The following is a 56,258-nucleotide window of genomic DNA, read 5'->3' as shown; positions in this document are numbered from 1 at the left end:
CTTGTAGTTGATACCGTAAATCACCACGCCCTGCTGGGCCAGTTTGTTCAATACCGGGTGTTCGACCCGGCAGGAAATGCACCAGGTGCCCCAGACGTTGACCAGTGCCGGTTTACCGACAATGTCAGCCTTGGTCAGGGTCTTGTCGCCCTGCACGCTTGGCAGGGAAAATTCCGGGAACGGCTTGTTGATCATCGCCGAAGGCAACTCGGCCGGGTCGAGGTACAACCCGCGATACAGGAAAACAGCCACCACCAGAAAAATAATCAGTGGCAACAGCATCAACCAACGTCTCATGCAGTGGCTCCCGTCATGCCCAGAGCTTCACGCACCCGGCTTTTCACCTTGACCCGATAACGCCGATCCAGCGCCGCCAGCAACCCGCCGAAGCCAGTCAGCAAGCCACCGAACCAGATCCAGCGCACGAACGGTTTGACGTGAACGCGCACGGCCCAAGCGCCATCGCCCAGCGGTTCGCCGAGGGCAACATAGAGGTCACGGGTGAAACCGGCGTCGATCCCGGCTTCGGTCATCACCGAGTTCTGCACGGTGTACAAGCGTTTTTCCGGGTGCAGCACGCTGACTTCCTTGCCGTCGCGGATCACCCGGACGGTGCCCTTGTCGGAGGTGAAGTTCGGGCCTTCAAAGTGCTTGGCGCCTTCGAATATGAAGTGATAACCGGCCAGGTCCATCGACTCGCCCGGCGCCAGGCGCAAGTCGCGCTCGGCACTGTTCTGGCTCGACAACACGACGCCAAGTGCACACACGGCAATACCGAGGTGAGCGATCTGCATGCCCCAATAACTGCGGGTCAGGGTCGGCAAGCCTTTGATCAGGCCTTTGTGGCGAGTCTTGTCGAGGATATCCCGGACACCGGCGAGCAATACCCACGCCGCGAGCATGAAGGTTGCGATCACCGCCCAGTTGAAATCGCCGTAAGCGACGCCGGCCACAACCGCCAGCGCAGCGCTGCCGAGCAATACCGGGGTCAGCATGCTCATCAGCCATTTGACCGGGGTGTCTTTCCAGCGCACCAGCATCCCGACCGCCATCACCACCATCAGCAACGCCATCAATGGAATGAACAGCGCGTTGAAGTACGGCGGGCCGACGGACAGTTTGGCGCCGGTCATCGCATCGAGAATCAGCGGGTACAAGGTGCCGAGCAGGATCATCGAAGCCGCCACCACCAGCACCAGGTTGTTCCCCAGCAGCAGGGTTTCCCGGGACCAGAGGTTGAAGCCGACCTGGCTCTTGACCACCGGTGCGCGCAGGGCGAACAGCGTCAGCGAACCGCCGACCACAAACAGCAGGAAAATCAGGATGAACACACCGCGCTCAGGGTCGGACGCAAACGCGTGAACCGAGGTCAGCACGCCGGAACGCACGAGGAACGTACCGAGCAAGCTCAGCGAGAACGCGGCGATGGCCAGCAACACGGTCCAGCTCTTGAACACGCCACGTTTTTCCGTGACGGCCAACGAGTGAATCAGTGCCGTACCGACCAGCCAAGGCATGAAGGAAGCATTTTCCACCGGGTCCCAGAACCACCAGCCGCCCCAGCCGAGTTCGTAGTAAGCCCACCACGAACCGAGGGTGATGCCGATACCGAGGAAGGCCCAGGCGACGATGGTCCAAGGACGCGACCAGCGCGCCCACGCCGCATCAAGGCGACCGCCCATCAGCGCCGCGATGGCGAAGGCAAAGGCCACGGAGAAACCGACATAACCCATGTACAGCATCGGCGGGTGAACGATCAGGCCGATGTCTTGCAGCAGTGGATTGAGGTCGGCGCCATCGCTGGGCACCTGCGGCAGGATGCGCTTGAACGGGTTGGACGTGAGGATCAGGAACAGCAGGAAACCGGTGCTGATCATGCCCATCACCGCCAGCACACGGGCCAGCATGACCTGCGGCAACTGCCGGGAGAACACCGACACTGCGAAGGTCCAGCCGCCGAGGATCAACGCCCACAACAGCAATGACCCTTCGTGCGCGCCCCACACGGCGCTGAACTTGTAGTACCACGGCAAGGCGCTGTTGGAGTTGCTGGCGACGTAGCCGACCGAGAAGTCGTCAGTCATGAACGCATAGGTCAGGCAACCAAAAGCGAACACCAGGAAGGTGAACTGCCCCCAGGCGGCTGGCTGCGCGAGGCTCATCCACAGGCGGTCACCGCGCCAGGCACCGAGCAACGGCACCACGGCCTGAACCAGCGCAAAACACAGCGCCAGGATCATGGCCAGGTGGCCAAGCTCGGGGATAAACAGCCCTGAATTATAGAGAGCGGACGTCATCAATTAACCCTCTTTGGCTTGTGTGGGCGCCGACTGGCCGCTGTCTTTCAGGGCCTTGGTCACTTCCGGCGGCATGTATTTCTCGTCGTGCTTGGCCAGCACTTCGTCGGCCACCACCACGCCGTCGGCGTTGATTTTGCCCAAGGCGACAATTCCCTGCCCTTCACGGAACAAGTCCGGAAGAATGCCGCGATAGGTGATGGTCACGGATTTGTTGAAGTCAGTGACGACGAATTTGACGTCCAGCGAATCGCCGGAACGTTGCAGCGAACCTTTCTCGACCATGCCGCCCGCGCGGATGCGCGTGTCTTGCGGCGCTTCGCCGTTGGCGATCTGGGTCGGGGTGTAAAACAGATTGATGTTCTGCTGCAGGGCGCTCAAGGCCAGGCCGACGGCAGCGCCGACACCCACCAGGATCGCGAGAATGATGATAAGACGCTTTTTGCGCAGCGGATTCACTTGCCGTTCTCCCGGCGCAGACGACGCGCCTCTTGTTGCAGATACCGCTTGCGGGCCAGGATCGGCGCCGCCACGTTGAGGGCCAGCACCGCCAGGCAGATGCCATAGGCGGACCAGACATACAGGGCGTGATGGCCCATGGCGAGGAAGTCGCCGAATGAAGCAAAACTCATCGAGCTGCCTCCAGACTGTTCTGTACTTCGGCCTTGACCCAACTGGCCCGCGCTTCGCGCTTGAGCACTTCAAGGCGCATGCGCAGCAACAGGACCGCGCCGAAGAAACAGTAGAAACCCAGCACCGTCAGCAGCAATGGCAGCCACATCTCGGCCGGCATCGCTGGTTTTTCAGTGAGGGTGAAGGTCGCGCCCTGGTGCAGGGTGTTCCACCACTCCACCGAGTATTTGATGATCGGGATGTTGATCACGCCCACAATCGCCAACACCGCACACGCCTTGGCGGCGCTGTCACGATTGCTGATGGCGTTGCCCAGCGCAATGAGACCGAAGTACAGAAACAGCAGAATCAGCATGGACGTAAGTCGCGCATCCCACACCCACCACGAGCCCCAGGTCGGTTTGCCCCAGATCGCGCCAGTGACCAGCGCCACCGCAGTCATCCAGGCCCCGATGGGCGCCGCGCATTGCAGGGCGACATCGGCCAGTTTCATTTTCCAGACCAGCCCGACGATGCCGCACACAGCCAGCATCACATAGCAGGACTGCGCCAGCATGGCGGCCGGAACGTGGATATAGATGATGCGAAAGCTGTTGCCTTGCTGGTAGTCGGGCGGCGCGAAGGCCAGGCCCCAAACGACACCGATGCCGATCAGCAGCAACGCCGCGACGCTCAGCCAGGGCAGCAGTTTGCCGCTGATGCCGTAAAACCATTTGGGCGAGCCGAGCTTGTGAAACCACGTCCAGTTCATACTGTTTCCATCACGGTTGCCCTTCGCTGTGAAGGGCTGGGTCTTTACTGGTTAAATTTTAACCAGACCTCATTATTCGCCGACGCTGATCTTCAGGCCAGCAGCTATTGCAAAAGGTGTCAGGGTTATCGCCAGGGCGGTCAGGCTACCAAGCCACAAGAGATAACCGGTCGCCGGCATTCCCTGCAAGGCTGCCTGCAAGGCGCCACTGCCGAGAATCAACACCGGGATGTACAGCGGCAGAATCAGCAGTGCCAGCAACAGGCCACCGCGCTTCAATCCAACCGTCAGGGCTGCGCCCACCGCACCGAGCAGGCTCAGCACCGGTGTACCCAGCAATAAGGAAAGCAGCAACACCGGCAGACAAGCGGCAGGTAAACCGAGCATCAACGCCAGCAGTGGAGCGAGCAAAACCAGTGCCAGGCCCGAGAAGGCCCAGTGTGCCAGTACCTTGGCCAAAACCAGAAGAGGCAGGGGGTGCGACGAAAGGACCCACTGTTCAAGCGAGCCGTCTTCGAAATCACTGCGGAAAAGCCCGTCCAGCGAGAGCAGAACCGATAAAAGCGCCGCCACCCAGACCAGTCCCGGAGACAAGGTTTGCAACAATTGAGCCTCGGGGCCAACCGCCAGCGGGAACAGCGCCACCACGATGGCGAAAAACACCAGCGGGTTAGCCAGTTCCGCAGGACGGCGGAACAACAAACGGGCCTCACGGGCGACCAACAGGCCGAAAACACTCATACGGCCCAGTTCCCCAGATCAATGTCGCGATAGCCAGCCGGCATCCGGCTGAGCGTGTGGTGCGTGGTCAAAACGACCATGCCGCCCCGCTCGCAGTGCGCGGCCAGGTGTTCTTCGAGTTGCGCCACGCCTTGTTTATCGAGCGCGGTGAACGGTTCATCGAGAATCCACAGCGGCGGGCTGTCCAGGTACAACCGCGCCAACGCCACGCGACGATGCTGGCCAGCAGACAGGGTGTGGCAGGGAACATCCTCGAAACCGCGCAGTCCGACAGCCGCCAGTGCTTGCCAGATGGCCTCATGGGACGCCGGATGATGCAGGGCGCAAAGCCAGCTGAGATTTTCCTCAGGGGTCAGCAATTCCTTGATGCCGGCGGCATGCCCGATCCACAGCAGGTTGCGCGCCAGCTCAAGACGTTGTTCATTGAGCGGCTGGCCATTGAGCAGCACCTGACCGGCGGTCGGCTGCATCAAGCCACACAGCAGGCGCAACAGGCTGGTCTTGCCACTGCCGTTGGGGCCGCTGATTTGCAACATTTCGCCACTGGCCAGTCTCAAATCGAGATTTTCGAAGAGCAGCCGAAGGTCTCGCTCACAAGCGAGGGCAACGGTTTGCAGGACTGGGCTGGTCAAGGGATCACGGGCCTTTTGCGGTTCAAGTCGGCGGCGAAGCGGCCGCTAAAGAGATGCAGCATAGATGCATTGGCGGTCTGTTCTAGAGAGCTGCGTCAAACAATTGCAATGTTTTCGCCACTCCCCGAAAGACGGGCGGCATTATACATGCCATGCCCTACTCTAAAGAGTGCATTTTCCTCAGGTTGTGACCGCGTATGACAGGCGAAATGAACATCCTCCCGCTACCCCAGACCACGCCTGCGACTTCGCGGCCGCTGGTGGTGAGTGGCGATCTGCTGCAGTTGCTGAAGCCAATGGAGGGCCTGATCGACGTCGGGCAGACCGCCAAGGCTGAAGTACTGTCGCTCAAGCAGACGGATCAGACTTTTCAACTGCTGCTCAAAGTCACCCTCGACAGCGGTCGCCAGACCACGGTGCAGGCCACCAGCACGCAACCGCTGCCCCAAGGCACCAGCCTGGCGATCACGCAGCCGTCGGCGAGCAATCTGGCCATCACCGTGCAACAAGCCATCGCTTCCAGCATCGCCACCCTCACCCGCATCGACACGGCGCAGCTGCCGGTCGGCACCTTGCTGCAAGGCAAAGTGCTGACTTCGCAGGTGCTGCCGCAGGTGCCGGGGCAACCGACGGTGTTTCGCTCGATGGTGAGCTTGTTGAACACGGTGTTGAGCGGTAGCACCCTGAGCATCGACAGCCCGACGCCGCTGCGCATCGGCACCTTGTTGAGCGCCATGGTGCAAGACACCCAGACGCTGAAATTCGTCCCGCTGAGCAGCCGCCAGGAACAATTGGCGGTGACCCAGCAATTGGTCAGCCAGCAAAGCCGCCAGGGTTCGCTGGATGGCTTGATCAAGGTCCTGCAAAACCTGCCGTTGCCAGCGCCGTCGTCATCGGCTTCCTCGGACCAGACCTCTGGCGACCTGCGCGTGGCCGTGGAAAAACTCCTCGCCGGTTTGCCAGATGTTCAGCAACTGAGTACACCCAAGGGTCTTGCTCAAGCACTGGCCAACAGTGGCCTGTTCCTCGAAGCGAAACTGCTGACCGGACAGAACCCGACGCTGGCTCCGGACCTGAAGGGCGATTTGCTCAAGCTGATCGCGCAATTGACGCCGGGGCTGCCAGCCAACACCAACCTCAATGCACTGATCGCCGCCAACACATTGGTGCAGGCGATGCCGAGTTTTGTGCGCAGCGCCCTCGGCATGCTCGGCCAGGTCAGTGCCAAACCGCTGCCGACCAGTTTCCCGCTGCCCGAGCGCCTGCTGCAAAGCCAGGACGGTGAAGGTGATCTGGAGCACTTGCTGCGTTTGGCAGCGGCGGCGGTTTCGCGCCTGCAAAGCCATCAACTGTCGAGCCTGGAGCAAACCGGTCTGACCGACGATGGGCGGCTGGTCAGCACCTGGCAGCTGGAAATCCCGATGCGCAACCTGCAGGACATCGTGCCGTTGCAGGTCAAGTTCCAGCGCGAAGAAGCCCCCGAGAAAGAACAACCGCATGAACGTCGCGACGAACGTGAGCCCAAGCAACAACTGTGGCGCGTCGACCTGGCGTTCGACATGGAGCCGCTCGGCCCGTTGCAGATTCAGGCGCAGCTGATCAAGGGCAGCCTGTCCAGCCAGCTCTGGGCCGAGCGTCCGTACACCGCGAGCCTGATCGAAAGCAACCTGGCCGGGCTGCGCGAACGCCTGCTGGCGTCAGGCCTGAACGTTGGCGATCTGGATTGCCACCTAGGCAAACCGCCACAAGGCCCGCAAACCCGTCTGGAACAACGCTGGGTCGACGAAACCGCATGAGCAACCCCAACGCCCCACGCCAGGCCATCGCCCTCAAGTACGACGGCAGCCACGCCCCGACGCTCACCGCAAAGGGTGACGAAGCGCTGGCGGAAAAGATTCTGCGGATCGCCCGCGACTACGAAGTGCCGATCTACGAAAACGCCGAGCTGGTGAAGCTGCTGGCGCGGATGGAGTTGGGCGAGAGTATTCCGGAGGAGTTGTACCGCACGATTGCCGAGATTATTGCGTTCGCGTGGAATCTGAAGGGCAAGTTTCCGGCGGGGCATGATCCCGATGCGGTCATGCTGGAGAAGGACATTACTGAACGCGGGGATGATTACTGAGGCGTCAAGGACGCCATCGCGAGCAGGCTCGCTCCCACAGGGTTGGGCGGTGTTCACACATTTTGTGTTCAACACTGAGCCCCTGTGGGAGCTAGCCTGCTCGCGAAAGCAATGTCAGCCGAGTTGCAAAAATCAGTTCTTGTGAAGCTTGCGCATCAACTCCGCCTCAGCCTGGGTCAACCCGCAAGACTGAGTCAGTTCATCAACCGTCGCTCCCATCCCGACCAGTCGCGCCGCCTGGGCAAACGACAGGCTCGACGGGTCGCGCTGTTCCAGTTGCGCCAGTTTGTCCGGCAGCGGGCCGACCACCGCGCGCAGCTCGTGCAGGTCTTCACCCATGCGCACGTTGCCACGCTGGTAGTCGTCCACAAGTTTGGCCAGGTCCTTGATGCGCTGATCCCGCAGCGCATCGCCCTGAGCCTGTTGCGCGGCGATCAATCGTTGACCGCGTATGTACGCCAGAAACATCGCCAGCGTGCCTGCCCAGAAAAGGAACAGGACAATGACCGCTACCTCAAGAATCAATCAGATGTTCTCCAGGTCCGACCATTCTTCTTCGCTCATCATCTTGTCCAGCTCGACCAGGATCAGCAGTTCGTTGTTCTTGTTGCACACGCCTTGAATGAACTTGGCGGATTCTTCGTTACCGACGTTTGGCGCGGTTTCGATTTCCGACTGACGCAGGTAAACCACTTCGGCCACGCTGTCGACCATGATCCCGACAACCTGCTTGTCAGCTTCGATGATGACGATACGGGTATTGTCGCTGATCTCGGCATTCATCAGGCCGAAGCGCTGACGGGTGTCGATCACGGTGACTACGTTACCGCGCAGGTTGATGATGCCCAGCACGTAGGACGGGGCACCCGGGACCGGGGCGATTTCGGTGTAGCGCAGGACTTCCTGAACGCGCATCACGTTGATGCCGTAGGTTTCGTTGTCCAGCTTGAAGGTTACCCATTGCAGGATCGGATCTTCGGAACCCTTTGCAGCCGTCGCCTTATCATTCATACCCTGACCCCTCGAAAAACCGCCCTGGCGGTGTGTGTTCTGTGCGCCGGCAATAACTGCCGTTGCGTGTTTTTATGTCGGTTAGTGAGCCGGTTTCTTGATGCTGCTCATGTGCTTTGCCCCGCCACTGGCGATCAACTCGGCCAGTGCGGAAACGTCGAGCAAGGCACACATGTGTTCAATCACGGTGCCCGCCAGCCACGGTCGTTGACCGCGGTGGCTGCGCCATTTGATTTCGTTGGGGTCCAGGCGCAACGAGCGGCTGACTTGATGCACCGCCAGCCCCCACTCATAGCCCTGAACCGAAATAACGTATTGCAGGCCCTGGCGGAAGTCATCGCGGTAGCGGTCGGGCATGACCCAACGCGCGGTATCGAGGACTTTCAGGTTGCCGGCCTGGCTTGGGAGAATCCCGAGGAACCATTCCGGCTGACCGAACAGCGGCGTCAGCTCGTGACCGGCCAACGAATAAATCGAACCGAGGCACACCAGCGGCACCGCCAGCGTCAGGCCGGCAACGTCGAACAGCAGGCATTCGAAGGGCTCGGCGGCCCACGATGGACGCCCGTCGGTTTCTACCGGAGGCGGCGTGTTGCTCGGTGGGAGATGAACTTCGACGACTGGCGGCACCAGCGTTTGCAGCAGCGGTAAGAGGGTCGATAGCGGTGTGAGGATCGGTGCCGGCGCTTCCATGACAGGTGCTGGTGCTGGTGCTGGCGCTGGTGCTTTCACTGCCGGTTCAACCACGGGGGCAATCACCGGTGCTGCAACCACCGTCACCGGGCGTGCATCGCGCGCCTGTTCTTCGAGCACCGCCAACTGAAACTCATCGAGGGTGCTTTCAGGCTCGATCACTTCGGCGGTCGCTTCGATGACGGGCGCCAGCTCCTCGGTCGCGTCCTGCAGCAAGCTGTCCAGATAGCTCTGGAGCGCCAGTTGCGGGCGAGAGGTGATTTTCACCGGCCGATTCATTTAAGCACCACGCAAGGAAGGTTCATCTCACGCCACCTGCGCAACGGATTGCAGCGCCAGCAAATGCTTGAGCAGCGCGCGGTAGGCCAGAACGCCGCGGCTCTTGCCGTCGAACTGCGAAGGCGTGAGCCCGGCCCGACTGGCGTCACGCAGACGCGTGTCGACCGGGATGTAGCCTTGCCAGATTTCTTCCGGGTACAGGTCGCGCAGCACGCGCAGGGTCCCGAGGGACGCCTGGGTGCGGCGGTCGAACAAGGTCGGGATGATGGTGAACGGCAGCGCCTGTTTGCGTGAACGGTTGATCATCGCCAGGGTGTTGACCATGCGTTCCAGGCCTTTGACGGCCAGGTGTTCGGTCTGCACCGGGATCACCAACTGCTGGCTCGCCGCCAAGGCATTGACCATCAGCACGCCGAGCAACGGCGGGCTGTCGATCACCGCGTAATCGAAGTCCTGCCACAACTGCGCCAGGCTCTTGGCGATCACCAGGCCCAAACCACTCTGCCCCGGCGACTGACGCTCAAGCGTGGCCAGTGCGGTGCTGGAGGGCAACAGGGAAATGCTTTCGTGGCTGGTGGGCAACAGCAACTGACCGGGCAAGCCTTGCGGCACGCTGCCCTTGTGCAGGAACAAGTCGTAGCTGCTGTGTTCCAGGGTGTCGGGGTCGTAGCCGAAGTAGCTGGTCATGGAGCCGTGCGGGTCGAGGTCGACCACAACCACGCGCTTGCCCGCCTCGGCCAGTAAACCGGCTAAAGCGATAGAGGAAGTGGTTTTACCAACACCACCCTTTTGATTGGCAACGGCCCAGACTCTCATTTGAATGTTTCCTCCCGGCCGACGAGGTCAGCCGAGAAATAGCTCAACGTTTTAATGCGGGTGACGGAGAATTGACGGCGCTCTCTCGTACCGGCGACTTGACCGCTGACGGTGCAGTTTGTGTGCCAGCACGCTTCAACGCGGCGTCCGGTTGCGCATGAGCGGTTCCGGTGCCGGTGAGGCTGCGACGAACATCGAGATTGCGTGAAACCACCAGCACCACACGACGGTTGCGTGCGCGGCCTTCGGCGGTGGCGTTATTGGCCACGGGCTGAAACTCGCCATAACCCACGGAGGCCATTCGGCTCGGGTTCACGCCCTGCATCGCCAGAATGCGCACAATGCTCGCCGAACGGGCCGAGGACAGTTCCCAGTTAGTGGGGTACTGCGCGGTGCGGATCGGTTGATCATCGGTAAAGCCTTCGACGTGAATCGGGTTATCGAACGGCTTCAGAATCCCGGCCACCTTGTCGATGATGTTGAACGCGTTGTCGCTGGGCATGGCATCGCCACTGCCAAACAACAGGCTGGAATTGAGCTCGATCTCGACCCACAACTCGTTACCGCGCACGGTCATCTGGTTGGAGCTGATCAGGTCACCGAACGCGGCGCTGATGTCATCGGCGATGCTTTTGAGCGGGTCACTGGAACCGGCAACACCGGCATCGACCTGTTCGCTGTCTTTCACCAACGGCTTGGCAGGGGTCACGGTCATCGGTCGCTCTTCGCCGACCGGGATCGGCTTGAGCGAGCGATCGGCGTCGGTGAAGACCCCGATCAACGCTTGCGAGATGACTTTGTACTTGCCTTCGTTGATCGAAGAGATCGAGTACATGACCACGAAGAACGCGAACAGCAAGGTAATGAAATCCGCGTAGGACACCAGCCAGCGTTCGTGATTGACGTGTTCTTCAGGTTGGCGACGACGAGCCATAATCCATTACCCCCATCAATCCATGAAGCCCTGAAGCTTCAACTCAATAGAGCGAGGGTTTTCACCTTCGGCGATCGACAGGATCCCTTCCAGCAACATTTCGCGATAACGCGACTGACGCAAAGCCACGGACTTGAGCTTGGAAGCAATCGGCAGCAACACCAGGTTGGCACTGGCCACACCGTAGATGGTGGCAACGAAGGCCACGGCAATGCCGCTGCCCAGTTGGGTGGGATCGGCCAGGTTGCCCATGACATGGATCAGGCCCATCACCGCACCGATAATCCCGATGGTCGGCGCGTAGCCGCCCATGCTTTCGAAAACTTTGGCGGCTTCGATGTCGCGGCTTTCCTGGGTGTAGAAATCCACTTCCAGAATGCTGCGAATCGCTTCCGGTTCGGCACCGTCAACCAGCAGTTGCAGGCCTTTGCGCGAGTAGCTGTCGGGTTCGGCATCGGCCACCCCTTCCAGACCGAGCAAGCCTTCCTTACGGGCCGTCAGGCTCCAGTTCACCACGCGATCGATGCCACCGGCCAGGTCAACGCGTGGCGGAAACAGAATCCAGCCAAGGATTTGCATGGCACGCTTGAAGGCGCTCATCGGCGATTGCAGCAAGGCTGCGCCGATGGTGCCACCGAGGACGATCAAGGCTGCCGGGCCGTTGGCCAGCGCGCCGAGGTGGCCGCCTTCAAGGTAGTTGCCGCCAATGATGGCGACGAACGCCATGATGATGCCAATCAGGCTTAAAACATCCATCAGATACACGCCTCGACCAGGTGCTTGCCAATATCTTCCAGCCCATAGATCGCGTCGGCGAGATCGGCTTTGACGATGGCCATCGGCATGCCGTAGATCACGCAGCTGGCTTCATCCTGAGCCCAGATCGCACTGCCGCTCTGCTTGAGCAGGCGAGCCCCTTCACGACCGTCGGCGCCCATGCCGGTCAGCACGACCGCCAGAACTTTGTCGCCGTAGGACTTGGCCGCTGAACCAAAGGTGATGTCCACGCTGGGTTTGTAATTCAGACGTTCGTCGCCCGGCAGGATTTTCACCGCGCCACGGCCATCGATCATCATTTGTTTGCCACCCGGTGCCAGCAACGCCAGGCCAGGACGCAGGATGTCGCCATCCTCGGCTTCCTTGACGCTGATGCGGCAGAGCTTGTCCAGGCGTTCGGCGAAAGCCTTGGTGAAGGCCGCCGGCATGTGCTGGATCAACACCAGCGGTGCCGGGAAGTTGGCCGGCAACTGGGTCAGCACCCGTTGCAGCGCAACCGGACCGCCCGTGGACGTGCCGATGGCCACCAGTTTGTAGGCCTTGCGTTTCGGTGCAGGCGACGATGGGCCGGACGACACAGGCGCATGGGTGCGTGCCGGAATCGGTGCCGGCGCAGGACGCGACGGTGCGTGGCTGCCGTAACTGCTGGCGCTGGCAGGCGCAGGCGTCGGGGCAGGTGCGGCGACCGGGGCCGGTGCACTGTAGGTATTGGCGCGACGGTTACTGCGCGAAATGCTCAGGATCTTTTCGCACAGCAGTTGCTTGACCTTCTCCGGGTTTCGGGAGATGTCTTCGAAATTCTTCGGCAGGAAATCCACGGCGCCGGCATCCAGCGCATCGAGGGTCACCCGGGCGCCTTCGTGCGTCAGCGAGGAGAACATCAAAACCGGCGTCGGGCAGCGCTGCATGATGTGTCGCACGGCGGTGATGCCGTCCATCATGGGCATTTCGTAGTCCATCGTGATCACGTCCGGCTTGAGGGCCAGGGCCTGATCGATCGCCTCTTTTCCGTTGGTCGCCGTTCCGACGACCTGGATATTCGAATCCGCTGAAAGAATTTCCGAGACGCGGCGGCGGAAAAACCCCGAATCGTCCACCACCAGGACTTTGACTGCCATAAACACTCCGTTAGACGGAGCGAGGCTCAGTCGCCCCGCTCCACCAGAATCAAATACGCCGCGTGGCGTAACGCTTGAGCATGCTCGGAACATCGAGAATCAGCGCAATGCGGCCGTCACCGGTGATGGTGGCGCCCGACATGCCCGGGGTTCCCTGGAGCATTTTGCCCAATGGCTTGATGACCACTTCTTCCTGGCCCACCAACTGATCGACGACAAAGCCGATCCGTTGCGTGCCCACCGAAAGGATCACCACATGGCCTTCGCGCTGCTCTTCGTGAGCGGCGGAGCTGACCAGCCAGCGCTTGAGGTAAAACAGTGGCAGCGCCTTGTCGCGCACGATCACCACTTCCTGACCGTCCACCACGTTGGTGGTCGACAGGTCGAGGTGGAAGATCTCGTTGACGTTCACCAGCGGGAACGCAAACGCCTGGTTGCCGAGCATGACCATCAGCGTCGGCATGATCGCCAGGGTCAGCGGGACCTTGATGACGATCTTCGAGCCCTGGCCTTTGGTCGAGTAGATGTTGATCGAACCGTTGAGCTGGGAAATCTTGGTTTTCACCACGTCCATGCCCACGCCACGACCCGACACGTCGGAGATCTCGGTCTTGGTCGAGAACCCAGGCGCGAAAATCAGGTTGTAGCACTCGGTGTCGCTCAAGCGATCCGCCGCGTCCTTGTCCATCACACCGCGTTTTACCGCGATGGAACGCAGGACGTGCGGGTCCATGCCTTTGCCGTCATCGCTGATCGACAGCAGGATGTGGTCGCCTTCCTGTTCCGCTGCAAGGATCACCTTGCCGCCACGGGACTTGCCCGAGGCTTCGCGCTCTTCCGGCGACTCGATGCCGTGGTCGACCGCGTTGCGCACCAAGTGGACCAGCGGGTCGGCCAGGGCCTCGACGAGGTTCTTGTCGAGGTCGGTTTCTTCGCCGACCAGTTCCAGGTTGATCTCTTTCTTGAGCTGGCGAGCCAGGTCGCGAACCAGACGCGGGAAGCGTCCGAAGACTTTCTTGATCGGTTGCATCCGGGTCTTCATGACCGCGGTTTGCAGGTCAGCCGTGACCACGTCGAGGTTCGACACAGCCTTGGACATGGCCTCGTCGGCACTGTTGGCACCCAGGCGAACCAAACGGTTACGCACCAGTACCAGTTCGCCGACCATGTTCATGATTTCGTCGAGACGCGCGGTATCGACCCGCACGGTGGTCTCGGCTTCGCTCGCCGGTTTTTCCGGCGGCGGCGCAGCCGGAGCACGGGCCGGGGCCGGTGCAGCGGCGGCAACCGGTTTCGACGCCTCGACTTTCGGTGCCTCGGCTTTTGGATCTGGCACCTTGGCCACGGGTGCCGCTGCCTTGGCAACGGGCGCCGCAGCAGTGACAACAGAGCCTGTCGCCACGTCGGTGAACTTGCCTTTACCGTGCAATTCGTCGAGCAGCGATTCGAACTCGTGATCGGAGATCAGATCCCCGCCCGCCGCCGCTGCGGTTGGCGCAGGTGTAGCTGGTACCGAAGCAATGGCCGACTCCAGCGCATCCACCGCAAAGTTGCCCTTGCCGTGCAGCTGATCGAGCAGAGCTTCAAATTCGTCGTCGGTAATGTCGGAGCTGTCGCCCGCCGCTTTCGGCGCAGCCGGTGCCGCTGGCGCTGGGGCCACGGCGTCGACGGCGAACTGGCCTTTGCCGTGCAGTTGATCGAGTAATGACTCGAACTCGGCATCGGTGATTTCGTCGCTGGCAGCGGCATCGCTGGCAGGCGTTGGTGCAGCCACTGGCGCTTCGGCCTGAGCCTTGACGGCATTCAGCGAGTCCAGCAGTTGTTCGAATTCGTTATCGGTGATGTCGCCCGATTCGCTTTCGGCGGCAGGTGCTTCAACCACTTCAGCAACCGGTGCAGCTTCATCTGCGGTTTGCGGCTCGGCCAGACGGGCCAGGGCCTCCAGCAATTCAGGTGTCGCAGCGGTGACCGGGCTACGCTCGCGGACTTCGCCGAACATGCTGTTCACCGCGTCCAGCGCTTCGAGGACCACGTCCATCAGTTCCGAATCGACGCGACGCTCACCCTTGCGCAGGATGTCGAACACGTTCTCGGCGATGTGGCAGCACTCCACCAGCTCGTTGAGCTGGAGGAAGCCGGCGCCCCCTTTTACAGTGTGAAAACCGCGAAAAATTGCATTGAGCAAGTCCGCATCATCCGGTCGGCTTTCCAGCTCGACCAGTTGTTCGGACAGTTGCTCTAGAATCTCGCCGGCCTCAACCAGGAAATCCTGAAGGATCTCTTCATCGGCGCCGAAGCTCATTAAGGGGGTGCTCCTACAGGTCTAAAAACCTAAAAAACCTAGAATGCTGAAACGCTAAAATCCCAGGCTGGATAGCAAATCGTCCACATCGTCCTGACCGGACACAACGTCTTCTCTTTTATCGGCATGAATCTGCGGACCTTCACCCTGAGAGAGATGTTTTTGTGGATCTTTTTCGGCGAGCATCGATTCACGGTCATGTTCGATACCCGCAAAGCGGTCTACCTGGCTGGCCATGAGGACGAGCTTGAGCAAATTGCTTTCAACTTCGGTGACCAACTGGGTCACGCGCTTGATCACCTGACCGGTGAGGTCCTGGTAATCCTGAGCCAGCAGGATGTCGTTGAGGTTGCTCGACACCGTGCGGTTGTCCTCGGTGCTGCGTGTCAGGAAACCGTCGACGCGGCGGGCCAGCTCACGGAACTCTTCAGCCCCGACTTCGCGGCGCATGAACCGGCTCCAGTCCGTGCTCAACGCCTGGGCTTCTTCGCTCAGGCTGTTGACCAGCGGCGTGGCGCTTTCCACCAGGTCCATGGTGCGGTTGGCCGCGGCCTCGGTCAGCTTGACCACATACCCCAGGCGCTCGGTGGCGTCCGTGATTTGCGACACTTCCTCGGCTTGCGGCATGTTCGGGTCAATCTGGAAATTGACGATCGCGCTGTGCAGCTCGCGAGTGAGCTTGCCCACTTCCTGATACAGGCCACGGTCACGGGTCTGATTGAGCTCATGGATCAGTTGCACAGCCTCGCCGAACCTGCCTTTTTCAAGGCTGGCGACCAGTTCGACGGCATGTTTTTTCAGGGTCGATTCAAAATCGCCCTGTGAAGATTCTTTATGCTCCATAGCTCCCCCGTGGCGCAGTGGATCAACCGATGCGTTCGAAAATCTTCTCGATTTTTTCTTTCAACGCCTGGGCCGTGAAGGGTTTGACCACATAGCCGTTTACGCCGGCCTGGGCCGCTTCGATGATCTGCTCGCGCTTGGCTTCAGCGGTCACCATCAGCACTGGCAGGTGCTTGAGCTTTTCATCGGCGCGCACGTGGCGCAGCAGATCGATACCGGTCATGCCAGGCATGTTCCAGTCCGTTACCAGAAAGTCGATGCTCCCGCTGTTGAGAACCGGAATGGCAGTAGTGCCATCGTCAGCCTCGACCGTGTTGGTGAACCCAAGGTCACGCAACAGGTTTTTTATGATCCGCCGCATCGTTGAGAAGTCATCAACGATGAGGATTTTCATGTTCTTGTCCAATTCGACCTCCAAGCAGTCTTAAACGCGCCCAGCACCTGGACGCGCCATTTCAATCAATTCGGCAATTCACTCGATGACTGTCTGGAGCACAACAGATCGCGACCGGTGCCGTTCAAATCCGCACCAGCCCCGTTCGCAGTGTCCCCACACTGCCTTCAGCGCGCTCGCCACTCCCCCAAACGCCCCCGCAAACGGGCCGCGCACTGGCTGTGTAACTGGCTGACCCGCGATTCGCTGACCCCCAGGACCTCACCGATTTCCTTGAGATTCAACTCTTCGTCGTAGTACAGCGCCAACACCAGTCGCTCGCGCTCCGGCAAATTGGCAATCGCGTCCGCCAGCGCCGCCTGGAAGCGTTCATCTTCCAGATCGCGTGACGGCTCGAGATGAGCACTCGCGCCATCCTCATGCAGCCCTTCGTGTTCGCCGTCCTGCAACAGATCGTCGAAACTGAATAAGCGGCTGCCCAGGGTGTCGTTCAAAATCCCGTAATAATCGTCGAGACTCAATTGGAGTTCGGCCGCAACCTCGTGATCTTTAGCGTCACGGCCGGTTTTAGCTTCAATAGAGCGAATTGCGTCACTGACCATACGGGTATTTCGGTGGACCGAGCGTGGCGCCCAGTCCCCCTTGCGTACTTCATCGAGCATGGCGCCGCGGATTCGTATGCCCGCGTACGTCTCGAAACTTGCGCCTTTGCTGGCGTCGTATTTGGTCGACACTTCAAGCAGGCCGATCATCCCGGCCTGGATCAGGTCTTCAACCTGGACACTGGCCGGCAGACGGGCCAGCAAGTGGTAAGCAATGCGTTTGACCAGTGGCGCGTAACGCTCGATCAGCTCGTACTGCGCGTCACGTGCCGACTTCTTGTAGAGGTTGTAGCCACTGGCTGTCATAGGACGGGTCCTGCGGTCTGTTGCACGAGGCGCTCGACGAAAAACTCAAGGTGCCCGCGCGGGTTGGCAGGCAGCGGCCAGGTATCAACTTTCTGCGCGATGGCCTTGAACGCCAGGGCGCACTTGGAACGCGGGAAGGCTTCATACACGGCACGTTGTTTCTGCACAGCCTTGCGCACGCTTTCGTCGTAAGGCACCGCGCCGACGTATTGCAAGGCCACGTCGAGAAAGCGGTCGGTGACCTTGGTCAACTTGGCGAACAGGTTGCGACCTTCTTGCGGGCTCTGGGCCATGTTGGCCAGGACGCGGAAGCGGTTCATGCCGTAATCGCGGTTAAGCAGTTTGATCAGCGCGTAGGCGTCGGTGATCGAGGTCGGCTCGTCGCAGACCACCAGCAAGACTTCCTGCGCTGCGCGAACAAAACTGACTACCGAGTCACCTATGCCCGCAGCGGTGTCGATCACCAATACGTCGAGATTGTCGCCGATGTCGCTGAAGGCCTGGATCAGTCCGGCGTGTTGAGCCGGGCTCAAATGAACCATGCTCTGGGTGCCAGACGCGGCCGGAACGATTCGAATACCGCCCGGGCCCTGCAACAGAACGTCGCGCAGCTCGCAGCGGCCTTCGATCACGTCGGCCAGGGTACGTTTGGGTGTCAGTCCCAGCAGGACGTCAACGTTCGCCAGGCCCAGGTCAGCGTCCAACAGCATGACGCGACGGCCGAGCTCAGCCAGGGCCAGCGACAAATTCACTGACACGTTAGTCTTGCCGACGCCACCTTTGCCGCCGGTCACCGCGATCACCTGTACGGGATGCATGCTGCCCATGTTATTTCTTTACCTTGTCTTGCATAGACGGAGGCCACATTACTGGCTGCGCGTTCGCAAATGGAACAATGCATGGCAGACCATCGATGTAGGTACAAAAACTGTTCATTACTACCTTAGCCAACCTGCTTGGTCGGGCTGTGGTAAATATCAGCGAACATGTCAGCCATGGCTTCTTCGCTGGGTTCTTCCTGCATTTGTACGCTTACGGCGCGACTGACCAACTGATGACGGCGCGGCAGATGCAAATCATCCGGGATCCGCGGGCCATCGGTCAGGTACGCCACCGGCAATTCATGACTGATCGCCAGGCTCAGCACCTCGCCGAGACTTGCCGTTTCATCCAGTTTAGTCAGGATGCAGCCAGCGAGCCCGCAGCGTTTGTAACTATGATAAGCGGCTGTTAGAACCTGTTTTTGGCTGGTGGTTGCGAGCACCAGGTAATTTTTTGATTTGATGCCACGCCCGGCCAGGCTTTCGAGCTGCATGCGCAGGGCTGGATCGCTGGCCTGAAGGCCTGCGGTATCAATCAGCACCACGCGTTTGCGCAGCAGTGGCTCCAGCGCCTGAACCAGCGATTGGCCCGGATCGACGTGGGTCACCGACACATTGAGAATGCGCCCCAGCGTCTTGAGCTGCTCCTGGGCGCCAATGCGAAAGCTGTCCATGCTCACCAGCGCGATGTTCTGCGCGCCGTACTTGAGCACGTAACGGGCTGCGAGCTTGGCCAGGGTGGTGGTCTTGCCCATGCCGGCAGGACCAACCATGGCAATCACGCCGCCTTCTTCCAGCGGCTCGACTTCCGGGGTAGCAATCATCCGCGCCAGGTGCGCCAGCAACATGCGCCAGGCCTGACGAGGCTCATCGATATCACCGATCATCGCCAACAGATCGCGCGACAACGGGCCGGACAGGCCGATGCGTTGCAGGCGACGCCACAGGTTGGCCTGGGCCGGACGGCTACCTTGCAGCTGATTCCAGGCTAGCGAACCGAGCTGTACTTCCATCAGTTCGCGCAGGCTGTTGAGCTCGAAACGCATCGAGTCGAACGCACGTGGATCCACGCCGCCAGCAGCCGGTGCCGGAGCAGGCGCGGAGCGACGCGGTTCGGCGTAGGTCGGTTCGATTAGTGGCTCGGCAGCGGTCAGTGGCAGGCCGGCGAACAACTGGCGATTGGTGGTCTTGTCGCCTTCGGTCTCGCCATCGCCACGCAGGCTCAATTCAGCCTGGGCAGTGACGATGCGCGATTGGGTCTTGCGCAGCTCATCCTCGAGTTCCATGTTCGGAACACGCGGGGCCAGCGCCGACAATTTGTAATCCAGCGCAGCCGTCAGCTCGACACCACCGGCAATCCGGCGATTGCCGATAATGGCGGCATCGGCGCCCAGCTCATCACGAACCAGTTTCATGGCCTGACGCATATCGGCGGCGAAAAAACGCTTAACTTGCATAAACCACTACCTCAGCCGTTGGGCCCTACTGTCGCAACGATGGTCACTTGCTTGTTGTCAGGGATTTCCTGATAAGCCAACACATGCAAACCCGGGACTGCCAGTCGGCCAAATCGCGACAACATGGCGCGAACCGGGCCGGCCACCAGCAGAATCACCGGTTGACCTTGCATTTCCTGACGCTGCGCCGCATCGATCAACGAGCGCTGCAGCTTCTCTGCCATGCTTGGCTCCAGCAGAACGCCCTCTTCCGAGCCTTGTCCTGCCTTCTGAAGACTATTGAGCAATATCTGTTCCAACCTTGGCTCCAGGGTGATCACTGGTAGCTCGGAGTCAGTGCCTACAATGCTTTGGACGATTGCGCGGGATACGCCGACCCGCACAGCGGCCACCAAAGCGGCAGTATCTTGACTCTTGGCGGCGTTGTTGGCGATCGCCTCGGCAATGCTGCGAATGTCCCGCACAGGCACCTGTTCGGCCAGCAGCGCTTGCAACACTTTGAGCAGCTGCGACAGCGAAACCACGCCCGGCACCAATTCCTCAGCCAGTTTAGGCGAGCTTTTGGCCAGCAATTGCATGAGTTGCTGGACTTCTTCGTGACCGATCAGTTCGCTGGAGTGTTTGTACAGAATCTGGTTCAAGTGCGTGGCTACCACGGTACTGGCATCGACCACCGTGTAACCGAGTGATTGCGCCTGGGCGCGCTGGCTGATTTCGATCCAGACCGCCTCCAGGCCAAAAGCCGGATCTTTGGCGGTTATGCCATTAAGCGTACCGTAGACCTGCCCCGGGTTGATCGCCAGTTCGCGATCCGGGTAAATCTCGGCCTCGGCCAGGATCACCCCCATCAACGTGAGGCGATAGGCACTCGGCGCCAGGTCGAGGTTGTCACGGATATGCACCGTCGGCATCAGGAAGCCCAGGTCCTGGGACAGCTTCTTGCGCACGCCCTTGATCCGCGCAAGCAGTTGACCACCCTGATTGCGATCCACCAGCGGAATCAGGCGATAGCCGACTTCCAGGCCAATCATGTCGATAGGCGTGACGTCATCCCAGCCAAGTTCCTTGGTCTCCATGGCGCGAGCCGGCGAAGGCAGCAGCTCTTGCTGACGCTTGACCTCTTGCAGGGCCTGGACCTTGACCACGTTCTGCTTCTTCCAGAACAGGTACGCACCACCGGCAGCGAGAGCGGCCATGCTCAGGAAGGAAAAGTGCGGCATGCCGGGCACCAGGCCCATCACTGCCATCAGACCCGCCGCGACGGCCAACGCTTTCGGCGAGGCGAACATCTGGCGATTGATCTGCTTACCCATGTCTTCCGAACCGGAAGCACGGGTCACCATGATCGCGGCGGCTGTCGATAACAGCAGTGATGGCAATTGCGCCACCAAACCGTCACCGATGGTCAACAGGGCGTACACCCGACCGGCATCGCCAAAGGTCATGCCGTGCTGGAAGATACCGACCGCCATGCCGCCGATCAGGTTGATGAACAGAATCAACAGGCCGGCGATGGCGTCACCGCGCACGAATTTGCTGGCACCGTCCATGGAGCCGTAGAACTCGGCCTCTTGGGCGACTTCCATCCGGCGCAGCTTGGCCTGGTTCTGATCGATCAGGCCGGCGTTCAAATCGGCGTCGATGGCCATTTGTTTGCCGGGCATCGCATCGAGGGTGAAGCGCGCGCTCACCTCGGAAATCCGTCCGGCACCCTTGGTCACCACGACGAAGTTGATGATCATCAAAATCGCGAAGACCACGATACCGACCACGTAGTTACCGCCGATCACCACCTCACCGAAGGCCTGGATCACCTTACCGGCGGCGGCGTGGCCGTCCTGACCGTGGAGCATCACCACCCGCGTGGAAGCCACGTTCAGCGCCAGCCGCAGCAACGTCGCCACCAGCAGAATGGTCGGGAACACCGCGAAATCCAGCGGCCGCAAGGCGTAGACGCAGACCAGCAGCACGACGATCGACAGCGCAATGTTGAACGTGAAGAACACGTCCAGCAGGAACGGCGGCACCGGCAGCATCATCATGGCCAACATGACCAGCAGCAACAACGGCACGCCCAGATTGCCCCGACTTAAGTCGGCAACGTTTGTGCGAGCACTGTTGAATAACTGAGAGCGATCCACGGTTTTCCCCGTTCCTTTAAAGCAAACTTTTGACGCCTGAAGCTGGCGCAAAGCGGCTATTGCAAGAAGCCTTCCAACTTTTGCAGAGGATTGAAATAGAAGGGGTAACCGAGGAATTCAGGGTGGCCGATCCGACGCTTTCGCGAGCAGGCTCGCTCCCACAGGAGACCGCGATCAAATGTGGGAGCGAGCCTGCTCGCGAAGAGGCCATCAGCGACAGCAAAAGACTCAGGAATCGCGGCGCAGATCCGGTGGAATCGGCAGGTCGTCCTTGAGCGGCTCAGGCGGCTTGCCTTTGCCGGCGCGGTGCTGGCGGATCTGGTAGACGTAGGCCAATACCTGGGCGACCGCCAGGTACAGGCCACCGGGGATTTCCTGCTCCAGTTCGGTGGAGTAATAGATCGAACGCGCCAGAGCGGGCGATTCGAGCAGCAGCACATTGTTCGCCACGGCGATTTCACGGATTTTCAAGGCCAGGAAGTCGCTGCCCTTGGCCAGCAACACCGGCGCGCTGCCTTTGTCCGGGTCGTACTTGAGCGCCACGGCGTAGTGCGTCGGGTTGGTGATGACCACATCCGCCTCGGGAATGGCCGCCATCATCCGCCGCTGCGACATCTCGCGCTGCAACTGACGAATGCGCTGCTTGACCTCCGGCCGCCCTTCCTGATCCTTGTGCTCGTCGCGCACTTCCTGCTTGGTCATCAGCAGCTTCTTGTGGCTTTCCCACAGCTGCACCGGCACGTCGACGGCGGCGATGATGATCAGCCCGCAGGCCATCCACAAGGTGCTCCAGCCCACCACTTGCAGGCTGTGAATGATCGCCATCTCCAACGGCTCGTGCGCGATGCGCATCAGGTCGTCGATGTCGGAAGACAATACCGCCAGCGCCACAAACAGCACGATCAGAAACTTCGCCAACGCCTTGAGCAGCTCAACCAGCGCCTTGGGCGAGAACATCCGCTTCAGTCCGGCCGCAGGGTTCATGCGACTGAATTTCGGCGCCATCGAGCCCGCCGCGAACAACCAGCCGCCGAGGGCAATCGGGCCGATCAACGAGGCCAGCAGCAAGGTGATCATCACCGGCTGAATCGCCACCAGCGCAATCTGCCCCGAATGCAGGAGGAAGGTGCCCATGTTGCGCTGATCCAGAATCACTTCCCGCGAGAGCGTGAAGTTCATCCGCATCAGCTCCATCATTTCCTGCGCCAGGGCGCCGCCGAAAATCAGCAGGCCGCCAGCACCGGCGAGCATGATCGCCAGGGTGTTGAGCTCCTTGGAGCGCGCAATCTCACCCTTGTCCCGGGAGTCCTTTTTGCGTTTCTCCGTGGGGTCTTCTGTTTTGTCCTGACCGCTTTCGCTCTCAGCCATGACTCAGCGCGCCCGTGCCAGTTCGCGTAAAAACTGCAGGGCCTCGGTGGCCAGCGGTTGATACTGATTGATGATGTCCGCCAGCCCGACCCAGACAATGAATAGCCCGAGCACCAGGGTCAGCGGGAAACCGATAGAAAAGATGTTCAGCTGCGGCGCGGCCCGGGTCATCACGCCGAATGCGATGTTGACCACCAACAGCGCGGTGATCGCCGGCAGGACCAGCAGCAACGCCGCCCCAAGGACCCAGCCGAGCTTGCCGGCCAGCTCCCAGAAATGATTGACCAACAACCCGCTGCCCACCGGCATGGTGGTGAAGCTTTCCGTCAGGACTTCGAACACCACCAGATGCCCGTTCATGGACAGGAACAGCAGCGTCACCAGCATGGTGAAGAATTGCCCGATCACCGCCACCGAAACGCCGTTGGTGGGGTCGACCATCGAGGCAAAGCCCATGCCCATCTGAATTGAGACGATTTGCCCGGCGACCACGAAGGCCTGAAAGAACAGCTGCAAGGAGAATCCCAGAATCGCGCCAATCAGGATCTGCTCGGCGATCAGCAGCAGCCCGCTCAAGTCCAGCGCATTGACCGGCGGCATCGGCGGCAGGCCCGGCGCGATCACCACGGTGATCGCCAGCGCGAAGTACAAACGAACGCGCTTGGGCACCAGGGTTGTACCAAACACCGGCATGACCATCAGCAACGAGCCGATGCGAAACAGCGGCAACATGAACGTCGCCACCCAGGTACTGATCTGGGTGTCGGTCAGCTGCAACAGCGACGGCATCGTTTAGCCAATGACCTGAGGAATGCTGCCGTACAACTGCAGGATGTATTCCATGAACGTCTGCACCAGCCACGGACCGGCGACGATCAGCGTCACCAGCATGACCAGCAAGCGCGGCAGGAAGCTCAGGGTCTGTTCGTTGATCTGCGTGGCGGCCTGGAACATCGCCACCAACAGGCCGACCAGCAGACTCGGGATCACCAGCACGGCAACCATCATCGTGGTCAGCCACAGCGCTTCGCGAAAGATGTCTACCGCGACTTCCGGCGTCATGGCGACACACCGCCGAAGCTGCTCGCCAACGTACCGATGATCAACGCCCAGCCATCCACCAGCACGAACAGCATGATCTTGAACGGCAGGGAAATGATCAGCGGCGAGAGCATCATCATGCCCATCGCCATCAGCACACTGGCCACGACCAGGTCGATGATCAGGAACGGGATGAAGATCATGAAGCCGATCTGGAACGCGGTCTTGAGCTCCGAGGTGACAAACGCCGGCACCAGAATGGTCAGCGGCGCCTGATCCGGCGAAGCGATGTCGGTGCGCTTGGACAGGCGCATGAACAACTCAAGATCGCTGCTGCGCGTCTGCGCCAGCATGAAATCCTTGATCGGCACCTGAGCCTTGGCGACAGCATCCTGAGCGGTGAGTTTTTCCGCCAGATACGGCTGCAAGGCGTCCTGATTCACCCGATCAAACACGGGCGCCATGATGAACAGCGTCAGAAACAGCGCCATGCCCGTGAGGATCTGGTTCGAGGGCGTCTGCTGCAGGCCCAGGGCCTGCCGCAGGATCGAGAAGACGATGATGATCCGCGTGAAGCTGGTCATCAGCATGACGAACGCCGGGATGAAACTCAGCGCGGTCATGATCAGCAGGATTTGCAGGCTGACCGAGTACTCCTGAGCGCCATTGGCGTTGGTGCCCAGGGTGATCGCCGGGATCGACAACGGATCGGCGGCGAACGCCAGCGGCGCGGCCAGCATCAGGGCCAGCGTCAAGACGATGCGTAACGCACCCATTACTTCTTATCCTTCTGATCCTTGCCGAGCATCTTCAACAGATGCTGGGCAAACTCCGGGGTCGCTTTTTCAGTCCCGCTCGGCACTTGCACCGGCTCTTTGAGCACATGCAACGCGGTGATGGTGCCAGGGCTGAGGCCAAGCAGAATCTGCTCGTTGCCGACCTGCACCAGCATCAAACGGTCACGGGGACCGAGCGCGCGGGAACCGATCAGCTCGATCACCTGCCCTTTGCCGGCCGGACCCGCCTGCTGGACGCGGCGCAACAGCCAGGCGAGGAAGAAGATCAACCCCAGCACCAGCAGCAAGCCGAACACCAACTGCGTCAATTGCCCCGCCACGCCACTGCTGACCGCCGGCGCGGCCGCCGCCGTCGTGGTCGCTACCGTCTCGGCAGCCAGCGCACTGAACGGCATCGCCAGCACAAACCCCAGAACCTTTTTCACTTAGCGCAGCTTCTTGATGCGTTCGCTTGGGCTGATCACGTCAGTCAGGCGGATGCCGAACTTCTCGTTGACCACGACCACTTCGCCGTGAGCGATCAGCGTGCCGTTGACCAGTACGTCCAGCGGTTCGCCGGCCAGACGGTCCAGCTCGATCACCGACCCCTGGTTGAGTTGCAGCAGGTTACGGATGTTGATGTCGGTGCTGCCCACTTCCATGGAAATCGATACCGGGATATCGAGGATCACGTCCAGATTCGGACCTTCCAGGCTCACCGGATCGTTGTTCTTTGCCACGCTGCCGAATTCTTCCATCGGCAGACGGTTGGACGACGAGCCAGCGGTGTCGGCGGCCAGCAAGGCGTCGATATCGTCCTGACCGGCGTCACCGGTTTCTTCCAGGGCCGCAGCCCATTCATCAGCCAGCGCCTGGTCGTCCTGCGCGTTCATATCGTCGTTCATCATTTGTCCTCGGCGGGCAAAAATTCGGTTAGTAGCAGTCTGTTAAAACAAGGAGGTTTGAGCGCCGGTCAGCGGCGCTCGATCGGCTCGATCACCTGCAACGCGAGGTTGCCTTTGTGCGAGCCCATCTTGACCTTGAACGCAGGCACGCCATTGGCGCGCATGATCATTTCTTCCGGCATCTCGACCGGGATGATGTCCCCCGGCTGCATGTGCAGGATGTCGCGCAAGCGCAACTGGCGACGGGCAACCGTGGCACCGATCGGCACGTCGACATCCAGCACGTCCTGACGCAGGGCGTTGACCCAGCGCTCGTCCTGATCGTCGAGGTCCGACTGGAAACCGGCGTCGAGCATTTCGCGCACCGGCTCGATCATCGAGTACGGCATGGTCACGTGCAGGTCACCGCCACCGCCATCGAGTTCGATGTGGAAGGTGGACACCACCACCGCTTCGCTCGGGCCGACGATGTTGGCCATGGCCGGGTTCACTTCCGAGTTGATGTACTCGAAATTCACTTCCATGATCGCCTGCCAGGCTTCCTTCAAGTCGATGAAGGCCTGCTCCAGCACCATTCGCACCACGCGCAGTTCGGTCGGGGTGAATTCACGCCCTTCGATCTTGGCGTGACGGCCATCGCCGCCGAAGAAGTTGTCCACCAGCTTGAACACCAGCTTGGCGTCGAGGATGAACAGCGCGGTACCGCGCAACGGCTTGATCTTGACCAGATTGAGGCTGGTCGGTACGTACAGCGAGTGCACGTATTCGCCGAACTTCATCACCTGCACACCACCGACGGCAACGTCCGCCGAGCGGCGCAGCATGTTGAACATGCTGATGCGGGTGTAACGGGCGAAACGCTCGTTGATCATTTCCAGGGTCGGCATGCGTCCGCGGACGATGCGATCCTGGCTGGTCAGGTCGTAGCTTTTGACGCTGCCGGGTTCAGCAACGTTATCGGTCTGTACCAGACCATCGTCGACGCCATGCAACAGCGCATCGATCTCATCCTGGGACAGCAGGTCCTGCACGGCCATGTCGTGTTCCTACTGCAGTACGAAATTAGTGAAAAGCAACTGTTCGATAACCACTTTGCCGAGTTCTTTCTGCGCCACTTCCTGCACGCTGGCCGTGGCCTTCTGACGCAACATTTCCTGGCCAACCGGCGTGGCCAGGGTGGTGAAATCCTGGCCGGAGAACAGCATGACCAGGTTGTTGCGGATCACCGGCATGTGCACTTTGAGCGCTTCCAGATCGGCCTGGTTGCGGCCCTGCATGGTGATGCTCACCTGCATGTAGCGCTGACGGCCATTCTGGTTGTAGTTGGCCACGAAGGCCGGCGCCATGGGCTCGAAAATCGCGGGCTGCTTGCCGACCACTGCGGTTTCCGCCGCGACAGGCTTGCTCTGGGCGCTGTGCATGAAGAACCAGGTCGCCCCCACGGACATGCCGATCGCCAGCAGCAAGGCCACCACGATCAAAACAATCAGCTTGATCTTGCCTTTGGTTGCGGGGTCTTTTACTACTGCTTCGCTCTTCGCCATGCCAATAATCCGTCACTATTCGGGTTTTCACAGTCGCTCGGCAAGGCAAGAGCAAGTGTTATGCCAGAAGTGTCGGGAGGGCGCTGGGCGGGGATTTCAGGGACACCACAAACAAATGTAGGAGTGAGCCTGCTCGCGATGAGGTAGCAACATTCAACCTCTTCGTTGACTGTTACACCGCTATCGCGAGCAGGCTCACTCCTACAATGGGTTTTGCGTTTTATCAGGCGTAGTAGTCGACGGCGCTGGTACCGATCACGCTGGTAGCGGCTTGCGCCACTTCAGCCACGGTCGGCGCGAGCTCTTCATCCATCGAGTCGACACGACCACCGGCGGCATTGGTGCGACCGCCCTGCCCCTGCTGCGCCTGTTCCTGGCCCTGTCCTTGCCAGCCGCGAGACTGGTCGGACACGTTGACGTCGACCTGCCCCATGCCCTGCTGTGTGAACATGTCACGCAGGCGATGCATCTGGCTGTCCAGCGCTTCGCGAACGCTTGGATGGGCGCTCATGAAGGTCACCTGGGTCTGTTGATCCGGAACCATGTTCACCCGAATATCCAGACGCCCCAGTTCGGCCGGTTGCAACTGAATGTCGGCCGCCTTGAGATTGGCGCTGGAGAGGTACATGACCCGGTTGACCACTTCTTCGGTCCAGCCACTCTGATGCATGGCGATCGGCTGATTCACCGGCAACGCGTTGGCTGTTTTCGGCGTGGCCGCTTGAGTCAACGCCGCCAGACGGTTGGCGAAGTCATCGACACGGGTATCACTGCTGGCGGATTTCAGGTCTTTCAGGCCGTCATCGATCAGGCCGCTGAACGCCTTCTCACCGTCCTGACTGGTACTGTCCTTGTCGACTTGCACGTCGAGCATGCTCGCCATACCGGCGGCAAAGTTCTGCGCCGAAGTCAGTTCGCCGTCAGCCTGGGCCTGGGCCGCAGAGGCTTTGGGCTGGGACTGGCTGGACGCGGACACGTGACCACTTTGCTCCATGGCCAGGCGTACCGCCGGCAGGGCGTCGAGCGGATCGGCTTCAGGATCGAAATCACTGTCGGCGGTTGCAGCGGCTGGCGCAGCAACAGTTTGCGCAGGCGCAGCGGCCATCGTCGCCGCAACGGGTGATGCAACGGGTGGTTGCGCGGTAGCAACCACGGGAGCAGCGGGCTCGACGGGCGCCGCGATCACCGGCTGCACGGCCGCCATCAAGGCAGGATCAAGGGACGGATCGAGGCTTGGGTCGACGGGCGCGGTGTCGACCACTGGCGTCTCGGACGTATCCGGCGCGGCATCGTCAGCGACTGCATCCTCGGCCGGCGCCGGCTTTTCGGCGGGCAAGGAATTGCCGCTATCGGCAACCGCAGGTTCCGGGGCGGCAGCCTTGTCGCTGGTGACGTCTGTCTTCGCAGTGCCTTGCGGCGCATTGTCAGTCGCCGGCTTGGCCGGTTTTTCAGCGACCACAGCAGGCTTGTCCTGAGCCTGATTGGCGTAGACCTCAGCGAAGCTGGACGCCTTGTCCCCTGGCTCGGCAGCCACCGCCGGGGTATTGGCGGACGCGGCAAGCGTCTTGGCCGCTGTGCTGGCCTGAAGAAGTGAATTGGGGGTAACGGGCATAAAACGGTCTCCGCTGCACTGGGATCGTAGGTACAGTTGAGCGAGATGACTGCAAGGGTCGAGCCAGGTTTGACCATCCGCCGCCAAAAGCGCCGGATGGTCAGATTACTCGGAGAGAGAGCGCTGTTTTTCCGCCTCGTAAAGCGGGCGGACGATGGCGAATTCGCCGTCGATTTCCCCCACCAGTTTTTCAATACCCGTGAGGCTTTTTTGCTTGGCGCGCTGTTCCAGCTCATGGCACAACTCAGCGAGCCGAATGGCCCCCATGTTGCTGCTGCTGCCCTTGAAGCTGTGGGCAGCATTCATGAGCTGGGCGGCATCCTCAGCCTTGCGCAAGACGCGCAGACGCTCCTCGGAATCGGCGATGAAAGTATCCAGCAACGTTGGATACTCATCCTCCATGACTTCCTGCAACGCATTGAGTACGTCGCGGTCCAGATGTGTGTCAGCCACTTGCTCACTCCTTGATCAAGAATGGGTGAATTATGCCAGAGCCTCCCAGAAAAACTCTACGCGCGCACTCCGACCATCGTCGGACCAGCTCGCGTTACGACTCAACTGGCGGACGAGGCTGATACCACGCCCCGACAGACGGACGCCATCAAGGGGCCGATCCAGTACACGCGCCACGTCAAATCCCTGGCCACTGTCTTCAACCCGAATGACCAGGCAACCGCCGCTGCCTTCTGGCGTGACCTGCAAATGCACCCGCACAAAACCGTCCTGCAACGCCTCCATCCGCTCATTGCGCTGCTGGTAATAGCGTGCGAAACCCGACGCATCGCGCTTGAGGCTTGAGTCGAGCCCCAACACGCCGTGCTCCAGCGCATTGGAGTACAGCTCGGCGAGCACACTGTAAAGCGCGCCGCTTTGAGCCCGCAACCCGTGGACCTCAAGCAGTAACTGCAAAAGATACGGCAGCGGATTGAAGCGCTTGAGGGTCTCGGCTCGAAACTCGAAATTCACCGACCAGTCCAGCGGGCAGGACTGGCCGCTGTCGGAGTACACCAGCGCTGGCGGCGTCAGTTGCGTCGCCTCCAGCAAACTGACCTCGACCATGCTCACATCATCGCGGGCCTCCCCGCCAAAATTCCGCAGGGCCTGCTCGATTTCCCCGAACAGCGCGTCAGGCTGACGATTGGCTGCAAACACCTGTTGCAACCGGTCCACGCCAAACAATTGCTCATTGCCATCGCACGTGTCGATGACCCCGTCGGACAACAGGAACACGCGATCCCCGACGGCCATCGGGAACACTTCGGTGCGGTCGTTAAAGGTTTGCGAGCTCAGCACGCCCAGCGGCAGATGGCGCGCTTTGAGCGGCTTGCGCTCCCCCGTAGCGATGGTGTGCAGATAACCGTCCGGCATTCCGCCATTCCAGACCTCCACCGAGCGACGCTGAAAACTCAGGCTCAGTAACGTTGCGCAGCAGAACATGTCCACCGGCAGGATGCGTTTGAGCTTGGCGTTCATCTCGCGCAGGGTTTCGGACAGACCATAGCCCTTGGCGGTCATGCCATAGAAGACTTCAGCCAATGGCATGGCGCCCACCGCCGCTGGCAAACCATGGCCGGTGAAATCCCCCAGCAGCACGTGCATGTCGCCCGCCGGGGTAAAGGCAGCCAACAGCAGATCACCGTTGAACAGCGCGTAAGGCGATTGCAGGTAACGAATGTTCGGCGCACTCAGGCAGCCGGAATGCGCGACCTTGTCGAAAACCGCCTTGGCCACCCGCTGTTCATTAAGCAGATAGTCATGGTGCCTGGCGATCAGGTCGCGTTGCTGCAACACCGTGGCCTGTAAGCGGCGCAAGCGATCCATCGCCTTGATCTTGGCGGCGAGGATCACCGGGTTATAGGGCTTTGCCAGAAAGTCGTCGCCGCCGGCCTCCAGGCATCGGGCCAGGGCTTCGCTTTCGGTGAGCGAGGTCAGGAAGATGATCGGCACCAGGGTTTCCCCGGCGAGCAGCTTGATCTGCCGCGCGGCCTCGAAACCGTCCATCACCGGCATCATCGCGTCCATCAACACCAGGTGCGGTTGCTGCTGACGAAACGTTTCGACCGCCTCGGCACCATTGGCGGCGGTCAGCACGTTATGGCCCTGGCGGCGGACGATGCTCGACAGCAGCATGCGATCGGCCGCGCTGTCTTCGGCGATGAGGATCGTCAGGGGTTCGAGCGATGGAGACATAGCGGTCACGCTACGTCGAAAATCTGTTCAAAGTTGGAGATGGCGAGAATTTTTCGCACATCGGAATTTGCGTGGGTCAACTTGATTTCCGCATTCTCGCCGCCAGCGTGATCTCGCAAAAGCAACAGCATGCCGAGCGCTGAACTGTCGAGATAAGTGGCGTCCTTCAAATTGACTTCGAAGGATTCGGGTTTTGGCTCAAGATTTTCGTACGACTCACGAAATTCCTGATGCTTGGCGAAATCGAATCGTCCCTTGATCGAAATCGTCAGTTTTTGCCCATCTTGGGACACTTCTGAAATGACTGACATTTAACGGCTTCCTTGTCATTGGCTAACGTGCTGTACAAGGTTTAGCACTTGGTTGGAAGGGGAGCAAGGCCGGACGATTGTTCAATATGGATCATGTCTGGGCAAGCGCTGCGACAATTCATCGAGCAATTTCTGCTCGCGCTTGTCTTCCAGCTGCCGTGCCTCGTCCATGTAGCGCTGTACAAGTTTTCGCAAGCCTTCGACACGGGCGAACGCCTGCTGCCAGGTATCACGCGCCTTGTTCAGGTTGTTTTGATGCCAGTTCAGGCTCTGTCGCTGCTGATCGATGGCCGTACCGAGTTGCGCCAGGAAGCCCTGATACCCCAGCAACCACTGGCCGGAAACGCCACTGCTGCCGCGCACGATCCATTGTTCCTGGTATTCGAGGCGAAAGGCTTCAAGGTCGGCGAGCTTGCTTTCCGCGACACGCACCTGGCCCTGAAAATGCCCGAGGCGCATGACCGCGGCTTTCTCGGCCTTTTCGGCCATTTCCACCACGGGTGCCAGGCGCGCGGCTCGGCTCAGTGCCATGGCCGGTTAACCGCCTGCTGCGGGGGCGAAGATGGAAGCGAGATGATTGACGCTGGCGCCCATGCCGATGTTGTCGTTCAAACCCTGACGCAGGTAAGTGACCATGGCTGGCTGGAGGGAGATCGCGGTGTCGGTTTCACGATCACCGCCCGGCACGTACGCGCCGACGCTGATCAAGTCGCGACTCTGCTGATAGCGTGACCAGTACTGCTTGAACATCTGCGCGCGGGCCATGTGCTCAGGGCTGACCACCGACGGCATGACCCGGCTGATGGACGCTTCGATATCGATGGCCGGGTAATGACCTTCTTCAGCCAGACGCCGGGACAACACGATGTGGCCGTCGAGTACGCCTCGCGCGGCATCGGCAATCGGATCCTGTTGGTCATCGCCTTCGGACAACACGGTGTAGAACGCCGTGATCGAACCACCGCCCTTCTCGGCATTACCGGCGCGCTCCACCAGTTTTGGCAACTTGGCGAATACCGACGGCGGATAACCCTTGGTGGCCGGCGGTTCGCCGATGGCCAGGGCGATTTCCCGCTGGGCCTGGGCGAAACGGGTCAGGGAATCCATGAGCAACAGGACGTTCTTGCCCTTGTCGCGAAAATATTCGGCGATCCGCGTGCAGTACATCGCCGCCCGCAGACGCATCAACGGCGCATCGTCCGCCGGCGACGCCACGACCACGGAACGCTTGAGCCCTTCTTCACCGAGGATGTGCTCGATGAATTCCTTAACTTCACGCCCCCGCTCACCGATCAGCCCGACGACGATAATGTCGGCCTCGGTGAAGCGCGTCATCATGCCCAGCAGCACCGATTTACCCACACCGGTACCGGCGAACAGCCCGAGCCGCTGACCGCGACCGACCGTCAACAACCCGTTGATCGTTCGAATGCCGACGTCCAGCGGTTCGCTGATCGGTTCGCGCTTGAGCGGGTTGATGGTGGGGCCGTCCATCGGCACCCAGTCTTCAGCTTTCATCCCGCCCTTGCCGTCCAGCGCACGACCGGCGCCATCGAGCACTCGACCGAGCATGCTCATGCCCATCGGTAAGCGACCGGTATCGGCGAGTGGAACCACACGGGCACCGGGCGCAATACCCGCGACGCTGCCGACGGGCATCAGGAAAACTTTGCTGCCGGAGAAGCCCATCACCTCGGCTTCGACCTGCACCGGGTGATAGCTGTCGTCGTTGATGACCATGCAGCGACTGCCCATGGCGGCGCGCAAGCCTTCAGCTTCGAGGGTCAGGCCGACCATGCGTAGCAGGCGGCCTTCAAGGATCGGGGCGCCGGCCAGTTCCGTGGCCTCGGCGTACCCGCCCAGGCGTTTGGCGAAGCTGGTGCGGTCAAGGCGCATCGGGAGCGTCCGGTTCCGGCTCGGCAGCAGGCTTTTCGTCGACCGGCACTTCCAGACTCAGATCCGGCGCCGACGGATGCAATGCTTGATCGTGCAGTTGATCGAGCAACTTGGCCATGACTTGGGCAACGCGGGTCTCGACGGTGGCGTCGATGCGACTGTGTTCGGTTTCAACCCGGCAACCGCCAGGCAACAGCGACTCGTCTTCGACGATGCGCCAGGTTTCTTCGTGGCGCTCGCGCAGGGCTTTGACTTGTTCGAAGTCCTGCGGATTGATGTACAGGCGCACATTGCCCGCGCCCAGCGGCAGGAGCTTGAGCGCTTCACGCATGACGTGTTCGATCTGCGTCGAGTCGATGGCCAGTTCGCGCTGGATCACCTGTTTGGCGATGTGCTGCACGAGGTCGACCATGGACCGCTCAATGAAAGTGTCCTGCTCGGCGATAGGCTCGAAGAGGTTGACCATCAGTTGCTCAAGACCGGCAATCTTCGGCGCCAGCGCCGCTTCCGCTTCCTGGCGAACCTTGAGCGTGGTGCTGTGGAACCCTTCTTTCTCGCCCACGGCGAAGCCTTCGTTGTAGGCTTCCTGGCGAATCGCTTCGAGTTCTTCGAGGGTCAGTGGCTGGACTTCATCCAGCGGCACTTCTTCCATCTCCGGCGGCTCGGGCTCAGGTTCTGGCTCGGGTTCCGGGACGAAAGGGTCGAAACTGGGCAGCGCCCAGACGTCGAAGCCGGCAACGTGCTTGCCGCGAATCAGGTCGGTCTGGGACTCATCATGTTTGGACGACATAGTGACCTTAGATCATCTCTTCGCCGCCCTTCCCGCCGAGAACGATTTCTCCGGCTTCGGCCATACGGCGGGCAATGGTGAGGATTTCTTTCTGCGCGGTTTCCACGTCGCTGACGCGCACCGGGCCTTTGGCCTCGAGGTCGTCGCGCAACAGTTCGGCCGCCCGTTTGGACATGTTCTTGAAGATCTTTTCCTTGACGCCTTCGTCCGAGCCCTTGAGGGCCAGCACCAGCACATCGGAGGACACTTCGCGCAGCAATGCCTGAATCCCGCGGTCGTCGACATCGGACAGGTTGTTGAACACGAACATGAGGTCTTCGATCTGACCGGACAGGTCTTCGTCGACTTCGCGGATCGAGTCCATGAGCTGACCTTCGATCGAGCTGTCGAGGAAGTTCATGATGTCGGCCGCGCGCTTGATACCACCCAGGGTGGTGCGCGAGGCATTCGAGTTGCCGGAGAACTGCTTCTCGAGAATCTGGTTGAGTTCTTTCAGGGCCGCTGGCTGCACGGTATTCAGCGAGGAGACCCGCAGAATGATGTCCAGACGCACCTTATGGTCAAAGTTGCCGAGCACTTCGCCGGCCTGATCCGGGTCGAGGTACGCGACCACGATTGCCTGGATCTGTGGGTGCTCGTAACGAATCACGTCGGCGACGGCGCGCGGTTCCATCCACTTCAGGCTGTCGAGGCCGCTGGTGTTGCCCCCCAGCAGGATGCGATCGATCAGGCCGTTGGCCTTGTCTTCGCCCAATGCCTGGGTAAGCATTTTGCGCACGTAGTCGTCGGAGCCGACGCCCAGGCTGGTCTGGTCGCCGACGATGTCGACGAACTCGCTCATGACCTGTTCGACTTGCTCACGGTGCACGTTGCCCATCTGGGCCATCGCTACACCCACGCGCTGGACCTCTTTAGGCCCCATGTGGCGCAACACCTGGGCAGCATCGGTCGAACCGAGGGACAGCAGCAGAATCGCGGCTTTGTCGACCTTGGTCAGTTTGGCGGCAACGGCTCGGTTATCACTCATCTGCGTTAATCCACTCTTTCACGACCTGGGCCACGCGACCCGGGTCTTCTGCCACCAGACTCTTGATTGCATTCAACTGTGCGTCATAGCCTTCGCTCGGGCTCGGCAGCAGGATGCTTTGCGGGCCGCCGAGGCTGACGCGGTCGTTGGCCAGCTCGCCATCCAGGCCGCCCATGCCACCCAACTCGACGTCGCTGCCAATGCCGGCCAGCTGTTTGCCTTTGCCGCCACCGGTGATGTTGTTGAGCACCGGACGCAGCACGCCGAACACCAGCACCAGGATGAACAAGACGCCGAGCACTTGCTTGACGATGTCCCAGAACCACGGCTGCGAGTAGAACGGAATGTCGGCAATCACTTCACCGCGTTCTGCGGAGAACGGCATGTTGATCACGCTGACGCTGTCGCCACGGCTGGCGTCGAAACCGACTGCGTCCTGCACCAGGCGAGTGAAGCGCGCCAATTCATCGGCGCTCCACGGCGCACGGGTGGTTTCGCCGTTGGCCGCGTTGACCTTGACCTGATCATCGACCACCACCGACACCGACAGGCGATTCAATCGGCCCTGCTGTTGCTTGGTGTGGCTGATGGAACGGTCGAGCTCGAAGTTCTTGGTGGATTGTTGACGTTTGTCCGCCGGGTACGGCGCCAGCATTGGCTGACCGGTGGCCGGGTCCATGATTTGCTGACCGTTGGCATCGATCAACGGCTGGCCTGGCTGCACCATGCCGGCCGATGCGGTCGTGCCACCAGTGGTTTGCGGCGCCGAGGCTGGCGACGGTGGCTGGTTGCTCAGGGCACCCGGCACACCTTGCGGGCCATTGCTGGCGGTGCGTTGTTCGTTGACCGACTGCTCGCTGCGCAACGCCGGTTGATCCGGGTTGAACTGCTCGGAGGTCGACTCGACGGCGCTGAAATCGACGTCGGCAGACACTTCGGCTTTATAACGATCGTTGCCCAGCACCGGCTGCAGGATGTTGTGCACGCGCTGGGTCAGCATGGTTTCCATGCGACGGCTGTAATCGAATTGCTTCCCAGCCATGGTCAGCTCGGAGTTCTCCGCCTGATCCGACAGCAGGTTGCCCTTCTGGTCGACGACGGTGATCTGCGATTTGCTCAGCTCAGGAACACTGGTCGCGACCAAGTTGATGATCGCAATCACCTGACCCGGTTCCAGCGAGCGACCGGAATACAGCTCAACCAGAACCGAAGCGCTTGGCTTGCGTTCATCACGCACGAACACTGAGCTTTTCGGAATCGCCAGGTGCACGCGGGCACCCTTGACGTTGTTCAGGCTGGAAATGGTCCGCGCCAGTTCGCCTTCGAGGCCGCGACGATAACGGGTCGCCTCCATGAACTGGCTAGTCCCGAGGCCCTGGTCCTTGTCGAGGATTTCAAAGCCGATGTTGCCGTCGCTGGGAGTGACACCAGCCGCCGCGAGTTTCAGTCGCGCACGGGACAAATCATCGGCCTTGACCAACAAGGCGCCAGAGTTCGGTTCAACGGTGTAAGGAATATCGGCGGAGGCCAGGGTGTCCATGACCTGCTTGGCGTCCATACCGGCAAGGCTGCCGTACAGAGGCCGGTAGTCCGGCTGCTGCGACCACAGCACCACGGCAAAACCAATCGCCACGCTCGCAGCCAGGCCGACCAACAGGCCTACCTGACGCAGCATGGTCATCTCGGAGAGGTTTTCCAGGAAGGACAACCCGAACAGCGGCGGTTTGCCGTCTATTGGGGTGGCCTTGGCCGGAACGTTATCGGCGACTGCTTCTGCCATGACTCAATTCGTCCTTAAACCGGCATCTGCATGATGTCTTGGTAAGCCTGAACCAGTTTGTTGCGCACTTGCGTCAACGCCTGGAAAGACACGCTGGCCTTCTGTGAGGAAATCATCACGTCCGTCAGGTCGACGCCGCTTTTGCCGATCTCGAAGGCACTGGCCAACTGATTGGACGCCTGCTGAGTGTCGTTCACTTTATTGACGGCTTGACCGAGCATGTCGGAAAAGCTGCTGCCACCCAATTCAGGGACTGCGGCAGTCGATTTCGGCGCAGACATGGCATCCATTTGCATGGAACGCATATCCAGCATCAACCGATTAAATTCAATACCTTGGCTCATGATCTACTCTCGTTGGCGACCCGCAATTTTTTGACACTCACTCGGCGGGTACTGAGGTGTTAGCAACAAGGGTGCCAGCTCCGCGATTGCCCTACACAAAAGCCCTTCTCGCTTCGCCTGAACCCTGACTCACCGCAAAACCCATGTGGGAGCGAGCCTGCTCGCGAAGGCGATGTGACAGACACACAGATGTCGACTGACACTCCCTCTTCGCGAGCAGGCTCGCTCCCACAGTTTTGGATTGATGTTGCGAGTGTCAATTTTCAGGTAGCGAACAGGTACGCTTCGACGTCCATGCCGGCATCACGCATCTGCGCCAGCTTGTAGCGCAAGGTGCGCGGGCTGATGCCCAGGCGTTCGGCAGCCTCTTTGCGACGACCACGCTCGGAGCGCAAGGTGTCGATGATCATCTGGAACTCTCGGCGCCGCAGGTCATCGCCCAATGCGCCAGCCGATTCGGCATCCACCTCGACCGCTCGCAACGGTGCGGCTGCCAACGTCGGCAACGGCGCACAGGCCACCGGCCCGGACAGGCAGAAATCCTGCGGCTGGATCAAACCACCCTGCTGCAGAATCAACGCACGCTGGATCGCGTTGTCCAGCTCACGCACGTTGCCCGGCCATGGATAACCGATCAGGCACGCCTGCGCCTCGGGCGACAGCTTCGCCGCTGCGTGCTTCATTTTATTGACGTGTTTGGCCAGCAGTCGCTCGGCCAGCGGCAGGATGTCGGCGGTGCGCTCGCGCAGCGGACGCCAGGCCAGCGGAAACACCGACAGTCGATAGTAGAGGTCTTCACGAAAACGCCCCGCCGCCACTTCACCGGCCAGATCACGGTTGGTCGTGGCGACGACCCGAATGTCCAAGGTGATGGTTTTGCGTGCGCCAACGCGCTCGACTTCACGCTCCTGCAAAACCCGCAGCAACTTGGCCTGCAGCCCGAGGGGCATTTCGGAGATTTCATCGAGCAGAATCGTACCGCCGTCGGCTTGCTCGAACTTGCCGGCCTGCGCAGCGATGGCGCCGGTGAAAGAACCTTTTTCGTGGCCGAACAACGTGGCTTCGAGCATGTTGTCGGGAATCGCGGCGCAGTTGATCGCAATAAACGGCTGACTGGCCCGATGGGAATGCTGGTGAATGTAGCGGGCCAACACTTCTTTACCGGTGCCGGACTCGCCCGAGATCAATACCGTGGAATCGCTGCGCGCCACTCGGGCGGCCAACTCCAGCAATTGTGCACTGGCCGGTTCGAACGCAACCGGACCTTCGCCCTCGGCCGTACCGAGATTGCCCAACGCATGACGCGCGACCAGATCCAGCAAGGCCTTGGGCTCGAACGGCTTGACCAGGTAATCCGCTGCACCCTGGCGCATCGCATCGACTGCGCGCTCGACGGCGCCGTGGGCGGTCATCAGCAATACCGGCAATTGCGGCTGCCGCGCCCGCAACAAGCCAAGCAACTGGTGCCCGTCCATGCCCGGCATATTGACGTCACTGATCACCAGATTGAACGCCTCGACGGCGACTGCCGCCAGCGCGTCCTCGGCCGAACCGACCGCCTTGAAATCGTGCCCCGCCAGCATCAGCGTATCGGCCAGTGCCTCACGTAGCGCGCGGTCATCCTCAACCAGTAGAACCTTGATTGCCATGCCTTTCATTCCGCTCCCTGAGCGCCGGGTTTGTCACCCGAAAAAAGCGGCAGGACCACCTGCGCACAGGTGCCACGACCCGGCCGCGAGCGCAGTTGCAATTCGCCCTGATGCGCACGGGCCACTGCCTTGACCACGGTCAGGCCCAGGCCGGTGCCGGTGGTCTTGGTGGTGAAAAACGGCTCACCCAGACGCGCCAGCACCGCGCTGTCGATACCACTTCCGCTATCGCTGACGCACACATGCAGATTCTGTCCGCGGGTGTACAGGTGAACTTTCAAACGAACATCACCGGCACTCGCCTGAATCGCATTCTCGATCAGGTTGAGAATTGCCCCGATCAGCGTGTCGCGATTGCACAGCAACTCGCCGGCATGACTGTCGCACTGCCAACGCACTGGCAAGTCCTGAACATGGGTCAGCGCCGCCGCTTGCAGTGATTGCATCAGCTGTTTGGGCGTGACGCGATCGGTCAGCGGCAGCTCGCCGCGAGCGAACACCAGCATGTCGCGAACCTGATGCTCCAGCTCATGCAGGCGCTCTTTCAGGCGACCGGCAAAACGCTGTTGCGTGGCGACCGGGAGTTCCTGCTCGGTCAAGTGACTGGCGTATAGCAAAGCGGCCGACAACGGCGTGCGAATCTGATGCGCCAGCGAGGCGACCATTCGACCCAGGGAAGACAAGCGTTCGTGACGGGCCAATTGGTCTTGCAGATGGCGGGTTTCAGTCAGGTCGTTGAGCAGCACCAACTGACCCGGTTCGGCATCCAGCGAGCGAGTGGCGATCGACAGGCGTCGACCGTCCTTGAGCGAGATTTCATGACCGTCGTCCTTGCGAGGCGCAAAGCAACGAGCGATGACGTGACGCCAGAGTTCGCCTTCGAGCGGCAGTCCGAGCAACTCACACGCTGCCGGATTGGCTTCGCGCACGATGCCTTGGGCATCGATGACGATAACGCCGCCAGGCAACAGGTCGAGGAGATTTTGCAGACGATTGGCCAGGCGTTCTTTTTCCGCCAGCTCTTGCATGCGCTGGGCACTGACCACGGCCAACTCGCCCTTGAGCTCGGTGACCCGGGCTTCAAGCATGCTGTAGGAATCGGTCAGTTGACTGGACATCTGGCTGAACAGCGCAAACGCCTGCTCAAGGCCAAGCCGGCTTGCCTGCTCTACGGACGACGGTTGTCCCGAAGCGTCAGGGACAGGAGACATCTGGGCGGCTTGGGGCATCGTGCTCTCTCGCTTGGCTGACCGTCAGTTAAACGGAACGTTGCGAGGGACGTAGCAATACCCGTGCCTAAAAAAAACCGCCCAAAAATGAAGGACTTGAAAAACAGGCGTCAATCATCCGCCTGTTCGTCTCCATCGCGACGGCTCATGCCGTACTTGCGCATCTTTTCCACCAGCGTGGTGCGACGAATCCGCAGGCGTTCAGCTGCGCGTGCGACGATGCCATTGGCATCATCCAGCGCCTGCTGAATCAGGCCCTGCTCCAGACCACCGAGGTAGTCCTTCAGGTCCAGGCCTTCGGGCGGCAGCATGGCGTTGGCGGTGAAGTCCGGGGTGTGACCGTTGATGGCCACCCGTTCTTCCAGATCGCTGCGCAGGCTGTCGACCAGTTGCTCGTCTTCGTCGTCGACATAGCGGAATTTCTTCGGCAACTCGACCACGCCGATCACCCCGTACGGGTGCATGATCGCCATGCGCTCCACCAGGTTGGCGAGCTCGCGAACGTTGCCCGGCCAGCCGTGACGGCACAGCGACATGATCGCTGCCGAGTTGAAACGGATCGAACCGCGCTTCTCGTGCTCCATGCGTGAGATCAATTCGTTCATCAGCAACGGGATGTCTTCGACGCGCTCGCGCAGTGGCGCCATCTCGATCGGGAACACGTTCAGGCGGTAGTACAAGTCTTCGCGGAAGGTGCCGATCTCGATCATGCTTTCGAGGTTCTTGTGGGTCGCGGCAATGATGCGCACGTCGACGCTTTGGGTCTTGTTGCTGCCCACGCGCTCGAAGGTGCGCTCCTGCAGCACGCGCAGCAACTTGACCTGCATCGGCAGCGGCATGTCGCCGATTTCATCGAGGAACAATGTGCCGCCGTTGGCCAGTTCGAAACGTCCGGCACGGCTGGTGATCGCCCCGGTAAAGGCGCCCTTCTCGTGGCCGAACAATTCGCTTTCCAGCAACTCGGCCGGGATCGCCCCACAGTTGACCGGCACGAAGGGCGCGTCACGACGCTTGGAGTGGTAGTGCAAGTTGCGCGCAACCACTTCCTTGCCAGTGCCGGACTCACCGAGGATCAGCACGCTGGCGTCGGTGTCGGCCACTTGCTGCATCATCTGACGGACGTGTTGAATCGCCCGGCTGGTGCCGACAAGACTGCGGAACAGATTGGGTTCACGGTGACGACCGCGCTCACGGGCCTGGTCGTACATCTCGCGATAGACCTGGGCACGGTGCAGGGAGTCGAGCAACTTGCTGTAGCTGGGCGGCATTTCGAGGGTCGAAAGCACTCGGCGACGCTGGTCTTCTGGCAGGTCAACGGAAGAATTATCGCCCATTAACAAAACCGGAAGGAACTCATCCCAGGTTGCGAGTGTCTTTAACAAGCCCGTAAGTGCGCCAGGAGCATTGACCGTCCCGATCAGGACACAGATCACTTCACGACTTGATGACAAAGAGCCGACAGCCTGCTGCCAGTCATGGCTTCCGCAGGGTAAATTTTCTTCACCGAGAAAATTTAAAATCACCGCCAGGTCGCGGCGGCGGACGCTATCGTCATCAATCAGCAGAATTTTGGTTTCACGCCACATGCAATAGCAACTTCCCTAGTCAACTCAATGCCCAAAAATGATGGGGCAAGCTAGACGCTTGCAGACACATTCTGCCTGTACTCGCCTGAAATCTGGAACCAGCCACTAGTTAAGTCAAAAAACCGTGCACAGTCAAATTTATGGCGCACTATGTTTGGATTAACCGAGGATTAATTAACCAAACAGATGGTAAACCTTTGCCGCGTTCTGTGCTTGATGGATCTGCGACATCTCGTCGACTATCGCTTGCCTCTCCCCCGTCGCGGCCTCAAGCAGCTGCTTGTACACCCCCAGCAACTCCTCAAGGTTGTCGCGCAACGCGGCCTCATCCACCGAAGCCTCACTCAAAACGTCTTCCATGCAGGATCGGCACGCCAGGTCCAACTCACCGATGGCTTCCCAATTGCGCTCGGCCAATGCACCGACCAGGGCTTCGCGGGTGTGTTCGATTCGCTGCAATACAAGACTCATGGTGATCTCCTTAAAACTGCGGACCCGGTGCGGCAATACCATCCCAACCGTCTTTGACAGTACGAAGCAAATCAGCGACTTCGTCGAGAATCTTCGGGTCGGTCTTGATGTTGGCTTCAGCCAGACGCTTCATCATGTAGGCGTAAAGGTTGTCCAGCTCACCGACGGTTTCGATGGAGTTCTCAAGGTCCAGACCTTCACGCAAACCACCGATGATGCCGATGGCCTTGCCAATCAAAACACCCTTGTTCGGAATGTCTTTGCGCTCCATGGCGCCTTTGGCCTGGGCAATACGGTCCAGGCCACCTTCCATCAGCATCTGTACCAGTCGATGAGGGCTGGCTTCGGAAGTTTGCGCTTGAGCGCCAATCTTCTGGTATTGGCGAAGGGCTAACATTGGATTCATGTTGTACCTCATCAAAATTCTGTAGTTCGTCTAACCAGTGTATCGACGACGCGTCAAAAAACTTTAGATTCAAATGCAAAAAGCCCGGAGCGCTTGAAAACGCTGCCGGGCTTTTGGCGTTATGCGTGTTACGAGTTCTTCTGCTGCGCGGCCATGGCCTCGAACATCCCGGTGATGTTGCTGGCGGTTGCCTTCAACTTACCGACGAGGGTATCCATGTCGTTGTACTTTTTGGTCAGTACTGCGGTCAGTGTTTCGACCCGACGATCCAAGGCAGCCTGATCAGCCGTCAGCTTGGTTTTGGTCACATTCAGGTTGGTGGTGCGAGTGTCGAGAATGCCACCGGTGTCGGTGTATGGCTTGATCACATTGTTCATGCGATCGAGCAGACCGTTGGTGCCGGTGAACAGGGTCTGGACTTCGCCACCGAGCTTCTTGTCGTTCATCGCAGCGGTGAACTTGGTACCGTCGAAGTTCAGCGCACCGGTCTTCTGGTCCGTGGTGATCCCCAATTGCGAGAGCACGGTCAGCTTGTCACCGGCACCGGTCTGCGACAACGGAGCACGAATGGCGGCCAGCAGCGAACGTGGCAACGGGTCACCGGTCAGCGCAGCCGGTACGGTCGGCTTGCCATCGTCGTCCAGGGACGGCTTGGTCAAGGACGTCACTGCGTTGGCAACAGCGTTGTAGGCGTCGACGAACTTCTGGATCGATGCTTTCAGGCCATCGTTGTTGGTCGCAACGTTAACGGTCGATGTACCGGCGCCAGTCAGAACCAGGCTCAGGCCGGAGATCGACTTGTCGATGGTGTTGGACTTGCTGGTCATCGCCAGGCCATCCACCGAGAACACCGCATCCGCAGCCAGGCCGCCAATCGCACCCGAAGAGGTTGCGGTCGGTGTGCCGGCCATTGGGGCTGTGCCGTCGATAGTCAGCTCAGGGATACCGGTGGCGGAGATATCGGAACCTGCACCGGTCGTGGTCGAACCCAACACCAGGCGCGAACCGAAGCTGTCGGTCACGATGTTGGCGCTAAGGCCACTGGCCTGGTACTGGCTGTTGATCGAGTCACGCACCGATTGCAGCGTGGCGCCCGCACCGACGGTCACCGGGTAGCTGGTGCCGTTCTGGGTGATGGTCAGCGTGCCTGCCGTGATCGGACTGGTCGCGCCGCCGGCAAAGGCCGCGGAGGCAACTTTCGACGAGGTGGCAAGGCTGGTGACTTTGACCACGTAATTGCCGGCAACAGCGGTGTTGCTGGACGTAGAGGTCAGTACTTTGGGGTCGGAGGACGTTGCCGAATAACCCGTGAACTGAGGAGTGGTCGTGCTGCCCAGATCGGTGAGTGCTTTCTGGAACGTGGCCAGCAGCGACTTCAGCGTACCAATCCCGGAGATGCTCGCCGTGTTGGTCGTGGTCCCACGGTCGATCTGACCTTGTTTGGCCGCTTTGTCAGCGTTGACCAAGGCTTTGACGATAGCACCGGTATCAAGGCCTGAACCTAAACCCGTGCCCGGTAAAATTGGACTTGCCATGTGGAACTCCCTTCAGTGTGTCGCCGGTCTTTTGACCACTACAACGCCCAAAAGAACATAGCAACAAAATTCGTGCCAGCTGTCAGGCTTTCGCGCTGAACAACAAGCTGCTTGCATCATTCAAACTATTGGCCAGTTTCAAGACTTCTTCGTTGGGGATCTGGCGAACCACCTCACCCGACTCACTGGCAATGACTTTTACGACGACTTGTCCTGAAGGCTCATCAATCGAGAACTCCAGGTTACGCTTGACCGACTGAACGAATTTTTCAATTTCCTGGACGGCCATTTTCAGCTTGTCCTGTTCAGTTTCGGCAGTCTTGCGTGCTTCCTTGACGTCGACCACTTTCGCGGGCTCCGCTCGAGGCTTTTCCGCAGCCTTGTCGACAACCGGGGTCGCGTGCTTGGCCGCCGGATAAGACAAGTTCAGCTTCACGCTCATATCCATGTCCATCACCTCTAAAAGTAAAAAAGCGAGAGGGCACGACCAGCGCACACCCCTCGCCAAAACTCAATCAGCTATTACTGAAGCAGTTTCAGTACAGCGGATGGCAGTTGGTTGGCCTGAGCCAGAACTGCGGTGGAAGCTTGTTGCAGAGTTTGTTGCTTGGTCAGCTGTGCAGTTTCAGCAGCGAAGTCGGTATCTTGTACGCGACCCAGTGCAGCACTGGCGTTTTCGTTGATGTTTTGCAGGTTGGAGATGGTGCTGGTCAGACGGTTTTGTGCAGCACCGAGGTCAGCACGCGCGCTGTTGATGGTTTGCAGAGCGGCGTCGATTCGGGTCAGAGCAGCGGAGAACGAAGCCTGAGCGGTAGCCGAGCTGTTACCAGTGATCTGCAGGGTAGCGGAGTCAACGGACAGGGTTGCAGCGCCGAAGCCGGAAGCCAGGGTCAGAGTGATCTGGTTAGCCGAACCGGTGTTGGAACCAACCTGGAAGGTCATGGTACCAGCGGTACCGTCCATCAGGTTCTTGCCGTTCAGGTTGGTGGAGTTGGCGATACGAGTCAGCTCGTCCGACATTGCCGCGAATTCTTTGTTCAGGGCGATACGGTCTTGAGTACCGTTCGAGTCGTTTCGGGACTGAACAGCCAGTTCACGCATACGCTGCAGAATGTTGGTCGATTCCTGCATCGCGCCTTCAGCGGTCTGAGCAATCGAGATACCGTCGTTGGCGTTTTTGATAGCCATGGTCTGACCGCGGATTTGCGAGGTCATACGAGTGGAGATCTGCAGGCCGGCGGCGTCGTCTTTAGCGCTGTTGATTTTCAGGCCGGAAGACAGACGAGACATCGAAGTCGACAGAGCGTCGGAAGCGCGGTTCAGGTTTTTCTGAACGTTCAACGATGTAACGTTGGTGTTTACTGTTAAAGCCATGACGAATTCCTCGTTGGTTGGGTACTGCGGCTTCCGGCCCTGGCAACCGCCGGGTATGGCCTAGAGAACCTTCGTAATAGTTATCGTCGCCAATGCAACTTGCTTTAGGGGATTTTCAAAAATATTTGCCATCACGTTGCCACCCCCCGGAAATCAAGGGGTTGGCGGCGATGCGGTAGCGAAAAAATGACGTCAGGGATCTGTCGGCGACGGGATTGGCGAGAGCTCGCCTGCACCGACAGAGGGGAAATTGCTTAAAAGGACAGGCTGTCGGTCAGCAACTCGACCAGTTCGTATTCCAGATAATCCGCCAGCGCCAGCCAGTTCTGCGCCTCCTGGCACGCCAGCATCTGTCCAAGGACAAACGTCCACTGCTGCTGAACATCCTGTGCCTGTGAATCGAACGTCGGGTGAATGGCACCGACCAGCTCGGTCATCGCCAGCCCGGCTTCAACATCACGCCCCAGGCGGAACAAGGTGGCGCACCGCTGCGCCTCGACAATAAAAGTTTCACGAGTGCTCATGAGGCAAGCTCCGGATGAAAAACGGTCCCGGCGATCATCGCCCCTGCCCGGCTGCTGTTATAGAAGCGCACCTGCGGATGGCCAGCGATGAACCGCTCCAGCTCACACAGATAGCTGCGGAAATTGAGCTGAGTCTTGATGCGCTGCCCGTGACCATCCAGCACCCAGTGTTTGGCGGCGCCCAGTTGCGGTCCCAGGTCACCATCGTTCCAGCCAGCGTGGGTCTTGTCGCCGGGGAAAGCGAAATCGGCACCGAACAGGGTAATCTGCGTCGCGCCCATCTTCACCGCCAGGTCGGTTGCCGGATGAATTACGCTACCGCCCACATACAACTCGCCCCTGGGCAATTGCGCACGCAACGACTGGTAGATCGGACTGGCTGAGTAACTGCCATGACGCGTCCCCTGCCAGGCTTCAAGCACCAGCGGGTCGAGCATGGGCATGTACACCAACGTGATGTCGGCCGTGTCCTCCGGCGGCAAGTGCCGGGCCGAAATGCGCTGGTCGATGCTGACCACCACATCGGGACGGATGCCATGCTTGAGCAACGGGCGAAAAGCGGTGTCGACGCAGATGAACAACGGCCGCTCAGCCTGGCTGCGAATTGCGCGCAAGGTCTCGAAATGCTGTTCCAGGCTCGGGCCGGTGGCAATCACAAACACCTCCTGGCCGGGACGAGTACCAAACAATTCGGCCACGTCAGGATCGGTTTGCACCAGTGACAGACAAGCCTGCAAGCGCTCGATGATCTCAGGCGACTGCGGGTCGAACTCGCGGTTGTTGAAGGCCAGGTGAGTTTCGCTGATCAGGCGATCACGAATCTTCGCGCTGAAGTCATCTGCCAGGACCAGCTCAGACGGCAAGGCAAAAAACGGCAGTCTGATTTCCGCAAGATCACCGGCATACAGCAACTCGACTCGTGGATCGCTGAGCCACGGCTGCTGATCGAGCAATTGCAGCACCAGGTTGAACACCGCACCGTTGAGGATGTGCACGTACAAGCGCTCAAGCCCGGCGCGCTCAAGCAACGCCGATTGCAGATCGCCAAGCCCCGTGCCGTACACATGCAGCACCGGGCTGTCGAGCGGCAAACTGTCAGCCTGAACCCTTGCCTCGCGGCTGCGATCATGGCGACTGGTCAATTGAATGCCGTTGATGCTCAACGTCGAGCCCAGGCCTTCCACCAGATCCGCCTGCAACAGGCTCGTGTCTTCCACCAGCAAGCGCACAGCCAATGCCGGCCAGCGTTGCTGGATGACATCGACGTTGTGCTCAAAGAACTCGCTCATGCCGCCTCGCTAATTGTCCGGGCAAAAAAATAGCGCTCAAGATTACACCTTGAGCGCTTTTTTTGTGTCTGGCTTTCTTTGACTGACGCGTCGCCGTCAAGGGCGATAGATGATCGCCGAACCCCACGACAAGCCAACGCCGAAACCACTCAGCGCTACGCGCTTCCAGGTGGAGTCCAGTACGTGTTTTTCCAGCAGCAACGGAATGCTCGACGACACGGTGTTGCCAGTCTCGACCATGTCCTTGAGGAACTTCTCCGGCTCGCCTTCGAAACGGCGTGCCACCGCATCGACAATCGCCGCACTGCCCTGGTGAATGCAGAAGGCATCGACATCGTCAGCGGTCAGTTGCGAATCGGCCAGCAGTTCATGCAAATGCGCCGGGACTTTGAGCAACGCAAAGTTGAACACCTGACGACCGTTCATGAAGAACACACCATCGGTGACTTTCAGGTGTGGCGCACCGGAACCGTCAGTGCCGAACTTGGCCTTGCCCAACTGCCACGGAGCGTTTTCGCCCATCCAGGTCGCGGTGGCGGCATCGCCGAACAGCATGGTGGTGTTGCGGTCTTCCGGGTCGACGATCTTCGAATACGGATCAGCGGTGATCAGCAGGCCATTCTTCAGGCCGGCGGCTTCCATGAAGCCCTTGATCGCGTAGATGCCGTAGACGTAGCCGGAGCAGCCCAGGGAAATATCGAACGCGGCCACGGTGGTGGGCAGGCCGAGCTTGTCCTGAACGATGGCGGCGGTGTGTGGCAGGCCTTCTTCGTCACCGTTCTGGGTGACCACGATCAGCACATCGACCGCTTCACGTTTCAAATCCGGGTTGTTGGCGAACAGCGCATTGGCTGCTTCGACGCACAGGTCCGAAGTTTCTTGCGCATCGTCTTTGCGTGGCAGGAAGGCGGAACCGATCTTGCCGAGGATGAATTCTTCATCCTTCTCGAATTTTGCACCTTGTGCGTAATTGTCTATGCCGGCTACAGGAACGTAGCTCGCAATGCTTTTTATGCCAATCATTACGGCTTCCCAATAATAAACAGCCCAATACCACCGCTCGCAAGGATTCGAGGGCGCCGACAAACAGAGAAAATCGTCGCCCCGTAGCCGCGACGGCGGGAAGAATAAAAGGCTATCACTGGGCCAGAAACAGGCCAGGCGCCACCTTCCCGATTAATACAATACAGTGAAGATGCGCGTTATGACTCACAGGTCACTCTATTTTGCCGAATCAAACCGATAAGGTGTTATTCGACCAGCGACCAGTCCAGCGGGGTTCCACGCGTGATGGCGTGGCGGGCGCGGCGGCCCAGAAGGGTTTCAGCGTGCTTGGGGGCCAGCCCCAGACCCGGACGGATGGCGCGCAGATTGGCCGTGGTGAAGGGCTCACCGGCGGCCATGTCCTGGGTGACATAAAGCGAGCGACGGTACACCAGGGATTTGCGCTCGGCTTCAGTCACGCCGTAATGCACCTGGCCCATTGCCTGCCAGGCACGCTCGGTCTCGACGACCAGGCTGGCCAGTTCCGCCGGTTCCAGGGAGAAACTGGCGTCCACACCACCGGCCGCACGGTCGAGGGTGAAATGCTTCTCCACCACTGTCGCCCCCAGCGCCACCGCGGCCACGGACACCCCGACACCCATGGAATGATCAGACAAACCGACCTGGCAACCGAACAATTCACGCAGATGGGGAATCGTGCGCACATTGCTGTTGGCCGGGGTCGCGGGATAGGTGCTGGTGCACTTGAGCAACACCAGGTCCTGGCAACCGGCCTCTCGGGCCGCGCGCACGGTTTCATCGAGTTCGGCGATGCTGGCCATGCCGGTGGAGATAATCAACGGCTTGCCCGTGGCGGCAACCCGGCGAATCAGCGGCAGGTCGGTGTTTTCGAAACTGGCGATCTTGTAGGCCGGCACGTCTAGGCTTTCGAGGAAGTCGACGGCGCTGTCATCGAACGGCGTGGAGAATGCCAGCATCCCCAGTTCCTTGGCCCGGGCGAAAATCGGCGCATGCCATTCCCATGGGGTATGCGCTTTCTCGTACAAGGCATACAGCGATGTGCCCGCCCACAGACTGTTGGGGTCCTTGATGAAGAACTCGCCTTCGGACAGGTCCAGGGTCATGGTCTCGGCCGTGTAGGTTTGCAGCTTCAAGGCATGGGCGCCGGCCTTGGCCGCCGCTTCGACGATTTGCAGCGCCATGTCCAGCGACTGGTTATGGTTGCCACTCATCTCGGCAATGATGAAGGGCGGCGCGTCAGCACCGATCAAGCGGTTGCCGATCTTGAAACTAGTCATTGCGGTGATCCTTCAATACGCGCGTGAACGCGCAGGCACTCTGGGTGAAACCGGCTTCGCGAAACACTTTCAGTGACGGCTGGTTGGACGGCAAAACCTGAGCGGTGATGGCGGTCAGTTGTGACCAATGACGGCTGACGAATGCCTCGCCCCGCGCCAGCAGCGCCCTGCCCCAGCCCAAGCCTAAACGGCCTTCGAACAGATAAATAGACACTTCGGCCTCAACGCCTCGCCGGTCGTAACGCAGCACCCCCACTGGACCGTCATCCGCCTCGGCGATCAATAACAAACGCTGGTCATTGCTCAGGCTGGCGGTCAGCCAGTTTTGATGGGTTTGTCGGTCAATGACGCCGGTCTCCAGCGACCAGCGCCGTACGGCTTCGGCATTGCGCCCCTCGAACAACAACGTCGAGTCGTTCAGGGTGGCCGGGCGTATCTGTAAAACCGCACCGGCCAATGCAGCCGCCACGCGCTGCGCACCGCGGCCATCGACCAATCGCCGGGAGTGTTCGGCAAGGCTCTGGCGCAACCCTTGATTGTCCGTGACAAAACCCACAGCCTGACGCAGTTGCTCCACGCTGACCTGCTCACGCGGGCCCAGGTAGACATGGGCCCCCGCTGCCGCCATGACGTCGCCATTGGCCTGCTGATTATTCGACACGGCAATGCAAATCGTCGGCAACCCCAGCGCCGCCCGCTCCCAACTGGTGCCACCGCCGGCACCGACAAACAGGTCGGCCTCGGTCATCAATCGGTAGAAGTCGCTGACAAAACTGTGCAAACGCCAGTTTGGACGATCCGCCACCAACGCCTGCATCTGTTCCCAGGCCGGATTATCGGCACCGGCAACAAAATCGACGTCCAGATTGTGGAAATCCACCATCGCCAACATCGCATGGTGCGTCTGCATCGCTGCATCGAAACCACCGAAGTTCACCAGCACCCGTTTGGCCTGCGGTTTGATCTCGATGGCTGCGCAGCAGAACTCATCGCGCAGCATCGCAAAACGCGGGCCGAGCAAGGTCTGGCAATCCGGTGGCAGCAGCGAGGCGTAGGCCGAAGGCGTACCGGACAGGTTCTGATTGAGCAGCAGATCAGCGTCGTAGGTGCGCGTCGCGAGGTCATCCACCACGGCGATCCGGGGCGCCCAGCGCCGGGCCGCGCTCTGCCAGCGATGATCGAGGCCATAGTGGTCGACGATGATCCAGTCGAACGCCGGCTGGTCTTCCAGCGCCTGTGCCAACGCGTCGATGTCCGCTTGCCACGGCAGCATCGATTCGATGGCTTGTTGCGGGTCTTCATCGGGATAACGATCGGGCAGCGCAAACGTTTCGAAGCCCTCGCCCGCCAAAGCGTCCAGCCGATGCCCCGGCAGCAGACGACAGGCGAACGCCACGTGCGAACCCTGCTTGCGCAAGGTTCTGGCCAGTGGCAACAGGCGCGCGATATGGCCGCTGCCAATGGTCGGTGAGGCGTCGGAACGAATCAATACTCTCATTGCACTTCACCGCCGGCTTTCAATGCGGCGTAAAGGTATTCGGCGCGCGTCCAGTCTTCAAGGGTGTCGATGTCCTGCACCAGATGCCGCGGCAGGATCACCGGCAGGCTCGCCGGGGAAAACAGAACGTCGCCGCGCAACCAGGCTGCGCGACGCCCCCAATAGAACTGGCCGGCGTCCTGAAAGGCTTCGGGCAAGTCCTGGGAGCGAGTCGCGCGAAACTCCGGGTAAAGCGAGGTCAGGGCGCCCTCTTCGTCGAGGGTCAAGGCACGCTGCACCGGGAAGCCGAAACTGGCGACGGAAAACGCAAATGACTTGTCCGGATGCCGTTCCAGCAGGTCCAGCCCCTGGCGCAGATACCGCGCTTGCAACAGCGGCGCGGTCGCGTAGATGCAGCAGGCGAATTCGACGGCGGGCAGTTCATTCAAGGCATGAACCACCACCGCCGCCGTGCCGGTGAAATCATCCGCCAACGACGCCGGACGCATGAACGGCACGTGAGCCCCATGCGCCCGGGCAACCTCGGCAATTTCTTCATCGTCGGTGCTGACAAGCACCTGGTCGAACAGCGCCGAATCCAGCGCCGTACGAATCGAGCGAACGATCATCGGCACGCCGTCGAACGGCTTGAGGTTCTTGCGGGGGATGCGCTTGCTGCCGCCTCGGGCCGGAATGATCGCAACGCTGCTCAAGGTACTACTCCTCAAGGACCAGCCGTCGCAACTGCTCGACCACATAATCCTGTTGTTCATCGCTCAGTAAAGGAAACAGCGGCAGGCTGATGGCCTCGGCGTAGTAACGCTCCGCTTGCGGGAAGTCCCCTTCGGAGAATCCCAGGTCACGATAATACGGCTGCAAATGCACCGGAATATAGTGCAGGTTCACCCCGACCCCGGCCGCTCGCAACCCTTCGAACACCTGTCGATGACTGAGGCTGATCCGCTCCGTTTGCAGGCGCACCACGTACAGGTGCCACGCCGATTCGGCCTCGGGCTGAATGCTCGGCAGCGTCAGCGGCAAGTACGCCAGCAACCGCTCATAACGCGCCACCAGTTCACGACGACGTTGGATAAACCCGTCAAGTTTACCCAGCTGTGACAACCCGAGGGCTGCTTGCAGGTCAGTGATGCGGTAATTGAAGCCCAGTTCCACTTGCTGGTAATACCACGGGCCGTGACTGGATTCAGTCATGTGCTGCGGATCGCGGGTCATGCCGTGGCTGCGCAGACGCTGCAAGCGTTCAGCCAGATGCGGGCGATTGGTCAGCACCATGCCACCTTCGGCACTGGTGATGATCTTGACCGGGTGGAAGCTGAACACCGTCATGGCGGCGAATTCGCCACAGCCCACCGGCCGACCGGCGTAGGACGCGCCCACCGCATGGGACGCGTCTTCGATGACCGTGAAGCCATAGCGCTCGGCCAGTTCGGCGATCATGCGCATATCACAGCTTTGGCCGGAGAAGGCCACCGCCACCAGCACTTTGGGCAGCGTGCCGCTGTCTTCAGCCGCCTCCAGCTTCGCCTTCAGGGCATAGGCATCGAGGTTCCAGGTCAGTGGATCGATGTCGACGAAATCAACCTCGGCGCCGCAATAACGGCCACAGTTGGCCGAGGCCAAAAAGGTGTTCGGCGTGGTCCACAAACGATCACCCGGCCCGAGCCCCGCCGCCAGGCAAGCGATGTGCAGCGCCGCCGTGGCGTTGCACACCGCCACCGCGAAACCGGCCTGGCAACGTTCGGCCATGGCCTGTTCGAAACGCTCGATGGTCGGCCCTTGCGTGAGCCAGTCAGACTGCAACACGGCAACCACCGCGTCGATGTCTGTCTGATCGAGGCTTTGCCGACCGTAAGGAATCATGCCGACAACTCGGCGTGCAGGTCAGCGATCTGGCCCACCGACAGGAAGTGCGGGTTGGTGTCGGAGCGGTACTCGAAGTCCTCGCTCACGGCGCGCCCCTGCTCGCCCAGGTTGTCCACGGCAAAATCCACGTCGACACTGGTGAAGCGGATCGACGGCTGAATCGTGTAGTGATCGGCGAACTCCAGGGTCATTCGCGCGTCGTCCAGCGGCACCATCAACTCATGGAGCTTTTCGCCTGGGCGAATCCCCACGTTTTTGTGCGGCAGGTGTTCAGCCATGCCCTGCGCCAGATCAACGATGCGAATCGACGGAATCTTCGGCACAAACACTTCACCGCCGTGCATGCGCGCAAAGCTGTCGAGCACGAATTGCACGCCGTGATCGAGGGTGATCCAGAAACGCGTCATGCGTTCATCGGTGATCGGCAATTCAGTCGCGCCTTCGCTGATCAGCTTGCTGAAGAACGGCACCACCGACCCCCGCGAACCGGCAACGTTGCCGTAGCGGACCACGGCAAACCGGGTCTGCTGCTCGCCGGCAATGTTGTTGGCGGCCACGAACAATTTGTCCGACAGCAACTTGGTCGCGCCGTACAGGTTGATCGGACTGGCGGCCTTGTCGGTGGACAGCGCGACGACTTTTTTCACGCCGTTGTCGATGGCTGCGGCGATGATGTTTTCGGCGCCATTGACGTTGGTGCGGATGCATTCGGTCGGGTTGTATTCCGCCGCCGGCACTTGCTTCAGGGCGGCGGCATGCACCACGTAATCGATGCCGCGCATGGCCTGGCGCAAACGCTCGGCGTCGCGCACATCACCCAAAAAGTAACGCATGCACGGGGCATTGAACGTCTGCTGCATTTCGTACTGCTTGAGCTCATCGCGCGAGAACACGACGACGCGTTTTGGCTGGTATTGCTCCAGCAGACGTCGGATGAAATTGCGCCCGAACGAGCCGGTGCCGCCGGAGATGAAAATCGATTTACCGTTAAACATGCCTTGAATCCTTTTTCCTGTCAGCCAGGCTTAAGCGAGCAACTGCGTCCAGTTCACACTGGAGGCTGCGCCGAGGGTAAAGCCCTTGCCGGTCAAGGCCAGGTTCTGGTTGTACGCCGCGTCTTGAGTGAAGCGCGCGCCCCACTTGTCTTGCAGCGCCGCGGCCGTTTGCGGTGCATCCGGCAACAGGCCCGGGTGCAGCATCTGTGCTTGTGGGCACCAGACGATCAGGTAACCGGCATCGGCGGCTTTCAAGCACAGGTCGATGTCGGCAAACGCTTCGTCGAAATGCTCTTCGTCCAAGCCACCAACGGCCTCGTAAAGGTCTTTGCGCACCATCATGCAAGCGCCGGACACCGCCGAGTAGTTCTGCTCGACCTGATGACCGTTCATGTAGCCCTTGGCATCTTTGCGCTCATCAATGAATACCGAACCGATCACGCCGTTCAAGCCAAGCACCAGGCCGGCTTGCGTAGTGACGCCACGGAAGTCCATCAGCTTGCCGCCGACAATCCCGACTTCCGGACGCTGGGCCTGATTGAGCAGGCTGTCGAGCCAGTTGGAGTTGACCACTTCGGCTTCGGCCGACATCAACACCACGTAGGCACCCTTGGCCTCACTGACTGCAAAGTTATGCAGCGCCGAGGTGCTCAAGCGTTTACCGGTGCGCAAGACGCGCAGGCGATCGCCCTTGCCTTCCAGGCTGGTCAGCCAGGTCGCCAGCTCTTCGGACTGGCTGTGGTTATCGGCGATCAGGATTTCATGCTGCTGGTAACGGGTACGTTGCAGCACGCTGACCACCGCGCGTTGCAAGTGCTCCAGATTGTCCTGACTGTGCAGAATGATCGAGACCTTTGGCCGCGCGGCGTGTTGGTAATCGATCTGCCAGGTTTGAGGCAATTCGGAGCTGACCTGACCGCGATAACCGCGAGCCGTCAGGTGACGGGTCAGGGTTTGACGTTCGTGAGCGTTTTCCTCGACGGACGATGCGTCGCAGATCAGCAGCGGCTCGGCCAGATGCGCCAGGCCACCCAGGCCACCGTCTTCGATCAGACGCAGCAACAGGTCGAATTCCAGCGCCGACAGGTATTCAGCCGAGTAGCCACCCGCGTTCACCAACACGTCACGCTGGATCAGCCAGTGCCGGGCCATCAGCGACGGCACGGTTTGCAGCAGATCCAGGTTGACGCCGGGACGGAACACATCCGCCAGCGAACCGTTTGCCTGGCGCTGGAGTTCGTCCATTGCCACGGCACGAATGCCTTCGGCGCCCATCAGCTCCAGGCTGGCGCGCAGCAGGCCGCTGGCGCTGAACTGATCACCGGCCTCGGCCAGCACCAGCCAGTCGGCGGTGGATTGGTTAACGCTCTGGTTGATGCGATCGACGTAATTGGTCGCGGTGACTTTGACGAAGTGCACGGTGTCACGCGGTGTAGTGGTCGCCGGCAAATCACCGGTGGTAAACACCACCACTTTGAACGCCTTGCAGTGACCCGCGACCAGGCTGTCGAAGGTGGTCTGCAACTTGACCATATCGGCGTCGAGGTCCAACAGCATGATGCCGAACTGCGGGCCGCCATTGCGTTTACGCAGCTGCGCCTCAATCACCTTGAGCTGTTTGGCATCGGGGTTGCGCGCCTCCAGCCAGTTGAGCAAGCGCCCGGACGGCATGTTCTCGAACAGCGATTGCTCGTCCTGTGCCGGCACCGACACCAGGCGCTCGGCCCAGGCTTGCAGCTTGAGGCCTTCTTCGGCCTCATCGGAATCCTTCAACGACTCGACCAGACGTGAAACCACCGTGCGGTTGTAGGCGTACAGGCTCAGGGCTTCCCACAGACGGCTGCGCAAGGTGCGCTCGTTGTCGTTAGGGTGCACGCGCATCAGCTCATGCTGCTTGAGCAAAATGCCTTCCAGTTCCTGCAACTGCAACTTGCCGGCCGGCATGGTGTGCAGCAGGAATTCGAATTGAGTCAACAGATCGAACACCGGTTGGTTGTAGAACGGCATCTCGACAAATTGCTCGGTATTAAACGTACGCACCGGCTCTTTGCCGGCCTCCAGCCACGCCGACGTGAAAATCAGCGTCCCTTTCAGCGAACGCATGTTATTCAGGCAGTCAGCCATGGTGGCGAAACTGTCCAGCGCCACCTGCTTGCCTTCGTCCAGCGTCTTGTGGGCCATGCCGGTCGGCAAAGACGCCAGAAACTCGGCAAAGCGCTCGCGGTCGGCCACGGTTTTCGCGTCCTTGAGCGTCAACACCGTCAGCACGTTGGTGTTGTGCT

General features: G+C 60.3%; 58 protein-coding genes (2 of these 58 running past the window's edge). 2 read left to right on the top strand and 56 right to left on the bottom strand.

Annotated features, from left to right (window positions below; genetic code table 11):
* The 7 genes from ACWKV5_RS07505 to ccmA form a co-directional block, all read right to left on the bottom strand.
* Positions 1-297, bottom strand: partial view of a DsbE family thiol:disulfide interchange protein gene (locus tag ACWKV5_RS07505; RefSeq protein ID WP_483840776.1) — the 5' portion only. The gene continues 240 nt to the left of window position 1, outside the view; only the first 297 of its 537 coding nucleotides appear in the window; the start codon lies at positions 295-297; its stop codon lies off the left edge, out of view.
* The gene (locus tag ACWKV5_RS07500; protein WP_483840775.1) at positions 294-2,297 is read right to left on the bottom strand and encodes a heme lyase CcmF/NrfE family subunit; all 2,004 of its coding nucleotides are present in this window, start codon (positions 2,295-2,297) and stop codon (positions 294-296) included. Before ACWKV5_RS07500 ends, ACWKV5_RS07505 begins: the two co-directional genes overlap by 4 nt.
* Positions 2,298-2,300: 3 nt before the next feature.
* Positions 2,301-2,756 (bottom strand): cytochrome c maturation protein CcmE, encoded by a 456-nt coding sequence (gene ccmE, locus ACWKV5_RS07495; RefSeq protein WP_027922384.1) that lies wholly within the window; start codon positions 2,754-2,756, stop codon positions 2,301-2,303.
* Entirely contained in the window at positions 2,753-2,929 is a 177-nt protein-coding gene (gene ccmD, locus ACWKV5_RS07490; protein WP_008145547.1) for a heme exporter protein CcmD, read from the bottom strand. Before ccmD ends, ccmE begins: the two co-directional genes overlap by 4 nt.
* A complete protein-coding gene (locus tag ACWKV5_RS07485) occupies positions 2,926-3,681 on the bottom strand; it encodes a heme ABC transporter permease (RefSeq protein ID WP_483840774.1) in 756 nt (251 codons plus the stop codon). The genes ccmD and ACWKV5_RS07485 overlap by 4 nt, the downstream gene beginning before the upstream one ends.
* Positions 3,682-3,753: 72 nt before the next feature.
* Positions 3,754-4,422 carry a heme exporter protein CcmB gene (ccmB, locus tag ACWKV5_RS07480; protein ID WP_007946758.1) on the bottom strand — a complete coding sequence of 223 codons (669 nt, stop codon included), beginning with the start codon at positions 4,420-4,422 and terminating at the stop codon, positions 3,754-3,756.
* Complete coding sequence (gene ccmA / locus ACWKV5_RS07475; protein ID WP_483840773.1) at positions 4,419-5,054, bottom strand: cytochrome c biogenesis heme-transporting ATPase CcmA; 636 nt, start codon at positions 5,052-5,054, stop codon at positions 4,419-4,421. The genes ccmB and ccmA overlap by 4 nt, the downstream gene beginning before the upstream one ends.
* 197 nt (positions 5,055-5,251) lie before the next feature.
* On the opposite strand from ccmA, the gene fliK reads away from it, so the two are divergent.
* Complete coding sequence (fliK, locus tag ACWKV5_RS07470) at positions 5,252-6,850, top strand: flagellar hook-length control protein FliK (RefSeq protein ID WP_483840772.1); 1,599 nt, start codon at positions 5,252-5,254, stop codon at positions 6,848-6,850.
* Positions 6,847-7,176 (top strand): EscU/YscU/HrcU family type III secretion system export apparatus switch protein, encoded by a 330-nt coding sequence (locus ACWKV5_RS07465; RefSeq protein ID WP_483840771.1) that lies wholly within the window; start codon positions 6,847-6,849, stop codon positions 7,174-7,176. The genes fliK and ACWKV5_RS07465 overlap by 4 nt, the downstream gene beginning before the upstream one ends.
* Before the next feature lie 132 nt (positions 7,177-7,308).
* Here the strand turns inward: ACWKV5_RS07465 and ACWKV5_RS07460 are convergent, their stop codons facing one another.
* The 49 genes from ACWKV5_RS07460 to ACWKV5_RS07220 form a co-directional block, all read right to left on the bottom strand.
* The gene (locus tag ACWKV5_RS07460) at positions 7,309-7,701 is read right to left on the bottom strand and encodes a DUF2802 domain-containing protein (RefSeq protein WP_483840770.1); all 393 of its coding nucleotides are present in this window, start codon (positions 7,699-7,701) and stop codon (positions 7,309-7,311) included.
* A complete protein-coding gene (locus tag ACWKV5_RS07455; protein ID WP_007946765.1) occupies positions 7,702-8,187 on the bottom strand; it encodes a chemotaxis protein CheW in 486 nt (161 codons plus the stop codon).
* Positions 8,188-8,268: 81 nt separating this feature from the next.
* Positions 8,269-9,159, bottom strand: coding sequence for a CheW domain-containing protein (locus ACWKV5_RS07450; protein ID WP_483840769.1), 891 nt, complete (start codon positions 9,157-9,159; stop codon positions 8,269-8,271).
* Positions 9,160-9,186: 27 nt separating this feature from the next.
* Entirely contained in the window at positions 9,187-9,975 is a 789-nt protein-coding gene (locus ACWKV5_RS07445) for a ParA family protein (RefSeq protein WP_483840768.1), read from the bottom strand.
* Between the two features lie 43 nt (positions 9,976-10,018).
* The gene (gene motD, locus ACWKV5_RS07440) at positions 10,019-10,909 is read right to left on the bottom strand and encodes a flagellar motor protein MotD (RefSeq protein WP_483840767.1); all 891 of its coding nucleotides are present in this window, start codon (positions 10,907-10,909) and stop codon (positions 10,019-10,021) included.
* A gap of 15 nt (positions 10,910-10,924) precedes the next feature.
* Positions 10,925-11,665 (bottom strand): flagellar motor protein, encoded by a 741-nt coding sequence (locus ACWKV5_RS07435; RefSeq protein ID WP_027922374.1) that lies wholly within the window; start codon positions 11,663-11,665, stop codon positions 10,925-10,927.
* Entirely contained in the window at positions 11,665-12,804 is a 1,140-nt protein-coding gene (locus ACWKV5_RS07430) for a protein-glutamate methylesterase/protein-glutamine glutaminase (RefSeq protein WP_027922373.1), read from the bottom strand. Before ACWKV5_RS07430 ends, ACWKV5_RS07435 begins: the two co-directional genes overlap by 1 nt.
* A 49-nt stretch (positions 12,805-12,853) precedes the next feature.
* Positions 12,854-15,106, bottom strand: coding sequence for a chemotaxis protein CheA (locus ACWKV5_RS07425; RefSeq protein WP_483840766.1), 2,253 nt, complete (start codon positions 15,104-15,106; stop codon positions 12,854-12,856).
* A 54-nt stretch (positions 15,107-15,160) separates the two neighbouring features.
* Complete coding sequence (locus ACWKV5_RS07420) at positions 15,161-15,949, bottom strand: protein phosphatase CheZ (RefSeq protein WP_027922371.1); 789 nt, start codon at positions 15,947-15,949, stop codon at positions 15,161-15,163.
* Positions 15,950-15,971: 22 nt separating this feature from the next.
* The gene (locus ACWKV5_RS07415) at positions 15,972-16,343 is read right to left on the bottom strand and encodes a chemotaxis response regulator CheY (protein ID WP_003183998.1); all 372 of its coding nucleotides are present in this window, start codon (positions 16,341-16,343) and stop codon (positions 15,972-15,974) included.
* Between the two features lie 167 nt (positions 16,344-16,510).
* Positions 16,511-17,251 (bottom strand): RNA polymerase sigma factor FliA, encoded by a 741-nt coding sequence (gene fliA / locus ACWKV5_RS07410; protein WP_007894214.1) that lies wholly within the window; start codon positions 17,249-17,251, stop codon positions 16,511-16,513.
* Positions 17,248-18,078 carry a flagellar synthesis regulator FleN gene (gene fleN, locus ACWKV5_RS07405; RefSeq protein WP_003222917.1) on the bottom strand — a complete coding sequence of 277 codons (831 nt, stop codon included), beginning with the start codon at positions 18,076-18,078 and terminating at the stop codon, positions 17,248-17,250. The genes fliA and fleN overlap by 4 nt, the downstream gene beginning before the upstream one ends.
* 116 nt (positions 18,079-18,194) lie before the next feature.
* Complete coding sequence (gene flhF, locus ACWKV5_RS07400) at positions 18,195-19,529, bottom strand: flagellar biosynthesis GTPase FlhF (RefSeq protein ID WP_059181376.1); 1,335 nt, start codon at positions 19,527-19,529, stop codon at positions 18,195-18,197.
* A gap of 11 nt (positions 19,530-19,540) precedes the next feature.
* Positions 19,541-21,670, bottom strand: coding sequence for a flagellar biosynthesis protein FlhA (gene flhA / locus ACWKV5_RS07395; RefSeq protein WP_027922369.1), 2,130 nt, complete (start codon positions 21,668-21,670; stop codon positions 19,541-19,543).
* 228 nt (positions 21,671-21,898) lie between these two features.
* Entirely contained in the window at positions 21,899-23,038 is a 1,140-nt protein-coding gene (flhB, locus tag ACWKV5_RS07390) for a flagellar biosynthesis protein FlhB (protein ID WP_483840765.1), read from the bottom strand.
* A gap of 3 nt (positions 23,039-23,041) precedes the next feature.
* The gene (fliR, locus tag ACWKV5_RS07385) at positions 23,042-23,827 is read right to left on the bottom strand and encodes a flagellar biosynthetic protein FliR (protein ID WP_483840764.1); all 786 of its coding nucleotides are present in this window, start codon (positions 23,825-23,827) and stop codon (positions 23,042-23,044) included.
* Positions 23,828-23,830: 3 nt separating this feature from the next.
* Positions 23,831-24,100: a flagellar biosynthesis protein FliQ gene (gene fliQ, locus ACWKV5_RS07380; RefSeq protein WP_007948918.1), complete on the bottom strand. Its 270-nt coding sequence runs from the start codon at positions 24,098-24,100 to the stop codon at positions 23,831-23,833.
* Positions 24,097-24,855, bottom strand: a complete 759-nt coding sequence (fliP, locus tag ACWKV5_RS07375; RefSeq protein WP_027922366.1) for a flagellar type III secretion system pore protein FliP — start codon at positions 24,853-24,855, stop codon at positions 24,097-24,099. Before fliP ends, fliQ begins: the two co-directional genes overlap by 4 nt.
* On the bottom strand, positions 24,855-25,301 hold the full coding sequence (fliO, locus tag ACWKV5_RS07370; RefSeq protein WP_483840763.1) for a flagellar biosynthetic protein FliO: 447 nt from the start codon (positions 25,299-25,301) through the stop codon (positions 24,855-24,857). Before fliO ends, fliP begins: the two co-directional genes overlap by 1 nt.
* Positions 25,302-25,760 (bottom strand): flagellar motor switch protein FliN, encoded by a 459-nt coding sequence (gene fliN / locus ACWKV5_RS07365; protein ID WP_027922364.1) that lies wholly within the window; start codon positions 25,758-25,760, stop codon positions 25,302-25,304.
* Between the two features lie 68 nt (positions 25,761-25,828).
* Entirely contained in the window at positions 25,829-26,797 is a 969-nt protein-coding gene (gene fliM / locus ACWKV5_RS07360) for a flagellar motor switch protein FliM (RefSeq protein WP_007948914.1), read from the bottom strand.
* A 9-nt stretch (positions 26,798-26,806) separates the two neighbouring features.
* Complete coding sequence (gene fliL, locus ACWKV5_RS07355) at positions 26,807-27,304, bottom strand: flagellar basal body-associated protein FliL (protein ID WP_483840762.1); 498 nt, start codon at positions 27,302-27,304, stop codon at positions 26,807-26,809.
* Positions 27,305-27,527: 223 nt separating this feature from the next.
* Positions 27,528-28,916 (bottom strand): flagellar hook-length control protein FliK, encoded by a 1,389-nt coding sequence (locus ACWKV5_RS07350; protein WP_483840761.1) that lies wholly within the window; start codon positions 28,914-28,916, stop codon positions 27,528-27,530.
* Between the two features lie 105 nt (positions 28,917-29,021).
* Complete coding sequence (locus ACWKV5_RS07345; protein ID WP_483840760.1) at positions 29,022-29,369, bottom strand: Hpt domain-containing protein; 348 nt, start codon at positions 29,367-29,369, stop codon at positions 29,022-29,024.
* A 30-nt stretch (positions 29,370-29,399) separates the two neighbouring features.
* Positions 29,400-31,106 (bottom strand): ATP-binding SpoIIE family protein phosphatase, encoded by a 1,707-nt coding sequence (locus ACWKV5_RS07340; protein WP_483840759.1) that lies wholly within the window; start codon positions 31,104-31,106, stop codon positions 29,400-29,402.
* Positions 31,107-31,111: 5 nt separating this feature from the next.
* On the bottom strand, positions 31,112-31,417 hold the full coding sequence (locus tag ACWKV5_RS07335) for an STAS domain-containing protein (RefSeq protein ID WP_483840758.1): 306 nt from the start codon (positions 31,415-31,417) through the stop codon (positions 31,112-31,114).
* A gap of 81 nt (positions 31,418-31,498) precedes the next feature.
* The gene (gene fliJ / locus ACWKV5_RS07330; RefSeq protein WP_123434038.1) at positions 31,499-31,948 is read right to left on the bottom strand and encodes a flagellar export protein FliJ; all 450 of its coding nucleotides are present in this window, start codon (positions 31,946-31,948) and stop codon (positions 31,499-31,501) included.
* Positions 31,949-31,954: 6 nt separating this feature from the next.
* Positions 31,955-33,313, bottom strand: coding sequence for a flagellar protein export ATPase FliI (gene fliI / locus ACWKV5_RS07325; RefSeq protein ID WP_123434037.1), 1,359 nt, complete (start codon positions 33,311-33,313; stop codon positions 31,955-31,957).
* Positions 33,303-34,103, bottom strand: coding sequence for a flagellar assembly protein FliH (fliH, locus tag ACWKV5_RS07320; RefSeq protein ID WP_483840757.1), 801 nt, complete (start codon positions 34,101-34,103; stop codon positions 33,303-33,305). Before fliH ends, fliI begins: the two co-directional genes overlap by 11 nt.
* Before the next feature lie 7 nt (positions 34,104-34,110).
* Positions 34,111-35,130: a flagellar motor switch protein FliG gene (fliG, locus tag ACWKV5_RS07315; protein WP_007894195.1), complete on the bottom strand. Its 1,020-nt coding sequence runs from the start codon at positions 35,128-35,130 to the stop codon at positions 34,111-34,113.
* Complete coding sequence (fliF, locus tag ACWKV5_RS07310) at positions 35,123-36,910, bottom strand: flagellar basal-body MS-ring/collar protein FliF (protein ID WP_483840756.1); 1,788 nt, start codon at positions 36,908-36,910, stop codon at positions 35,123-35,125. Before fliF ends, fliG begins: the two co-directional genes overlap by 8 nt.
* 14 nt (positions 36,911-36,924) lie before the next feature.
* On the bottom strand, positions 36,925-37,254 hold the full coding sequence (fliE, locus tag ACWKV5_RS07305) for a flagellar hook-basal body complex protein FliE (protein ID WP_008072611.1): 330 nt from the start codon (positions 37,252-37,254) through the stop codon (positions 36,925-36,927).
* Between the two features lie 263 nt (positions 37,255-37,517).
* Complete coding sequence (locus tag ACWKV5_RS07300) at positions 37,518-38,903, bottom strand: sigma-54-dependent transcriptional regulator (RefSeq protein WP_483840852.1); 1,386 nt, start codon at positions 38,901-38,903, stop codon at positions 37,518-37,520.
* 5 nt (positions 38,904-38,908) lie between these two features.
* Positions 38,909-40,114, bottom strand: coding sequence for a sensor histidine kinase (locus tag ACWKV5_RS07295; protein ID WP_483840851.1), 1,206 nt, complete (start codon positions 40,112-40,114; stop codon positions 38,909-38,911).
* A gap of 128 nt (positions 40,115-40,242) precedes the next feature.
* The gene (locus ACWKV5_RS07290; protein WP_123434034.1) at positions 40,243-41,718 is read right to left on the bottom strand and encodes a sigma-54 dependent transcriptional regulator; all 1,476 of its coding nucleotides are present in this window, start codon (positions 41,716-41,718) and stop codon (positions 40,243-40,245) included.
* A 174-nt stretch (positions 41,719-41,892) separates the two neighbouring features.
* Positions 41,893-42,189: a flagellar protein FliT gene (gene fliT, locus ACWKV5_RS07285; protein ID WP_046032823.1), complete on the bottom strand. Its 297-nt coding sequence runs from the start codon at positions 42,187-42,189 to the stop codon at positions 41,893-41,895.
* Positions 42,190-42,199: 10 nt separating this feature from the next.
* A complete protein-coding gene (gene fliS, locus ACWKV5_RS07280) occupies positions 42,200-42,595 on the bottom strand; it encodes a flagellar export chaperone FliS (RefSeq protein ID WP_027922350.1) in 396 nt (131 codons plus the stop codon).
* A 128-nt stretch (positions 42,596-42,723) separates the two neighbouring features.
* On the bottom strand, positions 42,724-44,130 hold the full coding sequence (gene fliD / locus ACWKV5_RS07275; RefSeq protein WP_483840755.1) for a flagellar filament capping protein FliD: 1,407 nt from the start codon (positions 44,128-44,130) through the stop codon (positions 42,724-42,726).
* An 82-nt stretch (positions 44,131-44,212) separates the two neighbouring features.
* On the bottom strand, positions 44,213-44,578 hold the full coding sequence (locus ACWKV5_RS07270; protein ID WP_483840754.1) for a flagellar protein FlaG: 366 nt from the start codon (positions 44,576-44,578) through the stop codon (positions 44,213-44,215).
* A 74-nt stretch (positions 44,579-44,652) separates the two neighbouring features.
* The gene (locus tag ACWKV5_RS07265) at positions 44,653-45,504 is read right to left on the bottom strand and encodes a flagellin domain-containing protein (RefSeq protein WP_483840753.1); all 852 of its coding nucleotides are present in this window, start codon (positions 45,502-45,504) and stop codon (positions 44,653-44,655) included.
* Positions 45,505-45,758: 254 nt separating this feature from the next.
* Entirely contained in the window at positions 45,759-46,028 is a 270-nt protein-coding gene (locus ACWKV5_RS07260) for a hypothetical protein (protein WP_483840752.1), read from the bottom strand.
* Positions 46,025-47,317 (bottom strand): motility associated factor glycosyltransferase family protein, encoded by a 1,293-nt coding sequence (locus ACWKV5_RS07255; protein WP_483840751.1) that lies wholly within the window; start codon positions 47,315-47,317, stop codon positions 46,025-46,027. Before ACWKV5_RS07255 ends, ACWKV5_RS07260 begins: the two co-directional genes overlap by 4 nt.
* A gap of 96 nt (positions 47,318-47,413) precedes the next feature.
* Positions 47,414-48,340, bottom strand: coding sequence for a ketoacyl-ACP synthase III (locus tag ACWKV5_RS07250; protein ID WP_483840750.1), 927 nt, complete (start codon positions 48,338-48,340; stop codon positions 47,414-47,416).
* 227 nt (positions 48,341-48,567) lie between these two features.
* Complete coding sequence (gene pseI / locus ACWKV5_RS07245) at positions 48,568-49,620, bottom strand: pseudaminic acid synthase (RefSeq protein WP_483840749.1); 1,053 nt, start codon at positions 49,618-49,620, stop codon at positions 48,568-48,570.
* Positions 49,613-51,118, bottom strand: a complete 1,506-nt coding sequence (pseG, locus tag ACWKV5_RS07240) for a UDP-2,4-diacetamido-2,4,6-trideoxy-beta-L-altropyranose hydrolase (protein WP_483840748.1) — start codon at positions 51,116-51,118, stop codon at positions 49,613-49,615. Before pseG ends, pseI begins: the two co-directional genes overlap by 8 nt.
* On the bottom strand, positions 51,115-51,810 hold the full coding sequence (gene pseF / locus ACWKV5_RS07235; RefSeq protein ID WP_483840747.1) for a pseudaminic acid cytidylyltransferase: 696 nt from the start codon (positions 51,808-51,810) through the stop codon (positions 51,115-51,117). The genes pseG and pseF overlap by 4 nt, the downstream gene beginning before the upstream one ends.
* Positions 51,811-51,814: 4 nt before the next feature.
* Positions 51,815-52,978 carry a UDP-4-amino-4,6-dideoxy-N-acetyl-beta-L-altrosamine transaminase gene (gene pseC / locus ACWKV5_RS07230; protein WP_483840746.1) on the bottom strand — a complete coding sequence of 388 codons (1,164 nt, stop codon included), beginning with the start codon at positions 52,976-52,978 and terminating at the stop codon, positions 51,815-51,817.
* Entirely contained in the window at positions 52,975-53,976 is a 1,002-nt protein-coding gene (gene pseB / locus ACWKV5_RS07225; RefSeq protein WP_483840745.1) for a UDP-N-acetylglucosamine 4,6-dehydratase (inverting), read from the bottom strand. Before pseB ends, pseC begins: the two co-directional genes overlap by 4 nt.
* A 30-nt stretch (positions 53,977-54,006) precedes the next feature.
* Positions 54,007-56,258, bottom strand: partial view of a TIGR00180 family glycosyltransferase gene (locus tag ACWKV5_RS07220; protein ID WP_483840744.1) — the 3' portion only. 682 nt of this gene lie beyond the right edge of the window; only the last 2,252 of its 2,934 coding nucleotides appear in the window; its start codon lies beyond the right edge, outside the window; the stop codon is at positions 54,007-54,009.

Source organism: Pseudomonas oplopanacis, from assembly GCF_057128725.1.
The sequence above is the reverse complement of the archived record's forward strand: the minus strand, read 5'-3'. Positions and strand labels throughout refer to the sequence as shown.

What these genes read in the sequence shown, in the direction of transcription:
- ACWKV5_RS07500 (WP_483840775.1), bottom strand. Translation starts at nt 2,297, where the DNA reads ATGACGTCCGCTCTCTATAATTCAGGGCTGTTTATCCCCGAGCTTGGC.
- ccmD (WP_008145547.1), bottom strand. Translation starts at nt 2,929, where the DNA reads ATGAGTTTTGCTTCATTCGGCGACTTCCTCGCCATGGGCCATCACGCC.
- ACWKV5_RS07485 (WP_483840774.1), bottom strand. Translation starts at nt 3,681, where the DNA reads ATGAACTGGACGTGGTTTCACAAGCTCGGCTCGCCCAAATGGTTTTAC.
- ccmB (WP_007946758.1), bottom strand. Translation starts at nt 4,422, where the DNA reads ATGAGTGTTTTCGGCCTGTTGGTCGCCCGTGAGGCCCGTTTGTTGTTC.
- fliK (WP_483840772.1), top strand. Translation starts at nt 5,252, where the DNA reads ATGACAGGCGAAATGAACATCCTCCCGCTACCCCAGACCACGCCTGCG.
- ACWKV5_RS07465 (WP_483840771.1), top strand. Translation starts at nt 6,847, where the DNA reads ATGAGCAACCCCAACGCCCCACGCCAGGCCATCGCCCTCAAGTACGAC.
- ACWKV5_RS07455 (WP_007946765.1), bottom strand. Translation starts at nt 8,187, where the DNA reads ATGAATGATAAGGCGACGGCTGCAAAGGGTTCCGAAGATCCGATCCTG.
- ACWKV5_RS07450 (WP_483840769.1), bottom strand. Translation starts at nt 9,159, where the DNA reads ATGAATCGGCCGGTGAAAATCACCTCTCGCCCGCAACTGGCGCTCCAG.
- ACWKV5_RS07445 (WP_483840768.1), bottom strand. Translation starts at nt 9,975, where the DNA reads ATGAGAGTCTGGGCCGTTGCCAATCAAAAGGGTGGTGTTGGTAAAACC.
- motD (WP_483840767.1), bottom strand. Translation starts at nt 10,909, where the DNA reads ATGGCTCGTCGTCGCCAACCTGAAGAACACGTCAATCACGAACGCTGG.
- ACWKV5_RS07435 (WP_027922374.1), bottom strand. Translation starts at nt 11,665, where the DNA reads ATGGATGTTTTAAGCCTGATTGGCATCATCATGGCGTTCGTCGCCATC.
- ACWKV5_RS07430 (WP_027922373.1), bottom strand. Translation starts at nt 12,804, where the DNA reads ATGGCAGTCAAAGTCCTGGTGGTGGACGATTCGGGGTTTTTCCGCCGC.
- ACWKV5_RS07425 (WP_483840766.1), bottom strand. Translation starts at nt 15,106, where the DNA reads ATGAGCTTCGGCGCCGATGAAGAGATCCTTCAGGATTTCCTGGTTGAG.
- ACWKV5_RS07420 (WP_027922371.1), bottom strand. Translation starts at nt 15,949, where the DNA reads ATGGAGCATAAAGAATCTTCACAGGGCGATTTTGAATCGACCCTGAAA.
- ACWKV5_RS07415 (WP_003183998.1), bottom strand. Translation starts at nt 16,343, where the DNA reads ATGAAAATCCTCATCGTTGATGACTTCTCAACGATGCGGCGGATCATA.
- fliA (WP_007894214.1), bottom strand. Translation starts at nt 17,251, where the DNA reads ATGACAGCCAGTGGCTACAACCTCTACAAGAAGTCGGCACGTGACGCG.
- fleN (WP_003222917.1), bottom strand. Translation starts at nt 18,078, where the DNA reads ATGGGCAGCATGCATCCCGTACAGGTGATCGCGGTGACCGGCGGCAAA.
- flhF (WP_059181376.1), bottom strand. Translation starts at nt 19,529, where the DNA reads ATGCAAGTTAAGCGTTTTTTCGCCGCCGATATGCGTCAGGCCATGAAA.
- flhB (WP_483840765.1), bottom strand. Translation starts at nt 23,038, where the DNA reads ATGGCTGAGAGCGAAAGCGGTCAGGACAAAACAGAAGACCCCACGGAG.
- fliR (WP_483840764.1), bottom strand. Translation starts at nt 23,827, where the DNA reads ATGCCGTCGCTGTTGCAGCTGACCGACACCCAGATCAGTACCTGGGTG.
- fliQ (WP_007948918.1), bottom strand. Translation starts at nt 24,100, where the DNA reads ATGACGCCGGAAGTCGCGGTAGACATCTTTCGCGAAGCGCTGTGGCTG.
- fliP (WP_027922366.1), bottom strand. Translation starts at nt 24,855, where the DNA reads ATGGGTGCGTTACGCATCGTCTTGACGCTGGCCCTGATGCTGGCCGCG.
- fliN (WP_027922364.1), bottom strand. Translation starts at nt 25,760, where the DNA reads ATGAACGACGATATGAACGCGCAGGACGACCAGGCGCTGGCTGATGAA.
- fliM (WP_007948914.1), bottom strand. Translation starts at nt 26,797, where the DNA reads ATGGCCGTGCAGGACCTGCTGTCCCAGGATGAGATCGATGCGCTGTTG.
- fliL (WP_483840762.1), bottom strand. Translation starts at nt 27,304, where the DNA reads ATGGCGAAGAGCGAAGCAGTAGTAAAAGACCCCGCAACCAAAGGCAAG.
- ACWKV5_RS07350 (WP_483840761.1), bottom strand. Translation starts at nt 28,916, where the DNA reads ATGCCCGTTACCCCCAATTCACTTCTTCAGGCCAGCACAGCGGCCAAG.
- ACWKV5_RS07340 (WP_483840759.1), bottom strand. Translation starts at nt 31,106, where the DNA reads ATGTCTCCATCGCTCGAACCCCTGACGATCCTCATCGCCGAAGACAGC.
- ACWKV5_RS07335 (WP_483840758.1), bottom strand. Translation starts at nt 31,417, where the DNA reads ATGTCAGTCATTTCAGAAGTGTCCCAAGATGGGCAAAAACTGACGATT.
- fliJ (WP_123434038.1), bottom strand. Translation starts at nt 31,948, where the DNA reads ATGGCACTGAGCCGAGCCGCGCGCCTGGCACCCGTGGTGGAAATGGCC.
- fliI (WP_123434037.1), bottom strand. Translation starts at nt 33,313, where the DNA reads ATGCGCCTTGACCGCACCAGCTTCGCCAAACGCCTGGGCGGGTACGCC.
- fliH (WP_483840757.1), bottom strand. Translation starts at nt 34,103, where the DNA reads ATGTCGTCCAAACATGATGAGTCCCAGACCGACCTGATTCGCGGCAAG.
- fliG (WP_007894195.1), bottom strand. Translation starts at nt 35,130, where the DNA reads ATGAGTGATAACCGAGCCGTTGCCGCCAAACTGACCAAGGTCGACAAA.
- fliF (WP_483840756.1), bottom strand. Translation starts at nt 36,910, where the DNA reads ATGGCAGAAGCAGTCGCCGATAACGTTCCGGCCAAGGCCACCCCAATA.
- fliE (WP_008072611.1), bottom strand. Translation starts at nt 37,254, where the DNA reads ATGAGCCAAGGTATTGAATTTAATCGGTTGATGCTGGATATGCGTTCC.
- ACWKV5_RS07300 (WP_483840852.1), bottom strand. Translation starts at nt 38,903, where the DNA reads ATGGCAATCAAGGTTCTACTGGTTGAGGATGACCGCGCGCTACGTGAG.
- ACWKV5_RS07295 (WP_483840851.1), bottom strand. Translation starts at nt 40,114, where the DNA reads ATGTCTCCTGTCCCTGACGCTTCGGGACAACCGTCGTCCGTAGAGCAG.
- ACWKV5_RS07290 (WP_123434034.1), bottom strand. Translation starts at nt 41,718, where the DNA reads ATGTGGCGTGAAACCAAAATTCTGCTGATTGATGACGATAGCGTCCGC.
- fliT (WP_046032823.1), bottom strand. Translation starts at nt 42,189, where the DNA reads ATGAGTCTTGTATTGCAGCGAATCGAACACACCCGCGAAGCCCTGGTC.
- fliS (WP_027922350.1), bottom strand. Translation starts at nt 42,595, where the DNA reads ATGAATCCAATGTTAGCCCTTCGCCAATACCAGAAGATTGGCGCTCAA.
- fliD (WP_483840755.1), bottom strand. Translation starts at nt 44,130, where the DNA reads ATGGCAAGTCCAATTTTACCGGGCACGGGTTTAGGTTCAGGCCTTGAT.
- ACWKV5_RS07270 (WP_483840754.1), bottom strand. Translation starts at nt 44,578, where the DNA reads ATGGATATGAGCGTGAAGCTGAACTTGTCTTATCCGGCGGCCAAGCAC.
- ACWKV5_RS07265 (WP_483840753.1), bottom strand. Translation starts at nt 45,504, where the DNA reads ATGGCTTTAACAGTAAACACCAACGTTACATCGTTGAACGTTCAGAAA.
- ACWKV5_RS07260 (WP_483840752.1), bottom strand. Translation starts at nt 46,028, where the DNA reads ATGAGCACTCGTGAAACTTTTATTGTCGAGGCGCAGCGGTGCGCCACC.
- ACWKV5_RS07255 (WP_483840751.1), bottom strand. Translation starts at nt 47,317, where the DNA reads ATGAGCGAGTTCTTTGAGCACAACGTCGATGTCATCCAGCAACGCTGG.
- ACWKV5_RS07250 (WP_483840750.1), bottom strand. Translation starts at nt 48,340, where the DNA reads ATGATTGGCATAAAAAGCATTGCGAGCTACGTTCCTGTAGCCGGCATA.
- pseI (WP_483840749.1), bottom strand. Translation starts at nt 49,620, where the DNA reads ATGACTAGTTTCAAGATCGGCAACCGCTTGATCGGTGCTGACGCGCCG.
- pseG (WP_483840748.1), bottom strand. Translation starts at nt 51,118, where the DNA reads ATGAGAGTATTGATTCGTTCCGACGCCTCACCGACCATTGGCAGCGGC.
- pseC (WP_483840746.1), bottom strand. Translation starts at nt 52,978, where the DNA reads ATGATTCCTTACGGTCGGCAAAGCCTCGATCAGACAGACATCGACGCG.
- pseB (WP_483840745.1), bottom strand. Translation starts at nt 53,976, where the DNA reads ATGTTTAACGGTAAATCGATTTTCATCTCCGGCGGCACCGGCTCGTTC.